We start from the raw sequence: 56643 nt of genomic DNA on the forward strand, positions 1-56643 counted from the left end.
CAAGCTGATTGTCGTGGTGGACAGCTATGGCTTGCAGCCCTTCCGGTCCCGCGCCGCTCTGGTTAGAGCAACGCCATGTCCCATCAAACTGACAGACTACTCGCGATCATGGCCCGCCTTCGCGACCCGCAGACGGGATGCGAATGGGATACGGCTCAGAATTTCGCCACCATCGCACCTTATACGATCGAAGAAGCCTACGAAGTAGCGGACGCTATCGAACGCGCGGATATGAAGGATCTGCGAGGGGAACTTGGCGATCTGCTGTTTCAGGTCGTCTTTCACGCGCGTATGGCGGAAGAAGCCGGCGACTTCTCCTATGAAGACGTCGCACGCGAGATTTCCGATAAGATGATGGCCAGGCATCCGCACATCTTCGGCGACGAAGGCGGAGTCATGGAAGACGAGCGCTGGGAGGATATCAAAGCTGCAGAGCGTTCGGCCTCGGGTGCGACGAGCGCGATGGACGGCGTTGCCCAGGCTCTTCCGGCTCTTCTGCGCTCGCACAAACTGCAGAAGCGCGCGGCCAGGGTTGGTTTCGAATGGCAGGACCTGGAAGGCCCGATCGAAAAGTTGCAGGAGGAACTGGCCGAACTCGCCGCCGCCCCGACAGACGAGGAACGGGTGATGGAGGCTGGCGACGTGCTCTTCGTGGTCGTGAATATCATCCGCCGCTACGGCGTTGACCCAGAACAGGCTCTACGCGCTTCGAACGCCAAGTTCGAAAGACGATTCAGGGAGATGGAGCGGCTATCCGAAGCGGAGAACGAGGATTTCGCGAAACTCGATCTTATCTCGCAAGAGACATACTGGCAGCGTGCGAAACGAGAGGTCGGTTAAGCCAGCGCCTCATACTGCCCAAGCTCTTTCGGATTGAGCCTAACTGTGATCAGCCGAATTGCCCCGTCACTTTCGTCCGCGACATTCTCGATCACCTCGCCATGGGCATGTAGCCATGCAATTCTGCGGCCATCGCTCGCCGCGACCTCGAACGTGCGCAGGGCAGCATTGCGCGTCAACATTTCGCCAAGCCGTTCGAGCAGGACATCGACGCCCTCCCCTGTGATGGCAGAGGTGGCGACTATCCCCTCGTCGGCTTCCACCTGCGCCGCCAAATCCTCGGCATCCGCGGGGGACAGTTGATCCCACTTGTTCCAGACTTCCAGGATCGGAATCGAGGAACCCTCCCCTTCTCCGTCGAGCACGCCCAGGTCGCGGAGGACCTGGAGAACCTGCGCCTTCTGAGCGGTAGTCGATGCATTCGAAATGTCGCGCACATGGCAGATGACATCGGCCGAAGTCACTTCTTCCAGAGTTGCTCGAAAGGCTGCAACCAGTTGGGTGGGAAGATCCGAAATAAAGCCCACCGTATCGGACAAGATCGCTTTCTCAACCCCGGGCAGCGCAATCGCACGCATCGTCGGATCGAGAGTGGCGAAAAGCAAATCCTCGGCCATGACTGCCGCCCCGGTAAGGCGGTTGAACAGCGTCGACTTGCCGGCATTTGTATAGCCGACCAGAGCGACAACCGGCCAAGGCGCGCGTTCGCGTCGTTCGCGATGGAGGCCACGGGTCTTGCGGACCTGCTCCAGCTCCTTGCGCAAACGACCCATGCGCTGGCGGATCATGCGCCGGTCGGCTTCAATCTGCGTTTCGCCGGGTCCGCCAAGAAACCCGAAGCCGCCCCGCTGCCGCTCGAGGTGGGTCCAGCTACGGACCAGGCGGCTTTGCTGGTAATCGAGATGGGCCAGCTCTACCTGCAGCCGTCCTTCCGCGGTTGCGGCGCGTTCGCCGAAGATTTCGAGGATCAGCCCGGTGCGATCAATGACCTTGCGCGCGAGCTTTTCTTCAAGATTGCGCTGCTGAATCGGGCTGAGAGCACCATCCACCACGACCAGCTCGGCCTCGTTCTGCTCGCAGGCGATACGGATGTTCTCGACCTGCCCCGCCCCGAACAACAGGTTCGGACGCACCTCGCGAACCGGCAGAACGAAGCTTTCGGCGATGACGATACCGATCGCCAACGCCAATCCCTCCGCTTCGGCAAGACGCGATTGTGCATCGAGGTCATAAGCCATGCCTCGTATATCCGGGCACACGACAAGTGCCCGCGCACCGCGCGACACCTCGCCCATCAGGTCGTCATCGAAACTCAGCTTTCGCCCTCTTCCCAATCTTCGGTCAAATCGACCGGGGTTGCGGGCTGGATCGTGGACACGGCGTGCTTGTATGCGAGCTGAACATATCCGTCCCGCTCGAGCAGCATACAGAACAGGTCGTAGGCGGCGATTTTGCCCTGCAGCATCACGCCGTTGACCAGGAACATGGTAACCTGCGCTTCCGCCTGCCGTACGCGGCTCAGGAAAACGTCCTGCAGCAGGCGCTGTTTGGCGCCGGAGCCCTGGCTCGCAAACTGGCTGGTATCGACCGGCTGTGCCGGCATGATAGTGCTGATCGCATGCTTGTAGACGAGCTGTGATTGCCCGTCACGGCGCAGCAGGATCGAGAAATTGTCGAACCAGGTTACGATGCCCTGAAGCTTGACGCCCTTGACGAGAAACATCGTCACCGGCGCCTTGTTCTTGCGCAGCAGATTCAGAAATGCATCCTGCAAATTCGCAGGGCGATTACCCTGCCCGGATTCGGGCTGTTTTGGACGCGGTCGTGCCGATAGCGTTCGATCACCGGACATGTCTTTTTCCCGTTTCTTGGCAGACCTAATAAAGGCCGCAATCTGGGCGCCCACCACGCCCGAGTTTGTTTGGATCTCCTTCCAGACACAATCATTGTGGAAGAGAATGCCTATTCGCGCAACGAATTCCTGATTTTGTCAGAGAACGTATCCCTTTTCGCTCCTGCCTAATTCTTGCGCTCTTGCCCCTTGCGTTCGACCATCCCGAGCAATTTCAGTTTGCGGTGCAATGCCGATCGTTCCATGCCGATAAAGTTCGCCGTCTTGGAAATGTTCCCGGAGAATCTGCGGATTTGAACGGTCAGGTACTCGCGTTCGAAATTCTCCCGGGCTTCCCGCAAGGGCGCGCCCATCATCGCTCCTACACCGCCATTGCCGCCCGCCTTTCCGCCCATGACCTCCTCGGGCAACATATCCGCTTCGATCTGCTCCAAATCTTCGCGCGGCGTCAATATGATGGTCCGTTCCACCACGTTGCGAAGCTGGCGGACATTTCCGGGCCAGTCATAGGCCTGTAGAGCGGCCAGAGCCTCTTCGCTGACCGTTGGAGGACGCAGGCCCTGTTCGGTCGCGTAGCGAGTAAAGAAGCTGTCGGCCAGTGCGGGAATGTCGTCGCGCCTTTCGGCGAGCGAGGGAACCTCCACGGGAACCACGTTCAGGCGATAGAACAGATCCTCGCGAAACCGCTGCTCTTCCATTTCCTTCGCCAGATCGCGCGAGGTAGAGGAAACAACGCGCACGTCGACCCCAATCTGCCGCGTCCCGCCGACCCTGACGAAACTCTGTTCAGTCAGAACCCGCAATATGCGCGCCTGTGTCGACAGTGGCATGTCGGCAACCTCGTCGAGATAAAGCGTGCCCCCATCCGCCGTCTCCAGCAGACCCGGCCGAACCAGCTTGCCGTCGGATTCCTCGCCGAACAGTTCTTCTTCGAAACGTTCGGGAGTGATGCGAGCCGAATTGACGATGACGAATGCCTTGTCCGCACGTGGGCTCCAACTGTGCAGCAACCGAGCGGCGACCTCTTTTCCCGCTCCGGCAGGGCCTGTGACGAGAACCCGGCTTCCCGTACTTGCGACCCTCTTGAGAGTTGCCCTCACTGCGTTGATTACAGCCGAGTTACCGGTGAATTCATCACCCTGGGCAAGGTTTTCCCGCAATCGCGTGTTTTCGCGGCGCAGGCGCTCGGTCTCCGTTGCCCTTTCGACAAGGTGGAGCAGGCGCTCGGCCTCGAATGGCTTTTCGATGAAATCGACTGCACCGCGGCTCACCGCGCTAACGGCGGTGTCGATGTTGCCGTGGCCGGAGAAGATGATCACCGGCAGATCCGGTTCGCGCACTTTTATGGCATCGAGCACCTCAAGCCCGTCCATTGGACTACCGTGAAGCCACACATCGAGCAGAACCAGGCTCGGCCGCTTCTCATCGACCGCTTCGAGAGCGGCCGTACTGTCGCCGGCAGTGCGGCATTCATAGCCTTCGTCGCTCAACACTCCCGCCACCAGTTCGCGGATGTCGCGTTCGTCATCGACGATCAGAATATCCAGCGCCATGATGCGTCCCTATCCTTCTCTTTGATTATTCTTCTGCGCATCGCCCGTTTCGGCGAGCGGATCGCGCGCAAATCGCATGATCACGCGCGTGCCCCCGGATTCGACCGAGGTGAATGTCATTTCCCCGCCATGCTCCTCGACGATCTTGTTCACAATCGCGAGGCCCAGGCCAGTGCCCTTTTCGCGTGTCGTCACGTAAGGCTCGAGGATGTTCACCCGGTCCTGCGGCAACCCGATACCATTGTCCTGCACGGAAACGGTCACGGCTTCGTCGTCCGCCTGGACCTCCACCAGAATTTTGCCGCGGTAATCCACATCGGCAGATTGCAATTTTACTTCAATGGCTTCGTAAGCATTTTTGAGTGTATTTGTAAGCGCCTGGCCTAGTTGATGCCTGTCACACTGAATACGTTGGGGGCCGTGGGGCGCCTGCAAGCGGTAATCAACGGCGGGATGCGCGACCTCTTGGAGGAACAGCGACTGGCGAATGAGATCGATCGCGTCCTCAGGTCGGAAGCTCGGTTTGGGAAGGCGCGCAAAACTGGAGAACTCATCCACCATTTTGCGCAAGTCACCCACCTGCCGAACGATCGTGCTGGTCAGCTCATCGAACAATTCGCCATCGCTTTCGATCTGCTTGCGATAGCGCCGTTTGAGACGCTCGGTAGCCAATTGGATCGGAGTCAGGGGATTCTTGATTTCATGCGCGATCCTGCGTGCGACATCCGACCAGGCGGCCTGCCGCTGGTCCAGCAATTGGCGCGTGATATCCTCGAAAGTGATAACGTGGCCGTCGCTTTCACGCCCGATCTTGACGGCAAGCGTCAGGAGTTCGCCCTCGCGACTATGCGATACGACACCTTGCGAAAGCCCTCCGCGCACCATCGATGCGATCTGCGGTGCCAATTGGTCGAGCGTCGCATCCGGACCATTCCCCCTCGCGGACCTGCCGAGCATGGCCTGCGCTGGACCGTTCATCAGCAGGACATTGAGATCCTCGTCCACCGATATGATGCCGGCACTGACGGATTCCAGAACAGCCTCGATAAAGCTACGGCGCTCCTCGAGCTCGGTATTGGCCGAGAGCAAAGCATCGGTCTGCTTTTCCAGTTGCGCTGTCATTCGGTTGAAAGCGCGATTGAGCAGGCCGATCTCGTCCGCGCCGGTCCGCCCTTCGACCCGCAAGGAAAAATTCCCCGCACCGACCTTGCGCGCCGCCGCGACGAGATCGGTCAAGGGTTCGACCTGGCGATCGGCGAACCGCAACGCGAACCACACGGCCAGGCCGACCAATGCCAAGGATACGAAAAACAGCGCGAGATTGAACCGTAATTGCAATGCGCGGGCGCGCTTGGTCAGTTCGTCGTAAGCGGTGGAAATCGAACGCGCGGATTGCCAACTGCGGAAGGTCCCCGCTTCGGCATTGCGAGCGGTGTAGAGATAGATTCCCGCATCGCGGTCGATGGGGGCTACCGCTTCGATACGTTCGGGGCTCCCCCGCACGGCCACCTGCTCGCCGCCGGAAAGGACTTTCAGCGAATCCTGGGCAAAGGCGCGCGGGTCGCTATCCTCGTTGAGGCCGTACACGACAGCCGTGCGCATCGTCGTATCCGGCATCGCCTGCAAAATCGCGCTTTCGATGACATCGCGCGGCTCGGCCTGGTACTGATAAACGAGCGCGAAATTGGGATCGGTTACTTCGACCCTGCCGAGGATTGCGCGCATATCCATCGCCATGGAGATTGTCTCGTTCGCAAGATCGAGTTGGTTCTCTTCGTAATATCCTTCCGCGAGCTGGTTGGCATTTTCCATCAGTCCACGGGAATCATCGGAGAACCAGAAATCGACCCCCGACTGAAACAGAAACGCCGCGAACCCCGCCACCAACAGCGTGGGGACTGCCGCGATCATGGAGAAGAAGAATACGAGACGGACGTGCAAGCGTGCCGTGCTCCCCGCAGCGCGCCGCAGCGCGATCCTGCGTCCGGCCAGAACCAGCAAGGCCATTGCGGGAATGAGCGTTCCGATCAGCAGCCCTGCCACTTGTCGGGATGGCAGCAATGCGCCATTCGGAGGGGCATTGGTGAAGGTCGCCCAAGTGCTCGCCACCATGACGAGGAAGGCAATCGCTGCTACGACTTCGACATAGGCGATGAAATTCTGACGTCGCGAGGCCACGATGAACCTTCGCCACCAGCGCGGGGTCTGTCGTCTCGTATCTGCAAAGCTGGTGGCCATCGTGGCGCGCATACAACGCCACTGTTGCACGTTTGCAAGTATAAATACGACAAAAGGAGGGGTGTAGCGGTCGAGCGCCCTTCCCTCAGCGCCTTGGGCCGAAATCCTCCGGCGCGATTCCAAGCTCGGACAGCCGTTTGCGCAAGGTGTTGCGATTGATCCCCAGCAACCGGGCCGCGCGCAGCTGATTGCCGCCTGTCCGCGCGAGAGCGAGTTCGAACAGCGGGGTTTCGAAAGCCGCGAGGGCGGCATGGTAGAGCGTCCCGTCGGGGGGACGCACGTCCTCTACCCAATCCTCTACGGCCGCCTCGAACCCACACTTCTCCCCGGTGTTCGGATCGAGAGCCGACTGGGGCAGAACATCTTCGACGGCCGAGCGATCGATCACGTCGTCGCGCGCCATGAGCGCGAGACGGAATACCGCGTTACGCAATTCGCGCACATTGCCACGCCAATCGCGCTGTTCGAGCGCCTCCACGCCGCTGGACAGTGCTTGTCGTGCAGGTAATCCCTCCGCAGCGGCCTGCCCCAGAAAATGCCGCACCAGAGCGCCGATGTCCTCTCGCCGCTCGCGCAGCGGGGGAAGATGGATCGGGACGACATTGAGGCGATAATAGAGATCCTCGCGGAAGCGCCCGTCGGAAATCATCGGAGTCAGATCCCGGTTCGTGGCGGCGACGATGCGCACGTCGACGCCGATTTCCTGCCGACCGCCCACACGGCGGATCTTTCCCGACTGGAGAGCGCGCAAGAGTCGGGTCTGTGCCTCGGCAGGCATGTCTCCGATTTCATCGAGGAACAGCGTGCCGCCATTCGCCTGTTCGAACTTGCCGATTTGTTGGCCCACGGCCCCCGTGAAAGCGCCGCGCTCGTGCCCGAAAAGTTCGCTTTCGAGAAGATCGTGCGGGATGGCCGCCATATTGACCGCGACAAACGGGCCGGTCTTGCGTGAACCCAGCTCATGGATGGCCTCTGCCACCAGCTCTTTCCCCGTGCCGCTTTCCCCCGTGATCAGCACGGTAAGATCGTTGCGCAAGACGCGGGTGATCATCCGGAACACGCCTTGCATGGCAGGGCTGCGCCCGATCAGCGGCAAGGCGTCATCATCGTCCGCAGCTTGATCTTGGGACGCGGGTCGGCTCGCAACCGCCTGCGTCACGGCCTGGGTGAGCTCATCAAGATCGAAAGGTTTGGGAAAATACTCGAACGCATCGCTGTCGCTCGCCCTGACTGCGGTATCCAGCGTGTTCTGCGCCGAGAGGACGATCACCGGCATATCGGGGGCCTGCGCGCGCACGGCCTCGATCGACGCCAGACCATCGCCATCCTCCAGAACCACATCGGTCAGCATGACGTCGAAACGGCGCTCGGCCAAAAGGACATCGCGCTGGGCAATACTCTCGCACCTCGTCACGTCGAAGCCATCGTCGCGCAGCGCCACGGTGATGACCGTCGCTATGCTCTTATCGTCTTCGACCAGCAGAACCGCGTGCGCCATGAAATGTCCTACCCTGCCGCTACTGGCAGATTGATCCGAAAGTGGGTTTCTCCAGCGCGCTCGTCGCGCTCGTGCGATATGCGTCCTCCCATGTCGCGCAACAACTTGCGTACGAGAGCCAGACCGAGGCCCTGCCCCTGAGGTTTGCTCGACACGAAGGGCTCGAACACATGTTCGTGAAGCGCTGGATCGATGCCCGGGCCGCTATCGATCACGGTGATTTCGATCGGCAGGCGCGTGACCTTGCCAAACCGGATGGTATTGAAAACCAGACCGCTGGCGAAGCGCGTGCGAACCTTCACCCGGGCATCGTCGATGCCCGCGCTGGCATCGCACGCATTCGCCATCAGATTTATGAGGACCTGCTCGAGCGCGCCCTGATCTGCCGCTACCGGAGGGAGCGATGGGTCGAACTCTTCCACCAGTTCGCAAGGCTCGGCACGGCCCGCCCGCACGGTACCCATCGCATTGCGGATGGCCTCGTGCAGATTGCACGGGCCTGTGATCTCGACCGGCTTTGCCCCGAGTTGCTGCATCCGATCGATCAATTGGGCAATTCGGTCGACTTCGGCGGATATCATTCGCGCCAGCGGTTTGTCCTTTCCCGCAACCCGCCGCGCGAGCAACTGGCTCGCCCCGCGAATGGCGGAGAGTGGATTCTTGATTTCGTGAGCCAATACGGCCGGAGCTCGCAGCTCTACCCGTTCGTTCTCGTCGTCATCGATCTCGGGTTGACCGGCGTCGGACAGTGTCAGCACACGCCATCCGGCAGCGCCATGCAACGGCGAACTGCTGATATTTACCCGCCGCTCTCCTTGCGCCGTCGCGATGGTCACGCCCCGCGCGACGATCCGCGCCTCCGCACTGCGCAGCGTCTCGCTCAACCGCTGGTCGGAAATGCCGATCACATCCCAGAAACGCTTCTCGCACAGCTTGCGTGCGCTGCGACCGAACATCTCCTCCGCTGCGTGGTTGGCCTCCACGATGAGATCATCCTCGTCGAGCAGCAATACGGCGAAGATCAGCGCGGCGATCTGGGCACGCGCGTCGGGTACGCCCGTGCTTGTGGTCACGCGGCGCGGCGATGCGTGAAAGGTTCGTAAAAGCGCTCGATCTCGTCGAGGACAGTGGCAGGATCGTCGATGAAATTGACGAAATTTCTGAATTCCGCCGAACCGTGCAAACCCTTTGTGTACCAGCCAAGGTGCTTGCGCGCGATCTTGGTGCCGACACCTTCGCCGTAATGGTCGAGCATCATCTTGTAGTGTTCTACAAGTACGGCATACTGCTCGTCGAAACCGGGGCTCTCGAGAATTTCGCCCGTTCGCCACCAATGCATGACCTGGCCGAGCAGCCATGGTTTGCCGTAGGCACCACGCCCGATCATGATGCCGTCGGCACCCGACTGGTCCAACGCCCTAACGGCATCGGCAATGGTGCAGATATCGCCATTCGCAATGACGGGAATCGACACGGCATCCTTCACCTTGCGGATGAAGGCCCAGTCGGCGCTACCCTTGTACATCTGGTTACGGGTGCGACCGTGAACGGTGATCATTCTGACGCCGAGATCTTCGGCAATGCGTGCCAATTCGGGGGCGTTGAGATCGGCATGATCCCAGCCCATGCGCATCTTCACCGTCACCGGAACGTCGACCGCCTTCACGGTCGCCTCCATGAGCCTGGTCGCCAGGGGCACCTCACGCATCAGGGCCGAGCCAGCCAGTTGGCCGACCACCTTGCGTACCGGACAGCCGAAGTTGATATCGATAATGGCCGCGCCATTGTCCTGCTGAAGTTTCGCGGCTTCGGCCATGCTGTCGGGATCGCAGCCCACTAGCTGCATCGAAACCGGCTCCTCCGTCGTATCCCAGGCGGCCTTCTGAATGCTTTGGCGCGTTTCGCGGATCGCGGCTTCACTGGCGATCATTTCGGTCACATTGAGGCCTGAACCATAGCGGCGGACCAGCTTGCGAAACGGGAGGTCGGTAACCCCCGTCATCGGCGCGAGAACAACCGGCGTATCGATCGACACGTCTCCGACAAGGATCGGCTTCGGCGGCGCCGCTGGAAGAGGGTGTGTGCTCATCGGAAATTCAATGCCTAAATATTGGGCAGCCACATAGTGCGTTGCGACCAAAACGGCAAGCGGCTAGCGCGCAGCATCGATATGCAGGACACAGGCCCCCTCCCCCAATTCGCGGCGATCGTCGTTGCCGCCGGCAAGGGTCTGCGCGCGGGGCAAGAGCTGCCCAAGCAATTCGCGATCTGGAAGGGCAAACCGGTATTGCGGCATTCGGTTGAAACGCTGATCTCGGCCGGCGCGGATCCGTTGGTTATCGCGATTCCCCCCAATGGCGAACGCGCAGCGCGACATGCGCTCGCCGGGCTGACGGGTTTTACGCTGGTCGTCGGCGGCGAAACACGGCAGCTTTCGGTCGCCCGCGCGCTCGAGGAAGTTGGCGAGGCCGACCGGATTCTGATTCACGATGCGGCGAGACCGCACCTGCCCGTCGAGGTCATCGATCGTCTGCTGTCCGCATTGGAGAACACGGAGGGTGCTATCCCGGTCCTCCCGGTCGTGGATAGCCTGTCGATCGACACGGACGGTATGATGGCTGGAAGCGCGCAGCGCGAACAGCTTCGCCGTGTTCAGACACCGCAGGCCTTCCGATATCGGCATATTCTCGAAGCCCATCGCGCCTGGGATGGCGAAACCGATGCGGGGGACGATGCGCAGGTGCTGCGCGCGGCAGGGGGCGATGTTGCCCATGTGCAGGGCGACGAACGCCTGGCGAAACTGACATTCGCGGAGGACTTCATGAAGGTTGCACCAGCCATTCGTACCGGAATGGGGTTCGATGTCCATCGCCTCGCCGAAGGGGAGGAGTTGTGGCTCGGCGGTATTCGCATCGAGCATGACAAGGGGCTCGCCGGGCACAGCGATGCCGATGTCGCGCTACATGCCATTGTGGATGCCTTGCTCGGCGCCGTCGCCAAGGGCGATATCGGCAGCCACTTTCCGCCGAGCGATCCGCAATGGAAGGGAGCCAGCAGCGATCGCTTCCTCATTCATGCCGGTAAGCTGGTCGGCGACTCCGGCTATCGCGTCGGCAATATCGACCTGACGATTATCTGCGAAGCGCCCAAAATCGGGCCGTATCGCGAGGCGATGCGCGAACGGATCGCCAATCTGCTCGACATTGACATCGGAGCGATATCGGTAAAGGCCACCACGACCGAACGGCTCGGCTTCGCCGGACGCGGCGAAGGCATTGCCGCGCAGGCAATCGTTTCGGTCATCAGGGAGTAGGCGAATGGGCATGAGACGGAACAGCAGGATAGTCACGACATTCATGACCGCCATCGCGCTCGTCCAGGCACAGTCCGCGCTGGCGCAGGCTTGCCTCGCCCCCGACGATGTGACCGATGCCGGGATTTATGCGATCCCGGTCGTGGCCGACGGTTTTCGCGTGTCATGCACCCCGCATCTTGCCGCAGACGGTTTCTTTGCGACGCAAGGCGAGGACTTCGTTGCTCCCTACAGCGCGATGCAGAGTGAACATTGGCCGGGCACGCTGCGCGTGTTCCTCGCTCTGGCCGCCAGTGACGGGACCGATGAACGGGCCGATGCCTTGGGCGAACTTCCCGCCGATGCGCTCCGCCCGCTCGTCGACGCGTTTCTTGCCCAAAAGATCGGCGAGGAGATCAAACCGAAGGACTGTTCGAAGATCGAACGGGCGATGGAACTGCTCGCGCCGTTACCGCCCGAAAACCTCGGCGGCCTGCTGACCTTCATCCTCGACGTTACCGGCGTCAAGGAACCCGCGATCTGCGAGACGGAAACGCAATGAGCGACGGTCTCCTCCCGCCCGAGATCGAAGAGCTCGCGAAGCGCGTGATCGAAGCGAACAGCGCAATAGGCCGCAAGGTGACAGTGGCGGAAAGCTGCACCGGCGGTCTGGTAGCCGCCGCTCTGACCGAGGTGCCCGGGTCTTCCGCCGTGCTCGACCGCGGTTTCGTGACCTATTCGAACGAATCGAAGAGGGAATGCCTCGATGTCTCGCTCGAGATCATAGAGACGTTCGGTGCCGTATCGATCGCCTGTGCTTGGGCCATGGCGAAGGGCGCACTGGAACGAAGCGACGCCGAGATCGCGGTCGCGATCAGCGGGGTCGCGGGCCCTACCGGAGGCACCGATCTGAAACCCGTGGGGACCGTGGTGTTTGCCCGTGTGGTTCGCGGTGAGGAAGGCGAACCAGAAGGCGAACTCAAGCGCTTCGAACCCATTTCGCGCGCGGAAATACGCCGCGAAGCAACGATATGCGCTCTGGAATTGCTCCTGCCCTAGAGATTGGCCACCGCGTTTTCGCGGCCATAGAGTTCGTCCGCGCGATCTTCGAAAGCCTGCACCATCTTGCGAAACGCGCGGTCGAAATACTGCCCGGCCAGCGCTTCGAAGACGGCATTACGGAAAGTGAATTCGACGCAGAAATCGACTTCGCACCCCCCATCATCCGTGGCGGTGAATGTCCAGTTATTGTCGAGATCCTTCAACGGGCCATCGACGTAGATCACCTCGATATGATCGGGCCGGTGCTTCAGGACCCGCGAGGTGAACTTCTCCCGGATCGCCTTGAAGCCAATTAGCATGTCAGCGACCATCTCGGTTTCGCTGTCGCTCCGCACCCGCGTCGCGACGACCCAAGGCAGAAACTTGGCATAGTTTCCGACATCGGCAACCAGATCGAACATCTGTTCCTGACTATATGGAAGACGACGTTTTTCGCGGATACCGGGCATCAGGCACCCTGTTTGGCGAGTTTCGCTTCGCGCGCCGCGCGCATTTGCGCAAAATCGTCACCGGCATGATAGCTCGAGCGTGTCAGCGGGCTCGAGGCTACCTGGAGGAAACCCTTGGCTCGGGCAATCGCGCCATAAGCGGCGAATTGCTTGGGCGTGACGAATTCCTCCACCTTCGCATGTTTGGGTGTCGGCTGGAGATATTGGCCCATGGTGATGAAATCGATATCCGCGCTGCGCATGTCGTCCATTACCTGGTGCACTTCGAGCCGGGCCTCGCCGAGGCCCAGCATGATACCCGACTTGGTGAAGATCAGCGGATTGTGCGCCTTGACCTCTTCGAGCAGGCGCAGCGAGGCATAGTAGCGCGCGCCTGGGCGGATGGTCGGGTAGAGCCGCGGCACGGTCTCGAGATTGTGGTTGAAGACGTCGGGACCCGCTTCGCAGATCTCGGCGATCGACTGCTTCATCCGCCCTTTGAAGTCGGGGGTGAGGATTTCGATCGTCGTATCGGGCGTCTCGCGGCGCAGCGCGGTGATGACCTTCACGAACTGGCCCGCACCCCGATCCGGGAGATCGTCGCGATCGACGCTGGTGATAACAATATGTTCAAGCCCCATCGCGGCGGCTGCGGCGGCAGTGTGTTCCGGTTCCAGCGGGTCGACCGGCATCGGCATGCCAGTCTTGATATTGCAGAACCGGCAAGCGCGGGTGCAGGTATCGCCGAGGATCATCACCGTGGCGTGCTTCTTGGTCCAGCACTCGCCGATATTCGGGCATGCCGCTTCCTCGCACACGGTGTGCAGGTTCAGGTCGCGCATCAGCTTACGCGTTTCCTGATAGCCTTGGCTGACAGGCGCCTTCACCCGAATCCAATCGGGCTTGCGCTGCATCTGCGGGCGATCGCCCTCGGGCTTCGGCGGAGAGGAGAGGTCGTTCATGTCGCGGCCCATCTAAGCCCTCGCAGTCCGGGCCGCAACCATGGCATTCGTATTAGGAAGCGGGCTCCGATAGATCGATGGGAATGCGCTCTCCCGTGAGAGGATCGGATGTGGCGAGTGTTTCCTCCTCGCCCTCGGGCAAGGGAATGAGTTCGCTTCGTATCTCACGCCGATCAAGGTCCATTATGGCCCCCTTCCCGCTGATCATATGGGCGATTGCCGTCAGCCCGATCGTCACTGGTTCGGGATCGATGGCCTCGAGCGCTATATCGCTCGCTTGCAGGGCGACCTTCGTTCCGGAAACTTCCGAGCCGATGTAATACAGTTCGGCGTAGTAGCCGTCCTTCTCGATCAGCAGTTCTCCTCCGCGGGCGGTGAGCAAAGGCAGCTTGCACGGCGTTCGACAGGAATTGCCGAAATTGTTGCTGACGAGGGCTCCTGCGGGCGCAGTGACAATATCCACCTGCTGCGCGGGTTTGAGGGCGTGGCCTTTGACGAAATAGTTTGGACCGCACGCACTCAGCGCCAAGAGGCTGGCCGCAGCAATAGCGATTTTTCTTTTCATATCCTCTCCCCGATCCTGTCGAGGACTGGTGCGCGCACTGTGAACTCGCACTGAATGCCGCTTGCCGCGCGTCGAAGCCAGAGCTACCGCGACGGACATGGACGCTACGACACTCCAGACATTCACCTCTCCGGTGGTGCTGTTCTTCGTTCTTGGCCTGCTGGCAGCTTTTGCACGGTCTGATCTCGCCATTCCGGAAGCAATTGCCAAGGGGATGTCGCTCTATTTGATGGCGGCAATCGGCCTCAAGGGCGGTGTCGCGGTTTCCGAATCGGGATTCAGCCTGACGGTTGCCGTCGCGCTCATCGCGGGTATCGCCGCAGGGTTCATCCTGCCGGTCTTCGCCTTCTGGCTGATCCGCGGTTTCGGGCGACTGGACCGGATCAACGCCGGTGCCGTGGCCGCCCACTACGGCTCGATCAGCGTCGTCACCTTCGTAACCGCAGTCGAGATTCTCGAATTTCAGGGCAAGCCGTCCGCCGGCTACATGGTCGCGGTGATGGCCACAATGGAAAGCCCCGCTATCCTTGCCGGTCTGCTCCTTGCACGCGGCTTTGGCGACGACAATGGCCAGAGCATGCGCGAGATGCTGCACGAAGTGTTCTTCAATTCTTCGGTCGTGCTGCTGCTGGGAGCTTTCGCCATCGGCCTGATCGGTGGGACCGACGGATTTGCCGATGTCAGTCCCTTTTTCGAAGCAGGGTTCAAGGGCGTGCTGTGCATCTTCCTGCTCGACATGGGATTGATCGCGGCGCGGCGCATGATGGATTCGCGGGCCGTTACTTGGCGCCTCGCCTCGATCGCGATTTTCCTGCCGCTGGTAAACGGTGCGGCGGGCACGATCCTTGGCACCGTCGTCGGGCTCGACGTCGGTTCGGCCGCCGCGCTTGGCGTGCTCTGCGCCAGCGCCAGCTACATCGCGGTCCCGGCAGCCATGCGGCTTGCCCTGCCCGAAGCCGATCCGGGTATCTACCTGACCATGTCGCTCAGCATCACCTTCCCCTTCAACGTATTGATCAATATCGGCCTGATCAGCGCCTTCGCGTCGATGATCGCCGGACAGGGAGGCCTCGCGCCATGATCGAAACCGTAACCCGCAAGCGGATCGAAATCCTTACCGACGTGGCCCTGGTACGCCGCGTTACCGACGCCATCGATCGCGCCGGAATCACCGGATGGACGATTACGCCGGTGCAGTCGGGCAAAGGCCGCGACGGCCGTTGGCGCGAGGAACGTGTGATGGGGACCGACAAGGTATTCGTGCTCACCATTGCCCCGCAAGACAAGGCCATGGCGCTGGCCGAGGATCTCGCGCCGATCCTGACCAGCCACGGCCTCTTGCTGACGATGTGGGATATTCAGGTCATACGCGGAGAGCGGTTCTGATGCCCGAATTCGCCGAACTGCTCGAAGGGTACAAGCGCTTCCGTAAACAAGGATATCCACGCCAGAAAGCGCGCTACGACACTCTGGTCAGCGAAGGACAACATCCGAAACTGATGATCATCGGCTGTTCCGACAGCCGGGTGGACCCGGCCCAGATCTTCGATGTCGATCCGGGGGAAATCTTCGTGGTGCGCAATGTCGCGGCACTGGTTCCCCCTTCGAAACGTCGCCCGGGCAGCATGGCGTTTCGGCCGCGCTCGAGTTCGCCGTGCAGTTTCTTCAGGTTCGTCAGATCGTCGTGATGGGCCATGGCATGTGTGGCGGTTGCAGGGCCGCGCTGACGCAGGACCTGTATGGCAACCGGTTGGGGAAGGCGGCTTCATCGCCAATTGGGTTCATTTGCTCGACGAGGCGCGCGATCCGATTGCCCGACGCTATGGGACCGAGAGCCGCGAAGCGGAACGAGCGATGGAAATGGCGGCGGTCGGCGTCAGCCTTCAAAACCTGCGCACCTTCCCATGCGTACGCGAGAAAGTTGCGAGCGGAGACCTCAAGCTGCGCGGTGCGTTCTTCGCCATTTCCGAGGGCGTGCTCTATGTCCGCAACGAAGAGACGGGCGAATTCGAGCCCGAGGAATAAGTCCTTGAACGGCGGGCCTGGGCAAGACATCTAGCGATGCCATGGCAGACTTCGAACAGCGCAACATCGCCCTCCTCATCGATTCCGACAATGCGAGCCCGGCCGGCATCGATCCGGTCCTCACCGTCCTGGCGGAACTCGGCCAGGTCAACATCCGCCGCGCCTACGGGAACTGGCGCAAGACCAGCCTCAAGGGGTGGATCGACCTGATGCACCGCTATGGCATAGAACCGCAGCAGCAGTTCGACATGACCAAGGGCAAGAACGCCACCGACATGAAGATGACCATCGACGCGATGGACCTGCTTTATCGCGGACGTGTCCACGGCTTCGGGATCATGAGTTCGGATAGCGATTTCATGCCACTCGCCATGCGCATCCGGCAGGATGGCCTCCCCGTCTACGGCTTCGGCGGCGCCAAGACCCCTGAGGCCTTCCGTCAGGCCTGCACGCGCTTCATCGACGTGAACGCCCTGATAAGGGCTGAAAAAGAACAGAATGGTAAAAGCGGGCCGAGCAGCGATTCCAACGTTCTCGACCAGGACTTGCTCGACTTGTTGTTCGATGCCTATGCCGCAAGCAAGCGTGACGAAAACGGTTTCGCGAAGCTGGCGGAAGTCGGCCAACGGGCAGGCAACCGGTCGAGTTTCGACACGCGCAATTACGGTTTCGCTCGGCTCACCGACCTTATCGAGGCTATCCCCAACTTTTCGGTCGAGCGCCGTGCCAACGGCCAGAGTTTCGTAAAACGGCTGCGCTGACGAAAAAAGGGCGCGAACCGAAGATCGCGCCCTTTTTCGTGATGGGTGAGCACCGCCTTTACATCGCGGCGCCGCTTGCCTGCTGGGTAGCGTAGATCGCCCAAAGGTTCGCGATCGCCTCGCGCGCGCCCTCGACTTTGTCGAAGGTCGCCTTCGCCTCGGCCAATTTACCCTGATCGAACTGCGCGATACCCAAGCGTGTAAGGACCATCGGCGCGTTTGCGCCCGGCATGTTCACCGCCTTCGCATAATAGGTCTCGGCGTCCGCCGGTTCGCTCAGGGCGAGAAGCGTATCGCCAGCAGCAAGAACTGTGGCGATCGAGGCGCCAGCCTTGTCCGCATCAGCCTTCAGACCCGCCAGGTCGGCACGGTCCTTGACAGCGCGTTCCGCGGCCTGACGGCGTGTGTCGACGACATAGGGATCGGTCTTATCGAGAACACCCTTCGCGTACCCCTCGTCGATGAGCGAAACGACTTCCGCCGGAAGGCGGCGATAATCCGCGGCATCCATGTATTCGAGATAGAGCTTAGCATCGTTCAGCACGCCGGCACGCTGACCAAGCCGAAGCAGGTCGAGAATTTCGGGGTTCTGATAGCCTCCCGTGTTGAGCAGGATCGCCACGGCGTCGCGCCAACTCTCGTCGCTGGGGTGCTGGGTGACATACCAGGTGGAATACTTCCTCACCTCGGAGTTGAGCTGATTGTTGTAGGCCTGCGCAAGCCCGCGCCGCAGCCAGCCCTCGTCAACGGTCTCGCCCGCTGCGATTTTCGCATTGATCAGATCGCTAAGATAAGTGAGGCCCTGTTGCGGCTGGTCTTCGGCGAAATAGCTTTCGGCCACGAAAATCATCGGATCGTTTTCGGTATAGCCGGCGTCGGCCGCAGCCTGGAAATAGGGGCGCGCCTTCGCATAATTCTTGGCGGCATACGCCACCTGTCCGGCCACGAAATTGAACTGGCCAATCTTGTCCTCGGGAACCTTGCCACTCTTCAGCATCATTTCCATACCCTGGAGGGATGCTGCCTGATCCTGGTTCTTGGCACCGTTGGAATAGATGAAGCTGCCCGCCGCATACCGATCGTCATCGGTTTCCACGGCCGCCACGAGGCCGGGAATACCTGCCTTGATCGCCGGATAATCGACCGGCTCGGCCGCAGCGATCGTTTCGAGCGGTTTGTACGCTTCGATAAAGCCTTTCGAATATTGCGGTTTGGCCTTCTTTTCCTTCTTTTCCTTTTGCGCGAAAGCCGGGGCTTCGAGCGCAGTCACGGCAAAAGCCCCACCGGTCGCAAGCGCGATGGCAAGAGCGAAGGTCGAAGCCGCGCTATTCTTGCGGCCGAGACGAGTGAAAATCATGTGAAAACTCCCAAGAGTGGACAGGGGTTCGAACGCACGGTCGATGGATCCCATTGAGCAGAGCGGCACATGCCGCCTGTGCGTTCTCATTGCAAATATTTCTACCTTATCTGGCCTGAATACGGATTGAATGCGCGTTCTGTTCCTCGTTCATGGTCATTGCTGGCACAAGCTTACCCATATGTGGAAAAAGCACCCGAAACCGGATGATGGTTCCCGCATTGTGTGGCGCTGCTTGGCCCTTTGGCCTAAGGTTGGGCGCAACAGAACATAAGCAGTTCGCAATACGGAATTTCACGTTTTGTCCAACGAAACCGACATCCTGGATACCCCCGCCCCCGGCGGAGATGATTACGCACGCATCGACATCGTCGATGAGATGAAGACGAGCTATCTCGATTACGCGATGAGCGTGATCGTCAGCCGCGCTTTGCCCGACGTGCGCGACGGTCTGAAGCCGGTCCACCGCCGCATTCTTTTCGCCAGCCAGGAAGGTGGTTTCGTCGCGGGGCGCCCCTATCGCAAAAGCGCGAAGATCGTCGGTGACGTGATGGGTAATTATCACCCGCACGGCGATTCCGCGATTTACGATGCACTTGCCCGCATGACGCAGGACTGGTCGCTGCGCGTGCCGCTGGTCGATGGCCAAGGGAACTTCGGTTCGATGGACCCCGATCCGCCCGCCAGCATGCGTTACACCGAGGCGCGGCTTGCCCGTGTTGCAAATGCCCTGCTCGACGATCTCGACAAGGATACTGTCGACTTCACCGACAATTACGACGGATCGCGGAAGGAACCGACCGTCCTTCCAGCCCGCTTCCCCAATTTGCTGGTCAACGGCGCCGGTGGGATCGCGGTCGGCATGGCGACCAATATCCCGCCACACAATCTCGGCGAAGTGATCGATGGCTGCCTTGCTTTCATCGAAAACCCGGCCATCACCTCGGAAGAGCTGTTCGAAATCATTCCGGGACCAGACTTCCCGACGGCTCCCCTGATACTCGGCAAGTCGGGCGCGCGCGCAGCGTATACCACGGGACGCGGTTCGATCCTGATGCGGGCGCGCCATGAGATCGAGACCAAGGGCAATCGGCAGGCGATCGTGCTGTCGGCGATCCCCTACCAGGTCGGCAAAAGCGGCTTGGTCGAGAAGATCGCCGAAGCGGCCAAGGAGAAGCGGATCGAGGGAGTCTCGGACATTCGCGACGAATCGAGTCGCGAAGGTGTGCGGGTCGTCGTCGATCTCAAACGCGATGCCTCGCCCGAAGTCGTGCTCAACCAGATTTGGCGTTACACGCCCGCGCAGGCGAGTTTTCCGGCCAATATGCTCGCCATCCGCGGCGGTCGACCGGAGGTTCTTACCCTTCGCGACTTCGTGCAGGCTTTTATCGGCTTCCGCGAGGAAGTCATCATTCGGCGTACCAAGTTCGAGCTTAACAAGGCGCGCGAACGGGCGCACATCTTGCTCGGCCTAGTAGTCGCCGTCTCGAACCTCGACGAGGTAGTGGCGATGATCCGCGGATCGTCCAACCCCGCCGATGCCCGCGCCAAGCTGCTCGCCAAGGAATGGCCGATCGGCGATATCGCGCAATATATCGCGCTGGTCGAAGCGATCGAACCGAATGACGAGCAGACCGGCGGCACCTATCGGCTGTCCGAACGTCAGGTGAAGGCCATTCTGGACCTGCGTCTCCACCGCCTGACGGCGCTGGGTCGGGATGAGATCGGCGATGAGCTCAAGGAACTCAGTTTCGCTATCGAGGAGTATCTCTCCATCCTGGCGGATCGCGCAAAGCTCTACGGCGTGATGCGCGAAGAACTCGTTGAAATCCGCAACACCTACGCGACCCCGCGCATCACCGAAATCGCACCGGCCTGGGACGGGATCGAGGATGAGGACCTGATCGAGCGCGAGGAAATGGTCGTGACGGTGACCCATGGCGGTTACATCAAACGCACCCCGCTGGACGCTTTCCGCGCACAGAACCGCGGCGGCAAGGGCCGCAGCGGGATGGCGACGAAGGATGAAGATGCCGTGGTCGAGATGTTCGTTACCTCGACGCACAACCCGGTGCTGTTCTTCACCAATACAGGCCGCGTTTATCGCCTGAAGGTCTGGAAACTGCCCGAAGGAGGCCCACAGACCAAGGGCCGCCCCATGGTCAACCTGCTGCCGCTGGGCGACGACGAACGCGTCACCAACGTCCTCCCCCTCCCCGAGAACGAAGCCGAATGGGCGAAGCTCAATATCGTCTTCGCGACCGAACAAGGCATGGTGCGTCGCAACTCGATGGATGCCTTCACCAACGTACCCAGCAACGGCAAATATGCGATGGGCTTCGTCGAGGGCAGCGGCGACCGCCTTATCGGCGTGCGTTTGCTGACCGAGGATCAGGAGATCTTTCTCGCTTCCGATGCGGGCAAGGCGATCCGCTTCGCTGCCAGCGACGCGCGCGAGACGAAAAGCCGCACCGGCATCGGGGTGCGCGGCATGAAACTGAAGGATGGGGAAAAGGTCGTCTCGATGGCCGTGCTCGACGCAGGCGAACGCGATACCGAGGTTCGCGATGCCTATCTGCGTGCGGCCGACTGGAAGAACAACGAGAACGCCCCGACGCTCGACCGGGATAAGATCACCGAAATGGCCGAGGCAGAGGAGTTCATTCTCACGCTGACCGCCAACGGTTATGGCAAGATTTCCTCCGCCTACGAATATCGTACGACCGGGCGTGGTGGCCAGGGCCTGACCAATATCGGCGAACCCTCGAGCAATCCAAACCGGAATGGCCATGTCGTGGCCAGTTTCCCGGTCCGTCATGGCATGCAGTTGATGCTGGTGACCGACCAGGCCAAACTGATCCGTCTGCCGCTCAATTTCCGCCATCTGATAGACGGCGGGTTCGAGAGCCATGAAGGCTTCTCGATTTCGGGCCGCGGGTCTTCGGGCGTGCGCATCTTCAATGTGGCGAAGGGCGAACAGATCGTCAAAGCGGCGAGGATCGACGAAAACGAGGAACCGGAAAACGAAGCCGAGGAAGCCGTGGCGGATGAGATCGCGGATCGTGGCGGCTTCGACAAGACCGAGCCCTACACCACCAAGCATTCGGACAAGAATATCGACGGGGAACCGGGCGGATGAGCCTGACGGTCGAGCCCAGTGGCAAGGCGTGCGGCGCGTATGTCACTGGGCTCGACCTGTCGCATCCGCCAACGGATCGGTTGATAGCGGAAATCCGCTCGCTCTTGCTCGAACACAAAGTGCTGGCCTTCCCCGGACAGTCGATGAGCGACGACGCGCTCGAGGCGTTCACGCTTGCAATGGGGGGCTTCGGCGATGACCCTTTCTTCAAGCCGATTGAAGGGCGCGAGCACATCGCCGCCATCCTGCGCGAGGCCGACGAACAGACGCCGCTATTCGCCGAGAATTGGCACAGTGACTGGAGCTTCCTCGAACATCCGCCCGCCGGAACCTGCCTTCTGGCGGTCGATATTCCGCCCAAGGGCGGCGATACGCTGTTCGCCGACCAGGCCGCCGCATTCGCTGCCCTGCCCGACCAGCGCAAGGACTACCTGCGCAGCCTGACCGCCATCCATAGTGCCAAGCTGGCCTACGCGCCTGAAGGCACCTATGGAGAACGCGACGAAGGGCGTTCCATGGCGATCGAACCGGATGAGAGCGCCCGCGCGACGCAACTCCATCCCTTGGTGCAGCGCCATCCCGAAACCGGGGTGGAGTGCCTCTATTCCACCCTTGGCTATATCGTCGGGATAGAAGGTATGGATCAGGCCGAAGCGATCGCGCTGCTATCCGACCTTGCGCAATGGCAGGCGCGCGACGCGTTCGTCTATCGCCACCGATGGGAACACGACATGCTGGTCATGTGGGACAATCGCTCGGTTCTGCACAAGGCGACCGGCGGATATGAGGGATATCGTCGCGAACTGCACCGGACCACGATTGCAGCCTGGAGCGGCTAAGCCCCTGTGCCGGTCGGGTCTTTGCGCAGGGTCTGGACGACGCCGGTGGCGATCAGGAACTGCCCGCCATAGTAAAGGGGCCAGATGAGCCACTCGGTGACCGATCTCGGTAGCGCCCCCGCCTCTCCGGCGAAAATCAGCAAATCGCTGACCACGAACATGACGGCACCGGCCCCGACTCGATAGCGCGGGAATCGGCTCAGCCATGCCGCTGCGGCCATTGCGCCGACCACCCCGGAATAGGCTGTCGCGACATGCCAGTTATCCACCGGATAGGTAATCAAACCGGCAATCACCGGGGTCAGGAGAAGAAGCGCGGCGGCCGTCATCACCTGACTGCCTCTGGCATGTTCGCGCCGATTGCGCAGGTAGAGGCCGATGGCAATTACATGCCCCACGGCGAACAGGCTGCCTCCGCCAAGGAAGCTGAGTTCGAGAGCGACATCGCCCATTGCGCCGAACATAAGAACGGCCGCGATCAGGAGACCATCGACGCCCTTGCCCCGAAACGCCGCGTAGATCGCCAGAAAGGCGACACCGGCGCCCTTCCACAGCATAAGCCAGGCCCCGCCGATCGGATCATCGGACACGAAGAAATAGCTGACTCCGGCAACGAGGCTGGCGAGGAGCCAAGGACGATGTTTGGCAAGAGCGGGATGAGGCATTCAGCCTCGCTAGGCCTTGTCGAGGGGGCCTTGCAAGGATTAGGGGCCGCGCGATGACCCATGATATCCACATTATCGGCGGCGGCCTGGCCGGCAGCGAGGCCGCCTGGCAGCTCGCCCGGGTGGGCTGCAAGGTGCGTCTGTCCGAGATGCGCGGCGGCGGGGAGATGACGCCTGCCCACCAGACCGACGGGCTGGCCGAACTCGTCTGTTCGAACAGTTTCCGTTCGGACGATGATACCAAGAACGCAGTCGGCCTGCTGCATCACGAAATGCGCCGGCTCGACAGTCTCATCATGCGCGCCGGCGAAGTTGCGCGCGTTCCTGCTGGGTCGGCGATGGCGGTCGACCGCGATGTTTTTTCCGCCGAAGTCCAGCGGACGCTGGAGGAACATCCGAACGTCACAGTGGTGCGTGAACGGGTCGATGCGCTGCCCCAAGACGGTCTCGCCATCGTAGCGACCGGGCCGCTGACCGCACAAGCGCTGGCCGACAGCATCGTGCGCGCGACCGGGCAGGACCGACTTGCCTTCTTCGACGCGATCGCGCCGATCGTCCATCGCGACAGCATCGATATGAGCAAGTGCTGGATCCAGTCGCGCTGGAACAAGCGTACCGAAGCCAGCAATGAAGAGGGCGATTACATCAATTGCCCGATGACGAAGGAGCAATACCTCGCCTTCCATCAGGGCCTGATCGACGGCGAGAAGACCGAATTCAAGCAATGGGAGGCGGACACACCTTATTTCGACGGCTGCATGCCGATCGAGGTGATGGCCGCACGCGGGGTGGAGACGTTGCGCTACGGACCGATGAAGGGTGTCGGCCTCGACAATCCCTACGATACGACCGATGAGCATCCGCAGGGGCGCTGGCCCTATGCCGTGGTCCAGCTACGGCAGGATAACAAGCTCGGCACATTGTGGAACATGGTCGGCTTCCAGACCAAGCTGAAATACGGCGCGCAGGTGGAGCTGTTTCGCACCATCCCCGGGCTGGAGAATGCCGAATTCGCGCGGCTTGGCGGGCTGCATCGCAACACCTTCATCAACTCCCCACTGGTTCTCGACCGGCAATTGCGCCTGCGCGGTAGCGAACATATCCGCTTCGCCGGGCAGATCACGGGCTGCGAAGGCTATGTCGAAAGCTCCGCCGTGGGGCTGATGGCGGGCCTGATGGCGGCTGCGGAGCTGGCCGGGCGCGATTGGACGCCGCCACCGCGCACCACCGCCTTCGGCGCATTGTTGTCGCATATCACCGGGGATGCCGAGGCCGCCACCTTCCAGCCCATGAATGTCAATTTCGGCCTCTTTCCGCCGCTGCACGATGTCGGCAAAAAGGCTCGCAAGGAAGCCTATACCAACCGCGCCAAGGAGGATTTCGGCGAATGGCTGGCGGGGATGGAAGCCGTTCCGGCCTAGCAAGCGCAGCGCCGCGTCTTTTTCGGCTTGGGCGCGGTCGTGGCGAATTCACCCGGCGTTAGCTGATTGTCGCCATCGGCATCCGCGCTCTCGAATTTCTCGACCGTCGCCGCGGCCCATTCCTCGAAGTCGAGCAGGTTGTTGCCGTCCTTGTCGAGCTTTCGGAACCCATCGGAACGGGTCGAGAGCATCTCGGTTCGCGTAATCCGCCAATCGCGGTTGCGATCATAGCGAAAGAACCGGCGCTGTTCCCTGGTGAGCTCGGTCGCCGTTGGCGGCGCCGGGCCGACCAAATCGCCCGGATCCGAGGCCGGTATCTCGGGCAATGGATCGCTGGTCTCGATCGGTGCCGGCGGCGGCGCGCCGCGCTCGATCTGCGCCCTGCCCTGCCACCAGAAGGCGCCAAGCCCGACCAGCGCGAGCGCCACCAACCCTCCTAGCAATATCCGGTTCATCGGCCCATCCCCCTAATCCCGCCGGAACTTAGACTAACGTCCGAACAGGCCCAACCGCAAGGCTACCAGAGGGCTGAGTCGATCGCCCAGCATTTCACGCCCCCCGGAACGCAGCGAACGCCGGGCAAGGCCTCCGACAACGGCGAGTGGTCGCAGGGAACTCGGCAATCTCAGAGCTGGTTCGGCGAGCCGCTGTCCGTGGTCGAGCGCCTGTGCCCGTTCGCCATCGTCTTGTGCGCGAACAGCGAGGTCGGCCAGAGCCCACAGCTTGCCCGCGCGCGCAGCCTCGGACTTGGCTGAGGCTTCATCGGCACCTTCCGCCAGTCCGATGCCCAGCTTCTCCCGCCCCTCCACGAAGCGAGCCATTGCAGACGCCTCGAGCGGTCGCGGTGCGAGCAGCGCCTCCCACCCATCGACGAGCGCCAAAAGCGAGGTTTCGGCCCCCTCCCAGGTCCGGCCGATCAGATCGAGGAGGATATCACCATGCGGTCGCTCCGCAGCGGACCGGCCGAACTGATCGCGCCACCAGGCGAGCCGCATCTGGCCCAGCAATGGCTCGCTGGCACCTAGCACCATGCGACCGATCCGCCCGTCCAGCGCGAAGGCTGCCAGCCACATTTCGGGCTTGTCGCGAACGCTCGCAATGGCAACGCGCGAAACCTCTGGACATTCGTCCAGCAAGCCCGTTGCGCCATCGCTACTGTCCTGTGGGTCAGTCGCGATAGCAGACCTTCTTCGCCGCCTTCACGATGCGCGGCGTGTCGATCAGCGCGAGCTTTTCCAGATTGGCGGCATAGGGCAACGGCACATCCTCGTCGCACACCCGAAGAACCGGCGCATCGAGATGGTCGAAACCGTCCTCCATGCAAATGGCCATCACCTCTGCCGCGATCGAGCAGGTCGGCCAGCCTTCTTCCGCAATCACAAGGCGATTGGTCTTGGCAAGCGAGGTGAGGATCGCCTCCTTGTCGAGCGGGCGTAGCGTGCGCAGGTCGATGACTTCGGCATCGATCCCTTCGTCTGCCAGTTCCTCGGCAGCTTCGAGCGCGAGGCCCACAGCGATGGAATAGGCGACGATGGTGACGTCCGAACCTTCGCGCATGATCCGCGCCTTGCCAATCGGCAGGACGTAGTCGTCGACATCGGGAACGTCGAAGCTGCGACCATAGACCAGCTCGTTCTCAAGGAAGACCACCGGGTCCTCACAGCGGATGGCGGCCTTCATCAGACCCTTGGCATCGGCTGCGTCATAGGGCGCGATGACGATCAGGCCGGGAACGCTGGCGTACCACGGGCCGTAGTTCTGGCTGTGCTGCGCGCCGACGCGGCTCGCCGCGCCGTTAGGGCCGCGGAAAACCACCGGGCAGCGCATCTGGCCACCCGACATATAATTGGTCTTGGCCGCCGAATTGATGATGTGGTCGATCGCCTGCATGGCGAAGTTGAAGGTCATGAACTCGACGATCGGCCGCAGGCCGCCCATGGCCGCACCCGTTCCGATACCGGCAAAACCGTATTCGGTGATCGGCGTATCGATCACGCGCTTGGGGCCGAACTCGTCGAGCAAGCCCTGGGTCACCTTATAGGCGCCCTGATATTCCGCGACTTCCTCGCCCATCACGAAGACGCGTTCGTCCTGGCGCATTTCTTCAGCCATGCCGTCACGCAGAGCCTCGCGCACGGTCGTGGAAACGAAGGACGTGCCTTCGGGGACCTCGGGGTCTTTCACATCGACCTTGCGTGCGGGTTTGGCGATTTCGGCTTCGCTCGGCTCGCGCCCGACATCCTTACCCTCACCCGGAACGTCCTCGACGGGAGCAGCTTCCGCAGGCGCCTCGATATCGGAAACATCCTCGCCCTCGCCCGCAAGCATGGCGATGACCGTGCCGACCTTCACCCCTTCGGTGCCCTCCTCGACCATGATCTTGCCGAGCGTACCTTCATCGACCGCCTCGAACTCCATCGTCGCCTTGTCGGTTTCGATCTCGGCGATGATGTCACCGGCAACGATCTCGTCACCTTCGGCCTTGAGCCACTTGGCAAGCGTGCCCTCTTCCATGGTGGGCGACAGCGCGGGCATCTTCAATTCGATAGCCATGGCTCAATACTCCTCCACCAGGACATCGGTGTAGAGTTCGGACGCGTCCGGCTCGGGAGAATTCTCGGCAAAGTCTGCGGCTTCGGTCACGGTCTTGCGGATGTCCTTGTCGATTGCCTTGAGCTCGTCCTCGGTCGAACCGTTTTCGAGGAGCACCTTCTTCAGTCCTTCGATCGGGTCCTTGTGTTCGCGCACATCCTGCACTTCCTCGCGGGTGCGATATTTGGCCGGGTCGGACATGGAATGGCCGCGATAGCGATAGGTGTTGCACTCCATGAGCACAGGCCCCTTGCCCTCGCGCACATGCTTGAAGGCGATTTCGGCCGCCTGACGCACTTCGAGAACATCCATTCCATTCACATCCATGCCCGGGATGCGGAAGGCGGTGCCACGGCGATAGAATTCGGTTTCGGCGCTCGACCGTGCCGTGCTTGTGCCCATGGCGTACTGATTGTTTTCGACCACGAACACGATCGGCAACTTCCACAGGCTCGCCATGTTGAAGGTCTCGTAAACCTGGCCCTGATTCGCCGCGCCATCGCCGAAATAGGCAAGGCAGAGACCGCCATCGCTGTTATACTGGTGCGCAAGTGCGAGTCCGCCGCCGAGCGCAACCTGCGCGCCGACGATGCCGTGCCCGCCGTAGAACTTATGTTCGGTCGAGAACATGTGCATGGACCCGCCCTTGCCCTTGGATATCCCCGCCTCGCGTCCCGTGAGTTCGGCCATGATGACCTTGGGATCGATGCCGTAGGCAAGCATATGGCCATGGTCGCGATAGCCGGTGATGACGCTGTCCTTGTCCCCGTCGAGCGCCGACTGGAGCCCAATGGCAACGGCTTCCTGGCCAATGTAGAGGTGGCAGAACCCGCCGATCAGACCAAGCCCGTAGAGCTGCCCGGCTCGTTCCTCGAACCGTCTGATGAGCAGCATCTGCTCGTAAAAGTGAAGCATCTGCTCATGGCTCGCGTCATAGCGCTTTTTCTTCTCCAGTGCGTCTTGCAACGAATGGAGAACGAAGTCGGTATCCTCAGCAGGTGACTGAGCGGGCTTTTTCTTGCTCCGAGGGGCTTTGGCCAAGACTTTTGTCCTTGTACTTCCGGGGAGGAATATCGGTTGCGCCTATAGGCACAGGCACAGGCCTCGCGCAACGGCAGAGCGCGGGTGCATACGAAAAACCCTTACGGAAAGCGAAGGTTTCGCCCCGTCAATCCTCGAGCTTGATCACCACTTCGTCGGGATGGACCACATTTAGCTGGCTACGCAGCAATTCGCCCACCATATCCGGATCGGCATGATCGGGGTGCAGCAAGGCGACGCGATTTTCCAGCGCCTCACGCTCTGCCTCAAGCTGAGCGAGCTGTGCTTCGCGCTGGTCCAACAAGCGCAAATTCTCACTCCAGGCGAGCAAGCCGGAAGGGCCAGCAATCGCCAGACCTCCCATGACGAGCAGCGCCGCCAGTGCAGCATGCTGCATTGCCTTCGCCCGCTGAATCGCCGCCATGGAATTTGTTCGCCGCATAGGGATAGAGAATCACAGTTAACCCCTTCACGCAAGGCAATTCTCTCCTCCGGAACCGCTTCGCCGCAGCAGCGGAACACTGCATGGCCTTGCCTCGTTCGTTTTCTTGACACGATACGGTTGCAGGTGTAACTAGTTTCTCCTGAAACCAAATCACGTGACCAGAGGACTGAAATGCCCGATCTCTTCGAAAACCCCATCGGCCTCGACGGCTTCGAATTCGTTGAATTCTGCGCTCCTGAGAAGGGTGTCATCGAGCCTGTTTTCGAAGCCATGGGCTTCACCCACGTTGCCACACACCGTTCGAAAGACGTGCATCTGTGGCGTCAGGGCCAGATCAATCTGATTCTGAACTACGAACCGAAAAGCGCAGCATGGTTCTTCGCGCGCGAGCACGGCCCGTCGGCCTGTGGCATGGGCTTCCGCGTGCGCGATGCGAAAAACGCCTATGCCGAGCTGCTCGAACGCGGAGCCGAGCCGGTTGCGGTCGAGACCGGCCCCATGGAACTGCGCATTCCCGCTATCCGCGGGATTGGCGGCGCCATCGTCTATCTGATCGACCGCTATGCGGATCAGGACGGCGACGGCCTGTCGATCTACGACATCGATTTCGAGTATCTCGACGGCGTGGAGAAATGGCCGGTCGGCGCCGGTTTCAACGTAATCGATCACCTGACGCACAACGTCTACAATGGCCGCATGAAATATTGGGCGGACTATTACGAGACGCTCTTCAACTTCCGCGAAATCCGCTTCTTCGACATCAAGGGTGAGTATACCGGCCTGACCTCGAAGGCCCTCACCGCGCCGGATGGCAAGATTCGTATACCCCTCAACGAAGAAGGCGAAGGCGGCAAGGGCCAGATCGAGGAGTTCCTGCGCGAATTCAACGGCGAAGGCATCCAGCACATCGCGCTGATCTGCGACGACCTTGTCGGATGCTGGGACAATCTGAAGCAGCTCGGTGTCCCCTTCATGACCGCTCCGCCGGAAACCTATTACGAAATGCTGTCCGAACGCCTTCCGGGCCATGGCGAGGACGAAAACGAGCTCAAGATGCGCGGCATCCTGCTCGACGGCACAACCGAAGGTGGCAAGCCGCGTCTGCTGTTGCAGATTTTCGCGGAAGCGCAGGTTGGCCCGGTGTTCTTCGAATTCATTCAGCGCAAGGGTGACGAAGGCTTCGGCGAAGGAAACTTCAAGGCCCTGTTCGAAAGCATGGAGCGCGATCAAGTGCGTCGCGGCGTTCTCCAGGTCGAAGATGCCAAAACGGTCGAAGCGGAGCCTGCCGAATGAGCGACGTCGCAGACCACCCCGTAAAACTAGGCGGCGTGCATCACGCCGCTTACCGCTGCAAGGACGCGAAAGAGACCGTCGAATGGTACGGCAAGGTACTGGGCATGGATTATACCACTGCCTTTGCCGAGGATCATGTGCCCTCGACCGGCGCCTATGATCCCTACATGCACGTCTTCCTCGACGCTGGGAACGGCAACATCCTCGCCTTCTTCGAACTGCCCAACCAGAAGGACATGGGCCGCGACGAGAATACGCCCGCCTGGGTTCAGCATCTCGCATTTCGCGTGAATAGCGAGGAAGAGCTGCTCTCCGCCAAGGAACATATCGAAAGCCTCGGCATCGATGTGCTCGGCCCAACCCATCACGGCATTTTCAAGTCGATCTACTTTTTCGATCCGAACGGCCACCGCGTGGAACTGGCCGCCGACATCGGGACCGACGAGCAATATGCCGAACTGAAACGTGTCGCGCCGCTGATGCTCGACGAATGGAGCGAAACCAAGAAAGCGCCGCGCCATGCCGACTGGCTGCACGAGATCGCGCGCAAGGAACACGCCCAAAAAGCCAAGGGTTAACCGGCATGGAACACACCTCCGGTTGTCCCGTTGAGTGCGGGACAACCGAGGAATTCCATGCAAGCCACGCAAACCACGCCGGCCGGCGAAACCTACGACCAGACGGTCAATACCTTTTCCACATTGCAGGACCAGTTGGTCGACATGGCCGAGGGCTTCGTTCGCGCGGTGCCCGGGCTCGTCATCGCGCTGTTCATTCTACTGCTGACCTGGATCATAGCCAAATTCGCCGTCCGGATTGCCGACCGGCTGACCGCTGGCACCGAAATCCGTCCGAGCCTCAAACAGTTGATCGACACGATCGTACGCCTCGCGATCTGGATCGTCGGGCTGATGATTGCGCTGATCGTGGTCATGCCAGGCATGACGCCCGCCAGCTTGCTGGCAGGCCTGGGTATCGGTGCGGTGGCGATCGGCTTCGCGTTCCAGGACATCTTCGAGAACTTTCTGGCCGGCGTGCTCATCATGGTGCGCGAGAAAATGCGCATCGGCGATGTGATCGAATGCGAAGGGATTACCGGCAAGGTCGAACACATCACGCTGCGCGAAACGCATGTGCGCAAGCTTTCGGGCGAACTGTCGGTCGTCCCCAATTCGATCCTGTTCAAGAACCCGGTCGAGATCTTCACCGATAAGGAACAGCGGCGGCACGAAGTCGTCGTCGGGGTATCCTACGACACCCAGCTCGACCATGCCGCCGATGTCATTCGCCGCGCGGTCGAGGGTCTCGACGATGTTCTCGCAAGCAAGGGCGTCGACATCTTCGCGCAGGAATTCAATTCGAGTTCGGTCGATTTTCTCGTCCGCTGGTGGGCGGGCTCGACGCCTCGCGACGGCTGGGAAAGCAAGGACAAGGTCGTGCGCGCGATCAAGGCTGCGCTGGACAATGCCGGGATCGAGATCCCCTTCCCCTATGTCACTCACACTTTCAAAGAGGCCGTCCCTCTCGGCCAATTGGGTGACACCGATCACAAGACGCCTTAAGGTTTCGAATCGAGACCGGGTTGCACGGTCTCCTGGGAGGAGAGACCGATGCAGATACTGCGCACGCCGGCGGAACGTTTTGCGGGCATTCCAGACTATCCTTTCGCGGAAAACTGGTTCGAGGTCGATCTTGGCGACGGGCTGACCGCCCGGCAGCACTATGTCGACGAAGGGGCGAAAGATGCTCCGCCGGTTCTGCTGTTTCATGGCGAGCCGAGCTGGTCGTTCCTCTATCGCAAGATGATCCCGATCCTTGTCGACGCCGGTTTCCGCGTGCTCGCCCCCGATCTGATCGGCTTCGGAAAGAGCGACAAGCCCGACGATATCGGGTTTTACACGTATGCCCGCCATGTCGCGTGGTTGAAACAGTGGCGCACGGCGATCGAACCGCGACCGGCGGCGCTGTTCTGCCAGGACTGGGGCGGATTGCTCGGCCTGCGCATGGTCGCACACGACCCCGACCTGTTTGCCTGCGTCGTCGCCAGCAATACCTTCCTGCCCGCCGGCGGCACACCCAGCCAAGCCTTTCTCGCCTGGCGCGAGTTTGCAAGGAGCTCGCCCGATTTCCGTATCGGCCCTCTGCTTGACCGAGCCACGGCCACTCCGCGCAGCGAAACCGAGATCGCCGCCTACGACGCCCCCTTCCCCGACGAACCTTCCAAGGCCGGCGCGCGCGCCTTCCCCGCGCTCGTACCGGTCGAGGATGGCATGCCCGGCGTTGAAGACAACAAGCGGGCCTGGCCGTCGCTCGCAGCCTACGACAAGCCCTTCCTGACCCTGTTCGGCGAGGACGATCCGGTGACCAAAGGCAGCGAAAAATTTCTGGTCGAGCGCATTGTCGGCGCGAAAGGCCAGCCCCACCGAACGCTGCCGAATTGCGGACATTTCTGCCAGGAGGACCAGCCCGAGGCGCTGGCGCAGGGCGTAATCGACACGGCGCGCAAGGCGGGCCATCTGGTTTGAACCAGCCCGCGCGACTGACCGGCGCGCAGGAAACCTCGCTTGCCATTGCGGCAGCGGTGGTGACCGCCAATGCCTATTACATCCATCCGATCATCGGCGATGTCGCCGACCATTTCGGTGTGAGCCACGCGCGAATAGGGCTCGTGCCCGCGCTCAACCAGCTCGCGCTGGCAGTCGGAATTTTCATGCTGCTCCCGCTGGGCGACCGGATATCGAACCGCCGTCTGACGATCGCCTTCGCGACCGGTCAGACCCTGTCACTGGCCATCATGACCCTGGCCGAAGGATTTTCTCTCTTCGTGCTGGGCTCTACCTTGCTGGGCTATTTCACTATCGCCCCGTACCTCCTGCCCGCCTACGCTTCCAAACGCGTGGCACCGGAGCGGCTCGGGCAGGTTACCGCCAAGCTGGCAGCAGGTATCATCCTTGGTATTCTGGTGGCCCGTGTCGGCGCGGGCGTCGTTTCCGAGCGGTACGGCTGGCGCGCCGTGTACTGGATAGCGACAACGCTCATGCTGGCGGTCACCATCGCCTTGCCGCGGTTGATGGAAGGCGGGGAACGCTCCGCCGAGGGGCGCCAGTCCTATCGAGACCTGCTGTTATCGGTCTTCCCGCTTGTTGGAAAACACAAGGAAGTGTTGCTGTCGGGCGCGATCCAGGCCCTCAATTTCGCCCAGTTCATTGCGGTGTGGTTGGGACTGGCGCTCTACCTAACCTCTCCGCAAATGGGATATGGCACCGATACGGTAGGGTATCTGGCAGGTCTGGCGGCGGTCAGCATCATCTCGACGCCGCGACTGGGGCGATGGGCGGATCATGTCGGTCCACGCAAGGCCCGCACCATATTCGCGATGATCCAATTCATGGGGATCCTCCTTCTGTGGCCACTCGGTGGTTCGTTATGGGGCCTGCTTATACCTCTTATCATCACGAACCTCGTCGGGCCGGGAGTGGACGTGACTGGACGTATGACATTTCTCGCGCTGGACCCTGCGATCCGGACGCGGCTGACAACCGTTTATGTCGTGATTATGTTCATCGGCGGCGGGCTCGGGAGCTACGCCGGAACTGCCGCTTATGACGCCTATGGCTGGGCCGGGACCTGCATCCTACTCGGCCTGTGCTCGGTGACACTTACCGCGCTCGCCGCGACCGCGCGTCGATTTGGTCGGTGAAGCCGTCGGGATACTTGCCAGACTTCGCTCCACGCGATGAAGATTTGCGTACGATTGCCAGCGATCCGAGGTAAATTTGGTGCGCCCGACAGGATTCGAACCTGTGGCCCCCAGATTAGGAATCTGATGCTCTATCCGACTGAGCTACGGGCGCTCCGGAGCCTCGTATAGCGGCTCGGACCGAGGTGGCAATCAGTTGAGTTCGTCGGGCGGCGCAACGGGCATAATAAGCGGAGCGACGGCTATTCCCTCGGCAAGCATGTCTTCCGCCTCGTCGCGGGTTGCGCGTCCGTGAATTGGCCCCTCGTCGGCTTCGCCATAATGCATCTCGCGCGCTTTTTCGGCAAACTCGTCGCCCACCCAGGTGCTGTTTTCGAGCGCCTTGGTTTGAGCCTTGGCGAGAGTCGCCAGCGCCTTTTTGACCTCCGTCGGCATTTCACCTGTCGCCAATTGGGTGACATCGCCGCCACTTAGCTCGCGCATGCTACCCTTCGCGGGTACGGAAGGCGCCATCGGCGCTTTGGCGACTTCAGCACTTCCACATGCCGGGCAGGCCAACAGCCCCTTGGCTTTCTGATCGGCATAATCGTCGGAAGAGCCGAACCAGCCTTCGAACCGATGGCCCTCACTACAAGAAAGGTCGAATACGATCATCGTGCCGGCCTATTTGGCGATTTCGCGGCGATTGGCAAGGCTTGGTACCTGCTCTCGCACGGCAGCGATACGGGTAAGGTCAATATCGGCGAACTCCAAGCCGGCTTGTTCCCCACCGATATCGAGCAGCACCTCACCCCAGGGATCGACGACGAGACTGTGGCCGTAGGTTTGGCGTCCATCCTCATGCTCGCCCACCTGCGCCGCCGCAACGACAAACGCGCTCGCCTCGATCGCCCGCGCACGCTGGAGTACGTGCCAGTGGGCACTGCCGGTCGGAACCGTGAAAGCAGCGGGAATGGCAATACAATCGCAACGCGCCCGCCCGAGCGCCTCGAACAACGCCGGAAACCGGATGTCGTAGCAAATCGATAGACCCAGCTTTCCGACGGGTGTGTCGGCCACGGTCACGACCTCGTCACCCGGCTTGTAGGCATTCGACTCACGCCAGCTTTCGCCGCTAGCAAGGTCGACATCGAACATATGAATCTTATCGTAGCGGGCCACGATTTCCCCATGGGGACCGATCACGAATGCGCGATTAGCCCAGCGCCCTTCATCGGTTGCCACGGCCAGTGATCCCAGAGAGACCCAGATTTCAGCCCTGCTGGCCGCGTCCCGGACCATGGCGAGGGCGGGTGTCTCCTGTTCGATCGATATCGTGCCGGCCGCGCGTTTCCGATCGCGATCGAGCAATCCAGACATTTCGGGAGTAAACAGCATCGCCGCCCCCTGCCCCGCCGCTCGCTCTACGGCATCGGCAAGCATATGTGCATTGGCCTCTGGATCGATCCCAGAGGTCATCTGAAGGACGGCAACCCTGGGCATTCAGGCAGTCAACAACGCGTCAAGCTTGCCCTCGCGTTCGAGCGCGGCGAGTTCGTCCGACCCACCGACATGCGTGTCGCCGATGAAAATCTGAGGAACGGTCATTGCATTGGGTGCCCGCTGGAGCATTTCCTCGCGCTTGGGGCCGCCCATTGTGATGTCGAATTCGCTGTAATCCACCCCCTTCTGGTCGAGCAGGCGCTTGGCACGGAAACAGTATCCGCAGCCGAACTTGGTATAAATGTCCACTTGGGGTTGGTTCATTGAATGTCCCTTACATCTCAAAGGCAAATCTAGTGCGCACTGGCAGCTCTTGAAAGCCCAAATGGCGCGCCTATCTCGAATGCGTCGCCACTATGGGTGTGGCGGCGACGGGGTGCCGAATGCGGACCCCGCCACCATAGAATCGCTCATAAGAGGATTTGTTTCGATGAACCGTATGGACCTTACCCCTTTTCGTCGCTCCACCGTCGGATTCGATCGTGTTTTCGACCTGATGGAACGTCAGGCACGCAATGCCGGTGGCGACAACTACCCCCCCTTCAATATCGAGCGGCGCGGCGATGACGAATATCGCATAACGCTCGCCGTCGCGGGCTTTCGCAAGGGTGATCTCGACATCGTTGCACAGCAGAACCTGCTGGTAGTGACCGGTAAGAAGCGCGACGAACTTGCGGACGGCGAAATGCTGCATGTCGGCATCGCCAATCGCGGCTTCGAGCGCCGCTTCGAGCTGGCCGATTACGTCCGTGTGGCGAATGCCGATCTCGCCGACGGCTTGCTCGTCATCGATCTCGTGCGCGAGGTACCCGAAGCGATGAGGCCCAAGAAGATCGCGATCGGCGGCCAGCAACCGCTCGAAGTGGTGAAGGATGACGGGGAAGACGGCAGCAAGGCTGCCTGAACCCGACACTCACAACTCTATTGAAACGATAGGGGGCGGAACTGGGTTCCGCCCCCGCGACGTTTAACGCCGCCTAACCTCGAAATCGACCGTCCGGGTCGCAGAAGACAGCCGTCATCGAGGCAAGCCCCACCGCTTGCAAGCGAAGCGCATGTCTCAAAAATTCCGCATAAGACTGCGGAAACAAGTGTATTCTGCATTATCTATATCAAAAGATAAACCCGCGGATCTCAGGCACGGGAATTTTGTCGCCTCGTTACAAGCGCCTGAAGATCGCAACTCCGCGATTCCAGCCACTTAGGCAGATACGCAATTTTGCGGTGTGCTACACCAAACGAGCTTGTTCCAGGGCCGCGCCAACGAATCCGGCAAAAAGCGGATGCGGGTCGAACGGCTTGGATTTCAGTTCGGGGTGAAACTGCACCCCGACGAACCATGGGTGGTCGGGTCGTTCCACGATTTCGGGGAGAAGCCCGTCGGGCGACATTCCGGAAAAGATCAGCCCCTGCTTTTCAAGCGGTTCGACATAGGCACCATTGACCTCATATCGATGACGATGACGCTCCGAGATCGTCGTCGCCCCTCCGTAGATGTTCGCCACATGGCTATTCGCCGTCAGGACCGCATCATAAGCACCCAGACGCATGGTGCCGCCAAGATCCCCTCCCGCTTCGCGGGTCTGCAACCCTTCCGCAGTCATCCATTCGGTAATGATGCCAACGACCGGCTCTTCGGTCTCACCGAACTCGGTGGAGGAAGCCTTCTCAAAACCTGCCGTGCGCGCGGCTTCGATACAAGCCATCTGCATACCCAGGCAGATGCCGAGAAATGGTACCTTGCGTTCGCGGGCAAAACGCACTGCGGCAATCTTGCCCTCGCTCCCCCTCTCGCCGAAACCTCCCGGTACCAGAATGCCGTGCATCGGCTCGAGTTTGGCGGCGATTTCGGCGTCTTCACCTTCGAAGACCTCGGCGTCGATCCACTTCAGATTGACCTTGACGCGGTGGGCCATGCCCCATGCACCAGAGCCTCGTTCAACGATTTATAGGCATCCTGAAGGCCGACATACTTGCCCACCACCCGATGGTCACCTCACCTTCGGGGTTCGAATGGCGATCGACCACATCGTACCAGCGCGAAAGATCCGGATCGGGGGCGTCGGTGATTCCGAAGGCTCGCAGCACCTCGGTATCGAGGCCTTCGCCGTGATACTGCAATGGCACCGAATAAATCGACGGCGCATCGAGCGCCGGGATCACCGCTTCCTTGCGAACATTGCAGAAGTTGGCGATCTTCTGGCGCTCGCCATCGGGAATGGGATGTTCGGCGCGGCATAGCAGCACGTCGGGCTTGATACCGAGGCTTGCGAGTTCGCGTACCGAGTGCTGGGTCGGTTTGGTCTTCAGCTCACCCGCCGCCGCGATGTAGGGAACCAGCGTAACATGCACGCTCAGCGTCTGCCATGGCTCCAGATCGTTGCGAAGCTGACGGATCGCTTCCATGAAGGGCAGACCTTCGATATCGCCGACCGTGCCGCCGATTTCGCATAGAATGAAATCGTGGTCGTCCTGCCCGGCCAGCGCGAAGGCCTTGATCTCGTCGGTCACATGCGGAACCACCTGCACCGTCGCGCCGAGGTAATCGCCGCGGCGCTCCTTGGCGATGATGTCCTGATAGATGCGGCCCGAGGTGATGTTGTCGCCCTGATGCGCCGAAACGCCCGTGAAGCGTTCATAGTGGCCGAGGTCGAGATCGGTCTCGGCCCCGTCGTCGGTCACGTATACCTCGCCGTGCTGATAAGGAGACATCGTCCCCGGATCGACGTTGAGATAGGGGTCGAATTTCCGAATACGGACCTTGTAGCCACGCGCCTGGAGGAGGGCAGCAAGCGATGCCGCCATGAGACCTTTGCCAAGCGAGGAGACCACGCCGCCGGTTATGAAGATATACCGCGCCATGGGGGTCGAGCCTTAAGCTGAAGAGTTGAGTCGGGGCAAGCGCAAAGACATGACCATCGTGCCGCTAACGCGGCACAATCCACAAGCCTGCGATGTAAAGAGATCTATTGGGTGACGTCGGCCAGCGGATCATCGCCTGCTGGCGCTTCCTCGCCGGTGGTCGCCGCACCCAGTGGATCGGCCGGTGCAGCCGGAGCCACAGTGCGATCAAGCGTGGATTCGATGGCGTCCCCTCCGGTCGTATCGACTGCCACGGCAGCCAGGGCGATCGAGAGCACCACGAACAGGATCGCCAGCCATTTGGTTGAACGGGTGAGGAAATCCGCAGCACCGCGCGCACTGAGCATGCCCGAGGGGCTGCCGCCGATACCCAGGCCGCCGCCTTCGGAACGCTGCATCAGAATGACACCGACTAGCGCGGCTGCGACGATCGCCTGAACGACGGTGAGGAAGAGAAACATGCGAGTACTCTTGGAACTGGTATTGCTGGGCTACCGCGCATCTAGGCGCACGCGTGGCAAACGGCAAGCTTGCGGGGATCAGGCCTCTTCCGATTCCGAGGCGCCGACAACGATACCCAGGAAACTTTCGGCCGACAGGCTCGCCCCGCCGACGAGTGCGCCGCCGACTTCGGGCGTGGCGAGGATTTCGCGCGCATTGTCTGGTTTGACCGACCCGCCATACAGAATGCGGACCTGCGCGGAAGCTTCCTCTCCATAGGTTTTGACGAGCAACTCGCGGATCGCACCATGCATCGAAGCGATATCGTCGGTTGTGGCCGTGCGCCCGGTACCGATGGCCCAGATGGGCTCATAGGCGATCGTAAGGCGCTCACCCGGATCTTCGAACAGGGGCAGCGCAATTTCGATTTGTTTCAGGACGTAGCTTTCGGCCTTCCCCGCATCGCGAGTATCGAGCGTTTCACCGCAACACAGGATCACCCGCAATCCGGATTCGAGCGCCGATTCGATCTTGGCATTGATCAGCTCTCCGGTCTCGCCGTGATCCTGGCGCCGCTCGCTATGGCCAAGAATTACGAATTTGGCACCCGCATCGGCGATCATCGAGGCGCTGATATCCCCGGTGTGCGCGCCTTCCGCACCCGGATGGCAATCCTGTGCGCCAACGCCGATCTGCTCGGCTTCGCGGTGCACCGCGTGAATCAGTGTGTAAGGCGGCGCGACGGCTACTTCGACCTTCATATACCGCTGCGCAGCCCGGTCGATCGCGCGCGCCTCGGAAAGCATTGCGCGCGTGCCGTTCATTTTCCAGTTTCCGACGATGTAGGGCCGTTCGGCCATGGGTATGTCCTGCGAATTGTCTGAATGAATGGCCCGCTATATGGGGCCTTGTTCGCGCTCCGCTAGAGTAGGTTTCTTCACACGTCAAAACCCTTTCCAACCTGTTGCCGCGAGGTCGCAGGGGGATAAAGCGCCTCAACCAACTCAGGCACCGCCTGATCGACAGCAGCAAGTCAACCGGATCGCGCGCACATCATGTTCCAGTTTTTCCGCAACTTTTTCAAAACCAAACTCGGTCTGGCGATCTCTCTCGCTTTTCTGGGATTGATCGCCCTGGCCTTCGCCAGCGCCGACGTATCGAGCACTGGAACTTTCGGTGGCATTGCCGGTGGCGATCGTGTCGCGGTGGTGGGAGATGAAAAAATCTCCACATCCGACCTGGTTCGCGCCGCCAATAACGGGTTGGAACAGGTTCGGCAGGAACAGCCCACTGCCACGATGCAGCAGTTCCTGCGGGACGGCGGCTTGACCGCCGCGCTGGATGCCCTGATTCAACGCGCCGCCATAAAAGCCTATGCCGATGAACATGGCATTCGTGCGGGCGACAATCTCGTGAACAGCGAAATCCGTATGATCCCGGCTTTTCGCGGTCCCGATGGGAACTTCAGCGAGGATACCTATCGTCAGGCACTGGCGCTCCAGCGTGTGACCGACGCGCAGCTACGCGAAGATCTGGGTATCGGTTTGCTATCGCAGCAAATGTTGATTCCCGCAGGGTTCGGCGCCAGCGTACCGGACAAGCTGGCCTATCGATACGCGCAGCTTTTCAAGGAACGACGCCAGGGCTCGATAGCGCTTTTGCCAGCGGCCACTTACGCGCCCTCGGATGATCCCGAGACGAAGGTCCTACGAGCATATTACGATGCCAATCGTGCCGATTTCGTGCGCCCCGAACGCAGAAACATCCGTTATGCTACATTCGATTCGGCAGCGCTTGGCGACCGGATCGAACCGACCGATGCCGAAATCGCCGCGCGCTACGAGCGCGACGCCGAACAGTACGCGGCCAGCGAAACCCGTGATTTCACCCAGTTGATCGTCCCCACCGAAGCAGCGGCGAATTCGATCCGCGACCGCGTGGCCGCCGGTGCGTCGTTCGAACAGGTCGCGCGTGAGGCGGGTTTGCGTGCCTCGCCTGTCGTGGATGTCGAGCGTGAGGGACTGGCCTCGCAGGCATCGCCAGCGGTAGCGGCAGCCTATTTCTCAGCCGCCCAAGGCGAAATGAGTAGGCCTGCACGTAGCGCGCTTGGCTGGCATGTCGCGCGAGTCGATGATGTCGAAACCAAACCCGCCCGCAGCCTGGCTCAGGTTCGCGAGGAAATCGCCAAGGATGTGCGCGAGGAAAAACGTGTCAGCGGGCTTGCCAACCTCGCCAGCGAAATCGAAGAGCAACTGGGAGACGGTGCCACGCTTGCCGAAGTCGCCGAAGAGCTTGATCTCGACCTTGCCTCGGTCGGTCCTGTCTTGGCCGACGGCCGGCTCGCGGATAATCCGGGCCAGTCGATTCCCGAAGTGTTGCGACCTGCTCTGGCCACCGCCTTTCAGATGGACGAGGAAGAACCCGAGATCGCGCCGGTCGAAAGTGGTCGGACCTACCTGGTCTATGAGGCGAGCAACATCACTCCCGCTGCTGCGGCTCCGTTTGCCGAGATAGAGGAAGCGGTCGAGGCCCGGTGGCGTGCCGCACAGGGTATGAAGGCCGCGCGGGCCGCCGCGGACCGGGTCATCGCCAGGCTCGGTAAAGGCGATTCGATGGCCGAGGCTCTCGCGGCCGAAGAGCGCCGCGTGCCGCCCGCACAGTCCGTCAATATGACCCGCGAGGAACTGGCCCGCCAACGCGACCAGCGTATTCCCCCGCCGCTCGCGCTGCTGTTTAGCATGGCGAAGAACACCACGAAAAAGCTCGACGCCGGAGGCAATATGGGTTTCTTCATCGTGCGGCTGAACGACATCGAGATGGACGATATCGCGGAAGACGACCCGCTGATCGGCCAAGCGAAGCGTCAGATGGGTCCGCTGATCGGCGAGGAATATGTCGAACAGTTCGGCCAGGCCATGCAGCAGGAACTTGGTGTTTCGCGCAACGCGTCGGCCATCGAGGCGGTGCGCAAACAGCTTGCCGGGAACTGAGGCGCGGTTGGACAACGGTCTGAAAGGTGTCGGCCAGGCGCGCGAGGCCTTGGCGCAAGGCAGGTCCGCGCTTATCTGGCGCGAGGTCGTCTCGGACACGGAGACGCCCGTAGGCGCCGCCCTCAAGCTGTTCGAAGAAGGCCGGGGCGACTTTCTGCTCGAATCGGTCGAGGGGGGAGAGATTCGCGGGCGCTACAGCCTTATCGGCCTCGATCCCGATTTGGTCTTCCGCGCGACGGGCGACGATGCGGAAATCAACGGCGATTGGCAGCACCGGCGGGACGCTTTCAAACCATGCGAGAGCGGCACCCTCGCGAGTCTGCGCACTCTGGTTGAAACCTGCCGATGCGATGTGCCCGGCGAACTGCCCCCTGCCCTGGCCTGCCTGGTCGGTCATTTCGGCTACGAAACTATCGGGCTGGTAGAGAAGTTGCCTCGTCCGGCAGAAAGCGAACTGGCGCTGCCGGATATGCTTTTCGTCCGGCCGACCGTTTTGCTGGTTTTCGACCGCCTCAGCGATGCGCTGTTCTGCATCGCGCCGGTGTGGCGCGAAGGCTCGATCGAAAAGGCAGCGGAGCGGATCGACGAAGTTCTGCGAAAGCTGGCTCGCCCGGCCGTGGTGGAACGCGGCACCGTGCAACACCATCCGGAACCCGAGCTCATCTCGACCGTGCCGGCGGACGAATACGAGTCCATGGTGTTGCGGGCCAAGGCCTATATCGAGGCCGGGGACATATTCCAGGTCGTGCTGTCCCAGCGCTTCACGTCGCCCTTCGCGCTACCGCCCATGGCCCTTTACCGGGCGCTGCGCCGGGTCAACCCGTCGCCCTTCCTGTATTTCCTCGATATGCCCGGCTTCGCGATCGTCGGTTCGAGCCCGGAAATCCTCGTCCGCGTCCGCGAGGGCGAGGTCACGATCCGTCCGATTGCCGGTACGCGGCCGCGCGGTGCGACGCAGACCGAAGATCGGCTCGCCGAACAATCCCTGCTGTCCGACCCGAAAGAGCGGGCGGAGCACTTGATGCTGCTCGATCTGGGCCGCAACGATGTCGGTCGTGTGGCCGAGTCGGGCAGCGTGACCGTCACCGAGAGTTTCACTGTCGAGCGGTACAGCCACGTCATGCATATCGTCAGCAATGTCACCGGGAGGCTCGATCCCTCGAAGGATGCGATCGACGCGTTGTTCGCCGGTTTTCCCGCCGGTACCGTCAGCGGTGCGCCCAAGGTACGCGCGTGCGAGATCATCGCCGAACTCGAGCCCGCGACGCGCGGCCCCTATGCCGGCGGGGTTGGATATTTCGCTCCCGATGGATCGGTCGATAGTTGCATCGTCCTGCGCACGGCTGTCGTGAAGGACGGGACGATGCACGTTCAGGCCGGTGCGGGGATAGTCGCCGACAGCGATCCAGCCTATGAACAGAGTGAATGCGAAGCGAAAGCGGGTGCCCTGCTCGCTGCGGCCAAAGAAGCCGTTCGTCTCGCGAGAGAACCCGGGTTCGGCCAATGAGATATCCCATCGCTGCCCTGGCCCTGCTGGTGCTAACGGCCTGCGAGGCTCAGCCGGAAGGCGAACCGGTCGCTCGCGCGCGCATCGACGGGCAGGAGCCTGCCGCCGCCGCTCCCACTCCAGAGCCAAGCGCCACGGCCACGCTTGCCAGCCAGGTCGAGAGCGCCTGCCGCTCGATCATTTTCGAGGACACACCGCTAACCCATTGTCTTGCAGTGCCTTCCCGGCATCGGATCGCGATGGACCTCGGACCAAGGGGCGAAGCACCCTATCGCAGCCTGACCGATTTCGCTCGCGCGCAGGATCCCGACACTATCGCTTTCGCAATGAATGCGGGGATGTATGACGATGAGGGCGAGCCAATCGGCTACTTCGTCGAGGATTCCGAGCGCCTGCAGGCGCTCAACACCGCCGATGGCGAGGGCAATTTCCACATGAAGCCCAATGGCGTGTTCTACGGCAGCGATGGCAAGTGGGTGGTTCGCAGCACCGACAGCTTTCTCGCGAATGTTACCGAACGCCCGGAATTCGGCACGCAATCTGGTCCGATGCTGGTGGTGGATGGCAAAATCCATCCCACAATAACGCATGACGGGCCTTCGCGCCTGATCCGCAACGCAGTCGGCGTCGACGACAATGGCCGCGCGCATTTCGTGATATCGAATGCTCCGATCTCTTTCGGCAAGCTCGCCCGGTTCTACAAGGACGAGCTGGACGTAAAGAATGCGCTGTTTCTCGACGGCAATGTGTCGCTGCTCTGGAACCCGGCTACCGACAGGCTCGACACAGGCGCCCCCATCGGCCCGATTGCCGTCATCAAGAAAAAGGCTTCCGAATGACCGAACCCCGCCGCACGCTCTATCCCGCGATCGAACCGTTCGAGTCCGGCATGCTCGATGTCGGCGAAGGTCACTCGCTCTATTGGGAACGGGTCGGCACCAAGGGCGCGAAGCCTGCGGTATTCCTCCACGGAGGTCCAGGTGGCGGCATGGCGCCCGATCATCGCAGACAGTGGGATCCGGATCTCTACGATGTGCTGCTGTTCGACCAGCGCGGCTGCGGAAAATCGCTGCCTTTCGCCGAAATCGAGAACAACGACACCTGGCGGATCGTCGACGATATCGAGCGACTTCGCGAGATGTGTGGCCACAGCAAATGGCAGGTCTTTGGTGGCAGTTGGGGATCGACACTGGCGCTTGCCTACGCCCAGAAATATCCGAACCGGGTGAGCGAACTGGTTCTACGAGGCGTTTTTCTCGCGCGGGAGCGGGAAAAGACCTGGCTCTACGGCTACGGGGCGAGCGAGATCATGGCCGAACAGTGGGACCAGTTCATCGGCCTCGTTCCCGAGCAGGAGCGCGGCGACCTGGTGCGCGCCTATTACAACCGCCTGACGAGCGAGGACGAAGCGACGCGGCTTGCCGCGGCGCACGAATGGTCGCTGTGGGAGGGCCATGTCGCCACGCTGTTACCGAACGAATCCCTGCTGGAAAGCTTCGGCGATCCAGCCAAGGCGGTTCCATTCGCGCGCATCTGCGCGAAGTTCTTTCTCGAGGGCTTCTTTCTCGAAGAAAACGAATTGCTCGACAATGTCGATCGGCTCACCGGCATTCCCGGTATCATCGTGCAGGGCCGCCATGACATCTGCACCCCGCCAAGCGCGGCCTGGGCGCTGAAGAAAGCCTGGCCCGAGGCGGAGCTTTGGATGGTCGACGATGCCGGACATAGTGCGAGCGAACCCGGTATCGTCGACGGCCTGGTCCGGGCCACCGACCGGCTGGCCGGGAAGCGGGCGTGACATCACGCTGACGTTTCGCGTCTCGCAGCTTTCCTTGCTTGAAAGCCTGGCGCCAGAGCTTCATTGACGGCATGCATGACCGACAGCCGCTCCATTCTCGTAATCGACAATTACGATAGCTTCACCTTCAACCTCGTCCATTACCTCACGGAAATGGGCGCGGATGTCGAGGTGGTGCGCAATGACGCCATTTCGGCGCGCGAGGCACTGGCGGCAGACCATGCGGGTTATCTGATCTCGCCCGGACCCTGCACACCGAACGAAGCGGGGGTCAGCCTCGACCTCGTGACGGCCTGTGCCGATGCGGGCAAACCTCTGCTCGGCGTGTGCCTTGGTCATCAGGCAATCGGCCAGCATTTCGGCGGGCGCGTGGTGCGCGGTGGGCTGATGCATGGAAAGACATCGCCGGTGACGCATGATGCCAGCGGAGTCTTTGTCGGCCTACCCTCGCCCTTCACCGCGACGCGCTATCACTCGCTCGTGGTCGAGGACATTCCCGACTGCCTGGAGATCAACGCCACCAGCGAAACACCGGGTCTCGACGGCAGCAGCGTGATGGGCTTCCGCCATTGCGAACTGCCGATTCACGGCGTTCAGTTCCACCCCGAAAGCATTGTCACCGAACACGGCCACGCACTGCTTGCCAACTTCCTCGAAATCTGCGGTATCGCCGCCAAGGCCCCGGCATGAAACGACTTCCCGATGCAAAGCAGCACCTTGGCGAGAAGGAGGCGGAAGAGGTCTTCGGCTGGATTCTCGATGGCGAGACGTCCGACGAGGACGTCGCCCGTTTTCTCGTGGACATGTCGGCGCGCAGTGAAACGTCCGAGGAAATCGCTGGGGCTGCCCGTGCGCTCCGGACCCGGCTGATTCCGGTCGAAGCTCCCGAAGGGACCGTCGATTGCTGCGGTACCGGGGGCGATGGGCATCACACGCTCAACGTCTCGACAGCGGTGAGCCTGGTCGTCGCGGCATGCGGTGTCCCGGTGGCAAAGCACGGCAATCGCGCGGCGAGCAGCAAATCGGGCGCGGCGGATACACTCGAAGTGCTTGGCCTCGACATGGAAGCTGCGGGGAAAAGCGCCGAGAAGACCTTGGCGGAACTCGGAATTTGTTTCCTCTTCGCCAAAAACCACCACCCTGCGATGGGGCGCATTCAACCCATTCGCCAGAAGCTCGGTGTGCGGACCATTTTCAATTTGATGGGTCCCTTGTCGAACCCCGCCGGGGTACGGCGGCAACTGATCGGCATCGCCCGCCCCGCCTATGTCCCTATCTATGCCGCCGCCAAGGCCAAGCTGGGGACCGAGCGGACCTTCATTGCCTCGGGCGACGAAGGCCTTGACGAACTGAGCCTGGCGGGCGGAAACGAACTGGCCGACGTGACGGGCAACGATTTCGAGATGCGCCGCGTCGTCGCCGTGCAGGCCAACCTGCCCCATTCACCCGTCGAAGCGATCCGCGGGGGCGAACCGGAGCATAACGCACGGGCGTTGGAGGCTCTTCTGTCGGGGACCCCCGGCCCCTATCGCGACGCCGTGTTGTTCAATGCCGCCGCGACGCTCATCGTCGCCGGGCGCACCGACGACTGGACCGAGGGCGCGGAAATCGCCGCCGAAGCGCTGGATTCGCGCAAGGCCAAGACGCTGCTCGAAAAATGGATCGCGATGGCCATCTGACATGAACAAGCTCGAAGAGATTTGCGCAACCAAGCGCGAGGAAGTCGCCGCGCGCAAGCGAGCCCGTTCGCGCGCCGATCTCGACGCGGCGGCGCTTGAACAATCGGCACCCCGTGGCTTCCGCTCGGCGCTGGCACGCGCGCAGCAGAGCGGTTTCGGCCTGATTGCCGAAATCAAGAAAGCATCACCCTCCAAAGGCCTAATCCGAAAGGATTTTCGGCCCGCCGAGCATGCGCGCGCCTATGCTGCGGGCGGAGCTGCCTGCCTGTCGGTGCTGACCGACGCCCCCTACTTTCAGGGTCACGAGGATTACCTCGTCGAAGCGCGCACAGCCTGCCCCCTTCCGGTCCTGCGCAAGGACTTCTTGGTCGATACGTGGCAAGTCGCCGAAGCACGCGCGATCGGTGCCGATGCGATTTTGATTATCGTCGCTGCGCTCGACGATAGTGCCATGCATGAAATCGAAGCAGCGGCATTCGATTACGGAATGGATGTGTTGGTCGAAGTCCACGATAGCGTCGAAATGGACCGCGCCGCCCGGCTGAAATCGCGCTTGATCGGTGTGAACAACCGCGACCTCAAGACCTTCGATACCGATCTTGCGACAACCGAAACGCTCGCCGCCCACGCCCCGGACGGCGCCCTGTTGGTCGGCGAGAGCGGGATCTCGATCCATTCCGATTGCGCCCGCCTCGCTCGTTCTGGCGTGCGCAGCTTCCTTGTCGGAGAAAGCCTGATGCGGCAGCCCGATGTCGAAGCGGCAACCCGCACCCTGCTTGGCGGCTGAAAGAGCGGGAGAGGAGCAAAGCGGGAACACCTGTTCCAGCGCAACTTGCTCCAAACCGGGGCTATTGCTTGACTTGTGGAAAGGGGTTGCTTACTTGTTCCGCATTCGTTCACGCGTTTGTGAACAGGCGACACGGGAGTTCGCACCATGCTGACCGCCAAGCAGCACGAATTGATCCGCTTCATCCAGCAAAAGCTGGAGGACACTGGTATTTCCCCCAGCTTCGAGGAAATGAAAGAGGCATTGGACCTCAAGAGCAAGTCGGGCGTCCACCGGCTTATCTCCGCGCTGGAAGAACGCGGTTTCATTCGTCGGCTGCCCAATCGGGCGCGGGCGCTCGAGGTTGTCAAACTGCCGGAAGACGCGGTTATGGGTTCTCCCAAGCCTGCTCCCGCGAACGATGCGGTCTCCACGGCGCTGACCGCGAAGGCGGGCGCTCCCGAGCCGGCCAACGATATTATCGACGTTCCGCTGCACGGCCGCATCGCCGCCGGCGCTCCGATCGAAGCGATCGAAGGCCAGTCGAGCATGCCGGTGCCTGCCGCGCTGCTCGGCCCTGGCGAACATTATGCGCTGGAAGTCTCGGGCGATTCGATGGTCGAGGCCGGTATTTTCGACGGCGATTTCGCGCTGATCAAACGCACCGACAATGCGCGTGACGGAGAGATCGTAGTCGCGCTGGTCGATAATGAGGAGGCCACGCTCAAATATCTGCGCCGCGATGCAGGTCGTGTCCGGCTCGATCCGGCCAATAGCGCTTATGAGGCGCAGATGTACGAACCACATCGGGTCCAGGTACAGGGTAAGCTGGCGGGGCTCTTGCGGCGCTACCACTGATGAACGCATTGGCGACTAGCGGACGGAAGCCCGCCACCAGCCATGTTCACCCTGGTCCTGCGCGACCGTCGCGACCTCCCGGGAAGAAAGATAAATCGCCGTCCCTCCTTCCCTCTGGAGGAAGAGGCGGTCTATCTTCAGCCATCGTGGGCGGCAGCTCCGTGGCAAATAGCGTTCGGCGATAACGATATCCGCTCTCTGGCAAGCCGCGGCCAGTGCGCGCTCCGCGACGAGGTCCCGGTTGCGCGCGACGAGGATCGTCCAGTTGCGAGGTTCTTGCTTAGGGGGCCCTCGCTTTACGGTCAGCGTGCAGAATTCCGCACTGCATCGGGCGTGAGGCCACTGGACCAGCGGTATCGGCTCCAGGTCACTTCCGGAAAGCTCAAGCAGATTCTGTCGTGCGTAGTTCGTCTTGCCATCGCGCAGGACCAGCACGTGTTCGGCCTCGTTCGCCACGCCGATATCCCGCCCATCGCGCGTGACGAGAATATCGGGCGCGGGTGCCGAAATCATAAGGAAGGCGGCCACCGCAACCGGCGCCAGTCCCCACAGGCGAACCCTGCCCTGCCATAGTGCCAACCACAACGCGCCGGCGAGATATAGGGTCAAAGTGCTCAACCCGATACGCGGAGCCAGTTTCACCGCGCCGGGCTGCTCCGAGAAGAAATGGGCAATGGCGAGCAGGAGATCGAGCGAATGTCCGACCAGCCACCATGCGGGGGCGCCCGCCCCGACAATATCCAGCAAGAGAGCCAATGCCACGAGGGGCATGGAAACGAATGTCACCAGAGGGATCGCGATCAGGTTTGCTGCCGCGCCATAGACCCCCGCCCGGTGGAAGTGGAACAGGACTATCGGCATGAGCGCAAGCTCGATCACGAGGCCGGTCAGGAATAGCGCCGATGCGCGCCGAGCGAGGCGGCGCAACCAGCTTTCTTCACGCGGTGCAAGGAAGTGGCGGATTGCCGGAACGTTGTGGAGGGAAACGATGGCGATAACCGCGGCGAAGCTCATCTGAAAGCTCGGTCCCACCAGCGATTCGGGCCATAGTGCGAGAACGGCGCCTGCCGCCACCGCCACCATCCGCATCGAAAGCGGTTCTCGCCCGAGCGCCAGCGCAACCAGGACGAGCAATGCCCCAATACAGCTCCGAACCGTCGGAACTTCGGCACCGGTCAGCAGCGTGTAACCAATGCCGGCAAGGGCAGCCGTACCGGCTGCCAGCAGCGGCAGCCGCACGCGCAAGGTCAGCCAGGGCCAAAGGGCGAGCAGTTTGAGAGCCAGCAGATAGGTTGCCGCAATGATCGCGCTGACATGCAACCCGCTGATCGAAAGCAGATGCGTCAGCCCGGCATCGCGCATGGCCTCTTCGTCCGCCTGGGGAATGGCGCCCCGATCTCCGCTGGCCAGCGTCGCTGCAATCGCGCCGGCCGTGGTGTCCTCGAGCCTATCGCGGACATGCCCCGAAAGGCCTCTCTGGATCGATGCGAGGGATGCCGCCGAATCCCGAGATGGCTCGATCAGCTCGATTTCGCCGACTGCCGATCCGGTCGCCGAAAGTCCCTCGAACCAGGCTCGTCTCGCGAAGTTGTAAGCACCCGGGACGATCGGCGGAGACGGGGGCATTAAACGGGCCGACAGGCGCACCCTCGCCCCCTCGCGCAGCGCCGCCCGGTCCTGCGTCCACGGTATGTTGATCCGGTATGCCACCGCCCGGCCGGTCTGGGAATCGCGAGCGGCAAGGATGAGCCTCACGCGATCTTCCGCAGGCTGTTCCTCGCGCTCGAGAATCCGCCCGTCGATCCGTTCGAAGCGCGGGTGCGGGATGGGTTCCGCTCCCACCATCGCCGAGCGCGCCCAGACCAGTGCGATCCCGGCGGCCAAGGCAATGCAGATCGAGACGATTGCGACCAAAGTGAAGCTGCGCTTCTCCTCGCCCCGCCATAGAGCGATCGCGCCGAGAGCGGTTCCCAGCGCCAGTCCGATCGCTGCCAGCCACTGCCACCGTGTTCCCAACTGGAACCACATACCTATTCCACCGGCAAAAGCCACGACGAGCCACGGCCCGCGATCGAAGCGAGCAGTTTCGAGAAAGGTCTCGATGCGCTGTGCGAAACTGGACAAGAGACCGCGCATGCGCCAATGGCGCGGCACTATCTGGCGGGCTTCTTCGCCCGCTTCCCCCATCGGTATCGAAGGCGTCCCCTGCGTCGCCATGCAAGTGTTTGAAAGGAAGCGTGAGACAATGGCAAGCGATAGTGACAGCAAGACCCGGCAGGTCGTCACCCGCTTTGCTCCCTCGCCTACCGGCTATCTCCATATCGGCGGCGCGCGAACGGCACTGTTCAACTGGCTTTACGCGCGGCATCACGGTGGCCGCGCGCTGTTGAGGATCGAGGATACCGATCGCAAGCGCAGCACCCCCGATGCGATCGAGAAAATCATCGACGGCCTCGACTGGCTGGGCCTCGATTTCGACGAGGCACCGGTGTTTCAGTCCGACCGCGCCGAACGCCATGCAGAAGTCGCACACAAGCTGCTCGAAGCGGGGCATGCCTATAAGTGCTTCGCGACCCCCGAGGAACTCGAGGACATGCGTGCAGAGCAGCGCGCGAACAAGCAGCCGATGCGTTACGACCGACGCTGGCGCGACCGCGACGAGAGCGAAGCGCCCGACGGCGCGCCCTTTGTGATCCGCCTGAAGGTGCCGACCGAAGGGGCGGCGACGATTCAAGACGCAGTTCAGGGCGAAGTCACGGTAAACAACGCCGAGATCGACGATTACGTCCTGCTCCGCGCCGACGGCACGCCGACCTACATGCTCGCCGTTGTTGTCGACGATCACGACATGGGCGTAACGCATATCATCCGCGGTGATGACCACCTCAACAACGCCTTTCGGCAATTGCCGATCATCCGTGCGATGGACACGATCGAGGGCGGTTGGCCCGACCCGGTCTATGCACACGTCCCGCTGATCCACGGTTCGGACGGGGCTAAGATGTCCAAGCGCCACGGCGCGGTGGGCGTAGAGGCCTATCGCGACGAAGAAGGCGTTCTGCCCGAAGCCCTTTTCAATTACCTGCTGCGTCTTGGCTGGGGTCATGGCGACCGCGAGGAGATCACCAAGGCGGAAGCCATCGAGTTGTTCGACCTTGATGGCGTCGGTAAAGGGCCGGCGCGCTTCGACATCAAGAAGCTGCAGCACCTCAATGGCCACTATATACGCGAGGCCGACGATGCGCGCTTGGCGGAAATCGTTGCCGCCAGAATCGGGCCGAAAGCGGATGTCGCGCTGCTGACAGAAGCGATGCCGGTTCTCAAAACCCGCGCGAAGTCCATCGTTGAACTTGCTGATGGCGCAGCATTTCTTTTTGCGAGCCGCCCGCTCGAAATGACCGAAAAGGCAGCCAAGCTTCTCGACGACGACGCTCGTCATCGCCTCGCCGGATTGTCAAAAATGCTGCATGTGCAAAATGACTGGACAATCGAGGCGCTGGAAGCCACTACGAAATCCTATGCCGAGCAGCTCGAACTGGGTCTCGGCAAGCTCGCGCAGCCCATGCGCGCAGCGTTGACGGGCACAACCACGTCGCCCGGCATTTTCGATGTGCTGGTCCTGTTGGGCAAGGAAGAGTCGCTCCTGCGTATCGATGCGCAGGTCTCGCCGACAGGCACCGAGAAAAACGAGTAGGAGAAACGCGTGGCCGACAAGCAGGCAACTCTCGATCTGGGCGACAGGACCCAGGAATTTCCCGTGCTGGAGGGCAGCGTCGGGCCGGATGTCGTCGACATTCGCAAGCTTTATGGCACGACCGGCAAATTCACCTACGATCCAGGGTACAAGTCGACCGCGAGCTGCGAGAGTGCGCTGACCTACATCGACGGCGAAGAAGGTGTCCTGCTCCATCGCGGTTACCCGATCGGCCAGCTCGCCGAAAACTCCAGCTTTATGGAAGTCGCCTATCTGCTGCTGAACGGTGAATTGCCGAAGCAGCAGGAACTCGACGATTTCGATTACACCATCACGCGCCATACCATGGTGCACGACCAGCTCCGCCAGTTCTATCAGGGTTTCCGCCGCGATGCGCACCCGATGGCGATCATGTGCGGCGTGGTCGGCGCGCTGTCGGCCTTCTACCACGACAGCACCGACATTTCCGACCCCGAACAGCGCAAGATCGCCAGCCACCGCCTGATCGCCAAGATGCCGACGATTGCGGCGATGGCGTATAAATATGCGGTCGGTCAGCCGTTCCTGCAGCCGAAGAACGACCTCAGCTATACCGGCAATTTCCTGCGCATGACCTTCGGCGTTCCGGCGGAAGAATATGAAATCCACCCCGCGATCGAACGCGCGATGGACCGGATCTTCATCCTCCACGCCGATCACGAGCAGAACGCCTCCACCTCGACCGTGCGCCTGGCCGGTTCGTCGGGCGCGAATCCCTTCGCCTGCATAGCGGCCGGCATTGCCTGCCTGTGGGGGCCGGCGCATGGCGGTGCCAACGAAGCCGCGCTCAACATGCTGCAGGAGATCGGTTCGCCCGATCGCATTCCGCACTATATCGAGCGCGCCAAGGACAAGAACGATCCATTCCGCCTGATGGGCTTCGGCCACCGGGTCTACAAGAACTACGATCCGCGCGCGACGGTGATGCAGCAGACGCTGCGCGAAGTGTTCGAAGCGCTCAACGTGAACGATCCGGTCTTCGAAACCGCGCTTCAGCTCGAGGAGCTTGCGCTCAACGACGATTACTTCAGGGAAAAGAAGCTCTTCCCCAATGTGGACTTCTATTCCGGGATCATCCTCAACTCGATCGGATTCCCGACCACCATGTTCACCGCGCTCTTCGCCCTCGCCCGTACGGTTGGCTGGGTGGCGCAGTGGAACGAAATGATCTCCGATCCCGCTCAGGTGATCGGCCGTCCGCGCCAGCTTTACACCGGTCCGACCGAGCGCGACTACGTGCCCATCGGTCAGCGCTGACAAAGTATTTTGGGGACAGTGAGGGGCGCCATCCGGCGCCCCTTTTTTCATCCGCGATCGAGACCGATCGCTTAGCCATTGTCGCGCGGCTTCGGTATGGTCGGGCCGTCGCGCGGCTCCTTGCGCAAGTCCTCTGCAGCAGGAACGGAAAGCGTAAAGCGCGCGCCTTGTCCCGGTGCACTTTCCACGGTCAGATCGCCATCCATCGCGCGCGCAATTCGCCGGGAGATGTAGAGGCCGAGACCCGATCCTCCGTCCCCGCTGCGCCCGAGGCGTTCGAATTTCTCGAAAACGCGCTCCTGCTGTTCGGGTTCGAGGCCATGTCCTTGATCGGCGACGGTTATCAGCGCGCGATTGCCGATCCGGTCAAGCCGAATCCATACCTGACTCTCGTCGGGAGAATACCGGATCGCATTGCCGACAAGGTTGAGCAGAATCTGCAGCACACGCCGGAATTCGGCGATCGCCAACTGGCTTTCGCCCTCGGGCGGTGCGACCAGCGTGATTCCTTTCTCGCGAGCGCGAACGCCCAATATGCCACAAGCCCGGCGGGCAACGTCGGCCAGTTCGATACGGTCGGGCGCGGTCGTGAAATCCTCCGATTCCACAACCTCCAAATCCGACAGGTCGTCTATCAGGGCAAGCAGGTGCTGCGCTGCGGTCGCGATATCGGCGGCGTAGGAACTGTATTCATCGGCGAGAGGCCCGGCGAGCTTGGTGCGGATCGTTTCGGCATTGGCGATGATACGATTGATCGGCTGCCGCAGAACGGGCGTGAGATCTCTGCCGAAGGATGGCGCGTCTTCCCCGTCTGGTTCTCCATCGCCACTACTCTCCGCAAGCGGGCGCTCTGCGGTCAGATAAAGAACGAAACCGGCGCTGCCCGGTTGCGGCTGACCCAATGGTTCGAGATGGGCCGTCCACTTCCGGTTCGATCCGTCGATCTCGCACGTGGCACCGTCGAGCAGACGCCAGTGGAGCGGCTGCTGGTGCGTATTGCCCGGCAGGCGGACCAGGTCGGTCCACGGTTTTCCTGCCGCGGCCAGCGCATGTTCGGCGAAATCGGCAAGGTCGGGAGCCTGGGTCTCGATAGACAAAAGCCGCTGGTTCGAATCGAGCCGCGCGGTGCAATCCGCGAGATGCCGATTGATCTCCACCCGGCGCCGCGCCGCCTCGATTTCGTTTTCGGGCGGCAATTCCTCGCTATGCCAGCTCACGACATCGATCGTACAGCCTGCCACCTCTCCCGCGTCATCCGCGACAGGGGCGACCTCCACCCAGGCGGTAACCCGGTTTTCGCCGTCGGTGGCGTCGAATTGCCGAGCCAGCTTAAGCCCGAAACGCAAAGCCTTTTCGACCAAGGCGAGCAGTTCGGGGATCGCAATCCGCGAGCCGATTTTCCCGCCGCAAGCCTGGTGAAGCTGGGCGAGAACGTCATCGGCCTGTACCAAATTTCCATCGGCATCGGCCCTGGCATGGGCGACGTATCGGGTTCCTACGCTCGCCATGGTCATGCCGTTCCCGGAAGTGCCGATTCGGCAAGCAGGCGACGTGCCTCCTCGGCGGCGATACCGGCGATTTCCCGCGGGGGGAACGCTTTGGGCACAAGGCGCAACACCTGGCGTTCAACGTCGGCGCTATCGAGGCCTGCTGCCCGCAATCCCAGTGCCAGGCGGGCTGTCTGCTGGTGATTGGTGGCCAGGACGGCTGCGGTCCGCGACTGCCCCGATCGCACGGCGAGCGCAGTCAGATACAATGCGGTGCCCGCCTGATCGATATCCAGCGCCCTCAACGCGGTATTGCCCATACCCGCCACGACCCGCGCCAGCAGCGCCAACCGGCCCGCCCCCTCGTCGAAGGCATTGCGCAGCTTCGCCTCCGCTCGGATCATGGCGTCGGAGCGTAACTGTCCACCATAGGCGCGCCACCCCATCAGCAGATCATGGAACAGGTCGCCGGGCAATTCCGCCAGAGGCAGCTCCATCCGGCGCTGCGCCTGGGCGAAGCGCGCCTGCGCGGTCAGCAAGGCCATGGCAGCGCTGGCGAGCCCGGTATCGGGCGCGGCGATCAGTTCCTGAATCAGTGGCGAAAGAACCGGATCGATTCCGTATTGCACCTCCAGTTTTTCCGTGAGTTGCCATTCGAGCGCAAGCGCATGGCAATGCGCGAGCAAGGACGGACTACTGAAAAAATGCTCGGCGAGGTCTTCGCCATGACGTTCGGCGAAGGTCTCGCTACCCACTTGCCCGGCCGCCTCGGCCTGGGCACGCAGAGCCTGCCAGGCAAGGCTATGACACATGCCGCGGACTCGAGCGATGATCTCGTCGCTGAACAGCGAGTGATCCGGATTGGCGAGCAGGTGGGTGAGTATCGGTCCGATCCGCGCAAGCGCGGCGTTGCCCCGCGCGAGCGCATCGCGCAGGGGCTCCTGGTCGTCGGCGACCCCGGGGGATGCTGCATCAGGCATCGGCATAGTGTGAAACTAGCAGCGGCATGGTTAAGCGAGCGTTAGTTCCTGGGGTCAGAAGTAACGAAAATCGATATCAAAATCGCGAGCGCCAAAGCCCCGACGACGGGCTGAACGATGCCGAGCAGGACTGCGGGAAGCAATATCGAAACCAGCAGTACCCGATCGGCGTAGCTCCGTCGCCAGCGCAGTGCACTCACCCGTTCCCCGAGATGCAACAGACCGGCCAGAATCGCGGGCACGAAGAGACGCAGCCATTGGGTGTCTTCGGGGGAAGCGAGAGCGATGAGCAGGACGAGCAGGGGATCGATCAAGACAGTCAGAATTTGCACGATCATCGGAACGCGCGGACGGACCTGTCCGGCAGTGGTGACCCGCCGAACGACTCCCTCCATCGCGAACAGCGTTACCGCCAATGCGGCCAGAGCGAAGGCCGAAGCCACCCACCCTGCCAGGCCTAGAGACAAAGCGAGCAGGCTTGCAGCGACGGTGCCCAGCGCCAGAAAGCGCGGCAGGCGCTCTCCCGGCGTATCGCGCGCAAGGCGGGCGCCCATACGCTCCGCGATGGCAAGGCCGGGTGCCGTGAATGGCGCGACATCGGCATGACCGGCCACCCAGCTCCGCTCTCGTTCCGCCAGCTCTTCAGGAGAGGGATCGCGCAGCCAGACATTCTCGTCGAGCAGGCGCATTTCAAGTGGATGCGTGCGCACACCCGATTGCAAGGCGATCCGCAGAAGCGCGGAAGGAGTGTCCACATCGTCGGGTAGCTGCGCCAGATGCTCGACGGCATTGCCTCGAACCAGCAGCGCTCCCGCCCACGCGAAATGCGCATCGATCCTCTCATACCCTCGATCGACTGCGGGATCCGCGGGGAAAACGAGCACGCCCGGCTTGGCCAGATGCCGCAGGACCGCATCCTCATGGGGTAATACGCCTGGCGCCAGGACCAGCAATTCGTCGCTTGCCGCGACCATTCCGGACAGCTTACGCGGTTCGCGCAGTGCGATGAAGCGCGCGCCGCCCGCTTCGGCCCGGTGTTGCAGCTCGATCACTTCGCGCCCCACCGTGTCGGCCAGACAGGCTATGACCTCGCATCCCGCAGCCAGCGCGATATCGAGCTGCCGCTCCACGAGGCGCGCACCGGCGAGCATACGGAAGGGCGCTCGTGTGTTGCGCGGTTCTGATTGGCCATCGAGCACGGACAGCAGGGCGACGCGCACGCTTCACTCCGGTTG

The 56643-nt window shown here is 61.6% G+C and carries 52 protein-coding genes, 1 tRNA gene and 2 pseudogenes; 27 read left to right on the forward strand and 28 right to left on the reverse strand.

Annotated features, from left to right (window positions below):
* Positions 1–75 precede the first annotated feature (75 nt).
* Positions 76–840 (forward strand): nucleoside triphosphate pyrophosphohydrolase, encoded by a 765-nt coding sequence (gene mazG, locus DVR09_RS09920; RefSeq protein WP_115416786.1) that lies wholly within the window; start codon positions 76–78, stop codon positions 838–840.
* Here the strand turns inward: mazG and hflX are convergent.
* From hflX to dusB, 7 genes are all read right to left on the reverse strand, one after another.
* A complete protein-coding gene (gene hflX / locus DVR09_RS09925; protein WP_115416787.1) occupies positions 837–2135 on the reverse strand; it encodes a GTPase HflX in 1299 nt (432 codons plus the stop codon). The two genes, mazG and hflX, sit on opposite strands and share 4 nt — an antisense overlap.
* A gap of 17 nt (positions 2136–2152) precedes the next feature.
* Entirely contained in the window at positions 2153–2692 is a 540-nt protein-coding gene (gene hfq, locus DVR09_RS09930) for an RNA chaperone Hfq (protein WP_115416788.1), read from the reverse strand.
* Positions 2693–2859: 167 nt separating this feature from the next.
* A complete protein-coding gene (gene ntrX, locus DVR09_RS09935) occupies positions 2860–4245 on the reverse strand; it encodes a nitrogen assimilation response regulator NtrX (protein ID WP_115416789.1) in 1386 nt (461 codons plus the stop codon).
* Positions 4246–4254: 9 nt separating this feature from the next.
* The gene (locus tag DVR09_RS09940; RefSeq protein ID WP_115417889.1) at positions 4255–6483 is read right to left on the reverse strand and encodes a sensor histidine kinase; all 2229 of its coding nucleotides are present in this window, start codon (positions 6481–6483) and stop codon (positions 4255–4257) included.
* A gap of 85 nt (positions 6484–6568) precedes the next feature.
* On the reverse strand, positions 6569–7981 hold the full coding sequence (ntrC, locus tag DVR09_RS09945; RefSeq protein WP_115416790.1) for a nitrogen regulation protein NR(I): 1413 nt from the start codon (positions 7979–7981) through the stop codon (positions 6569–6571).
* Between the two features lie 8 nt (positions 7982–7989).
* Positions 7990–9054, reverse strand: coding sequence for a two-component system sensor histidine kinase NtrB (locus DVR09_RS09950; RefSeq protein WP_115416791.1), 1065 nt, complete (start codon positions 9052–9054; stop codon positions 7990–7992).
* Positions 9051–10070 (reverse strand): tRNA dihydrouridine synthase DusB, encoded by a 1020-nt coding sequence (dusB, locus tag DVR09_RS09955; RefSeq protein WP_115416792.1) that lies wholly within the window; start codon positions 10068–10070, stop codon positions 9051–9053. The genes DVR09_RS09950 and dusB overlap by 4 nt, the downstream gene beginning before the upstream one ends.
* Positions 10071–10151: 81 nt before the next feature.
* On the opposite strand from dusB, the gene DVR09_RS09960 reads away from it, so the two are divergent.
* From DVR09_RS09960 to DVR09_RS09970, 3 genes are read left to right on the forward strand one after another with little or no spacing between them, the layout of a single operon-like run.
* A complete protein-coding gene (locus DVR09_RS09960; RefSeq protein ID WP_115417890.1) occupies positions 10152–11294 on the forward strand; it encodes a bifunctional 2-C-methyl-D-erythritol 4-phosphate cytidylyltransferase/2-C-methyl-D-erythritol 2,4-cyclodiphosphate synthase in 1143 nt (380 codons plus the stop codon).
* 10 nt (positions 11295–11304) lie between these two features.
* On the forward strand, positions 11305–11835 hold the full coding sequence (locus DVR09_RS09965; RefSeq protein ID WP_162814932.1) for a hypothetical protein: 531 nt from the start codon (positions 11305–11307) through the stop codon (positions 11833–11835).
* On the forward strand, positions 11832–12332 hold the full coding sequence (locus DVR09_RS09970; RefSeq protein WP_115416794.1) for a CinA family protein: 501 nt from the start codon (positions 11832–11834) through the stop codon (positions 12330–12332). Before DVR09_RS09965 ends, DVR09_RS09970 begins: the two co-directional genes overlap by 4 nt.
* Here DVR09_RS09970 and DVR09_RS09975 read toward each other — a convergent pair.
* Genes DVR09_RS09975 through DVR09_RS09985 form a run of 3 tightly spaced genes read right to left on the reverse strand, consistent with a single transcriptional unit; the run spans position 12329 to position 14290 of the window.
* Complete coding sequence (locus DVR09_RS09975; RefSeq protein WP_115416795.1) at positions 12329–12784, reverse strand: type II toxin-antitoxin system RatA family toxin; 456 nt, start codon at positions 12782–12784, stop codon at positions 12329–12331. The two genes, DVR09_RS09970 and DVR09_RS09975, sit on opposite strands and share 4 nt — an antisense overlap.
* Positions 12784–13725 carry a lipoyl synthase gene (gene lipA / locus DVR09_RS09980; protein WP_115417891.1) on the reverse strand — a complete coding sequence of 314 codons (942 nt, stop codon included), beginning with the start codon at positions 13723–13725 and terminating at the stop codon, positions 12784–12786. The genes DVR09_RS09975 and lipA overlap by 1 nt, the downstream gene beginning before the upstream one ends.
* A gap of 52 nt (positions 13726–13777) precedes the next feature.
* The gene (locus DVR09_RS09985) at positions 13778–14290 is read right to left on the reverse strand and encodes a hypothetical protein (protein WP_115416796.1); all 513 of its coding nucleotides are present in this window, start codon (positions 14288–14290) and stop codon (positions 13778–13780) included.
* Positions 14291–14387: 97 nt separating this feature from the next.
* Between DVR09_RS09985 and DVR09_RS09990 the strand changes: the two genes are divergently transcribed.
* The 4 genes and pseudogenes from DVR09_RS09990 (at position 14388) to DVR09_RS10005 (ending at position 17076) form a co-directional block, all read left to right on the forward strand.
* Complete coding sequence (locus tag DVR09_RS09990; RefSeq protein ID WP_115416797.1) at positions 14388–15371, forward strand: sodium-dependent bicarbonate transport family permease; 984 nt, start codon at positions 14388–14390, stop codon at positions 15369–15371.
* Positions 15368–15676, forward strand: a complete 309-nt coding sequence (locus tag DVR09_RS09995) for a P-II family nitrogen regulator (protein ID WP_115416798.1) — start codon at positions 15368–15370, stop codon at positions 15674–15676. The genes DVR09_RS09990 and DVR09_RS09995 overlap by 4 nt, the downstream gene beginning before the upstream one ends.
* Positions 15676–16315, forward strand: a pseudogene (locus tag DVR09_RS10000) (carbonic anhydrase). The gene DVR09_RS09995 and the pseudogene DVR09_RS10000 overlap by 1 nt, the downstream one beginning before the upstream one ends.
* A gap of 41 nt (positions 16316–16356) precedes the next feature.
* Entirely contained in the window at positions 16357–17076 is a 720-nt protein-coding gene (locus DVR09_RS10005) for an NYN domain-containing protein (protein ID WP_115416799.1), read from the forward strand.
* Positions 17077–17134: 58 nt separating this feature from the next.
* On the opposite strand, the gene DVR09_RS10010 is transcribed toward DVR09_RS10005, so the two are convergent.
* Positions 17135–18433, reverse strand: coding sequence for a hypothetical protein (locus DVR09_RS10010; protein WP_162814933.1), 1299 nt, complete (start codon positions 18431–18433; stop codon positions 17135–17137).
* A 301-nt stretch (positions 18434–18734) separates the two neighbouring features.
* Here DVR09_RS10010 and gyrA point away from each other — a divergent pair, with 301 nt between their 5' ends.
* Positions 18735–21572 (forward strand): DNA gyrase subunit A, encoded by a 2838-nt coding sequence (gene gyrA, locus DVR09_RS10015; RefSeq protein ID WP_115416801.1) that lies wholly within the window; start codon positions 18735–18737, stop codon positions 21570–21572.
* On the forward strand, positions 21569–22411 hold the full coding sequence (locus DVR09_RS10020; RefSeq protein ID WP_115416802.1) for a TauD/TfdA dioxygenase family protein: 843 nt from the start codon (positions 21569–21571) through the stop codon (positions 22409–22411). Before gyrA ends, DVR09_RS10020 begins: the two co-directional genes overlap by 4 nt.
* On the opposite strand, the gene DVR09_RS10025 is transcribed toward DVR09_RS10020, so the two are convergent.
* Positions 22408–23076, reverse strand: coding sequence for a lysoplasmalogenase family protein (locus tag DVR09_RS10025; RefSeq protein WP_115416803.1), 669 nt, complete (start codon positions 23074–23076; stop codon positions 22408–22410). The genes DVR09_RS10020 and DVR09_RS10025 overlap by 4 nt on opposite strands.
* Positions 23077–23129: 53 nt before the next feature.
* Here DVR09_RS10025 and trmFO point away from each other — a divergent pair, with 53 nt between their 5' ends.
* Positions 23130–24497 carry a methylenetetrahydrofolate--tRNA-(uracil(54)-C(5))-methyltransferase (FADH(2)-oxidizing) TrmFO gene (trmFO, locus tag DVR09_RS10030; protein ID WP_115416804.1) on the forward strand — a complete coding sequence of 456 codons (1368 nt, stop codon included), beginning with the start codon at positions 23130–23132 and terminating at the stop codon, positions 24495–24497.
* Here the strand turns inward: trmFO and DVR09_RS10035 are convergent.
* The 5 genes from DVR09_RS10035 to DVR09_RS10055 form a co-directional block, all read right to left on the reverse strand.
* The gene (locus tag DVR09_RS10035; protein WP_115416805.1) at positions 24494–24952 is read right to left on the reverse strand and encodes an EF-hand domain-containing protein; all 459 of its coding nucleotides are present in this window, start codon (positions 24950–24952) and stop codon (positions 24494–24496) included. The genes trmFO and DVR09_RS10035 overlap by 4 nt on opposite strands.
* Before the next feature lie 33 nt (positions 24953–24985).
* Positions 24986–25633 carry a hypothetical protein gene (locus tag DVR09_RS10040; RefSeq protein WP_115416806.1) on the reverse strand — a complete coding sequence of 216 codons (648 nt, stop codon included), beginning with the start codon at positions 25631–25633 and terminating at the stop codon, positions 24986–24988.
* 31 nt (positions 25634–25664) lie between these two features.
* Entirely contained in the window at positions 25665–27050 is a 1386-nt protein-coding gene (locus DVR09_RS10045) for a pyruvate dehydrogenase complex E1 component subunit beta (RefSeq protein ID WP_115416807.1), read from the reverse strand.
* Between the two features lie 3 nt (positions 27051–27053).
* Entirely contained in the window at positions 27054–28130 is a 1077-nt protein-coding gene (gene pdhA, locus DVR09_RS10050; RefSeq protein WP_115416808.1) for a pyruvate dehydrogenase (acetyl-transferring) E1 component subunit alpha, read from the reverse strand.
* 127 nt (positions 28131–28257) lie between these two features.
* The gene (locus tag DVR09_RS10055) at positions 28258–28527 is read right to left on the reverse strand and encodes an FtsB family cell division protein (RefSeq protein WP_115417892.1); all 270 of its coding nucleotides are present in this window, start codon (positions 28525–28527) and stop codon (positions 28258–28260) included.
* Between the two features lie 219 nt (positions 28528–28746).
* Here DVR09_RS10055 and hppD point away from each other — a divergent pair, with 219 nt between their 5' ends.
* Genes hppD through DVR09_RS10080 form a run of 5 tightly spaced genes read left to right on the forward strand, consistent with a single transcriptional unit; the run spans position 28747 to position 33568 of the window.
* The gene (gene hppD / locus DVR09_RS10060) at positions 28747–29868 is read left to right on the forward strand and encodes a 4-hydroxyphenylpyruvate dioxygenase (RefSeq protein WP_115416809.1); all 1122 of its coding nucleotides are present in this window, start codon (positions 28747–28749) and stop codon (positions 29866–29868) included.
* Positions 29865–30446: a VOC family protein gene (locus tag DVR09_RS10065; protein ID WP_115416810.1), complete on the forward strand. Its 582-nt coding sequence runs from the start codon at positions 29865–29867 to the stop codon at positions 30444–30446. Before hppD ends, DVR09_RS10065 begins: the two co-directional genes overlap by 4 nt.
* A 57-nt stretch (positions 30447–30503) precedes the next feature.
* The gene (locus DVR09_RS10070) at positions 30504–31430 is read left to right on the forward strand and encodes a mechanosensitive ion channel family protein (RefSeq protein WP_115416811.1); all 927 of its coding nucleotides are present in this window, start codon (positions 30504–30506) and stop codon (positions 31428–31430) included.
* 48 nt (positions 31431–31478) lie between these two features.
* A complete protein-coding gene (locus DVR09_RS10075; protein WP_115416812.1) occupies positions 31479–32393 on the forward strand; it encodes a haloalkane dehalogenase in 915 nt (304 codons plus the stop codon).
* Complete coding sequence (locus tag DVR09_RS10080) at positions 32390–33568, forward strand: MFS transporter (protein WP_115416813.1); 1179 nt, start codon at positions 32390–32392, stop codon at positions 33566–33568. Before DVR09_RS10075 ends, DVR09_RS10080 begins: the two co-directional genes overlap by 4 nt.
* 77 nt (positions 33569–33645) lie before the next feature.
* Here DVR09_RS10080 and DVR09_RS10085 read toward each other — a convergent pair.
* The 4 genes from DVR09_RS10085 to grxC form a co-directional block, all read right to left on the reverse strand.
* Positions 33646–33722, reverse strand: a tRNA-Arg gene (locus DVR09_RS10085).
* 38 nt (positions 33723–33760) lie between these two features.
* Positions 33761–34222, reverse strand: coding sequence for a DUF1178 family protein (locus DVR09_RS10090; protein WP_115416814.1), 462 nt, complete (start codon positions 34220–34222; stop codon positions 33761–33763).
* A 9-nt stretch (positions 34223–34231) separates the two neighbouring features.
* Positions 34232–35050, reverse strand: a complete 819-nt coding sequence (locus DVR09_RS10095) for a carbon-nitrogen hydrolase family protein (RefSeq protein WP_115416815.1) — start codon at positions 35048–35050, stop codon at positions 34232–34234.
* Entirely contained in the window at positions 35051–35314 is a 264-nt protein-coding gene (grxC, locus tag DVR09_RS10100) for a glutaredoxin 3 (protein WP_115416816.1), read from the reverse strand.
* Positions 35315–35480: 166 nt separating this feature from the next.
* On the opposite strand from grxC, the gene DVR09_RS10105 reads away from it, so the two are divergent.
* The gene (locus DVR09_RS10105; protein ID WP_115417893.1) at positions 35481–35954 is read left to right on the forward strand and encodes an Hsp20 family protein; all 474 of its coding nucleotides are present in this window, start codon (positions 35481–35483) and stop codon (positions 35952–35954) included.
* Between the two features lie 325 nt (positions 35955–36279).
* On the opposite strand, the pseudogene pyrG reads toward DVR09_RS10105, so the two are convergent.
* The 3 genes and pseudogenes from pyrG to tpiA form a co-directional block, all read right to left on the reverse strand.
* A pseudogene (gene pyrG, locus DVR09_RS10110) lies at positions 36280–37912 on the reverse strand (CTP synthase).
* Between the two features lie 104 nt (positions 37913–38016).
* Entirely contained in the window at positions 38017–38373 is a 357-nt protein-coding gene (secG, locus tag DVR09_RS10115) for a preprotein translocase subunit SecG (protein ID WP_115416817.1), read from the reverse strand.
* Between the two features lie 78 nt (positions 38374–38451).
* Positions 38452–39213, reverse strand: coding sequence for a triose-phosphate isomerase (gene tpiA / locus DVR09_RS10120; protein ID WP_115416818.1), 762 nt, complete (start codon positions 39211–39213; stop codon positions 38452–38454).
* Between the two features lie 195 nt (positions 39214–39408).
* Between tpiA and DVR09_RS10125 the strand changes: the two genes are divergently transcribed.
* The 8 genes from DVR09_RS10125 (at position 39409) to lexA (ending at position 47951) form a co-directional block, all read left to right on the forward strand.
* The gene (locus DVR09_RS10125) at positions 39409–41343 is read left to right on the forward strand and encodes a SurA N-terminal domain-containing protein (protein ID WP_115416819.1); all 1935 of its coding nucleotides are present in this window, start codon (positions 39409–39411) and stop codon (positions 41341–41343) included.
* A 7-nt stretch (positions 41344–41350) separates the two neighbouring features.
* Complete coding sequence (gene trpE, locus DVR09_RS10130) at positions 41351–42850, forward strand: anthranilate synthase component I (protein ID WP_234041397.1); 1500 nt, start codon at positions 41351–41353, stop codon at positions 42848–42850.
* Positions 42847–43689, forward strand: coding sequence for a phosphodiester glycosidase family protein (locus DVR09_RS10135; RefSeq protein WP_115416821.1), 843 nt, complete (start codon positions 42847–42849; stop codon positions 43687–43689). Before trpE ends, DVR09_RS10135 begins: the two co-directional genes overlap by 4 nt.
* Positions 43686–44648, forward strand: coding sequence for a prolyl aminopeptidase (pip, locus tag DVR09_RS10140; protein WP_115416822.1), 963 nt, complete (start codon positions 43686–43688; stop codon positions 44646–44648). Before DVR09_RS10135 ends, pip begins: the two co-directional genes overlap by 4 nt.
* Positions 44649–44723: 75 nt before the next feature.
* Positions 44724–45338 (forward strand): anthranilate synthase component II, encoded by a 615-nt coding sequence (locus DVR09_RS10145; RefSeq protein WP_115416823.1) that lies wholly within the window; start codon positions 44724–44726, stop codon positions 45336–45338.
* Positions 45335–46327: an anthranilate phosphoribosyltransferase gene (trpD, locus tag DVR09_RS10150; RefSeq protein ID WP_115416824.1), complete on the forward strand. Its 993-nt coding sequence runs from the start codon at positions 45335–45337 to the stop codon at positions 46325–46327. Before DVR09_RS10145 ends, trpD begins: the two co-directional genes overlap by 4 nt.
* A 1-nt stretch (position 46328) precedes the next feature.
* Complete coding sequence (gene trpC, locus DVR09_RS10155; protein ID WP_115416825.1) at positions 46329–47114, forward strand: indole-3-glycerol phosphate synthase TrpC; 786 nt, start codon at positions 46329–46331, stop codon at positions 47112–47114.
* A gap of 147 nt (positions 47115–47261) precedes the next feature.
* Positions 47262–47951, forward strand: a complete 690-nt coding sequence (gene lexA, locus DVR09_RS10160) for a transcriptional repressor LexA (protein ID WP_115416826.1) — start codon at positions 47262–47264, stop codon at positions 47949–47951.
* A 15-nt stretch (positions 47952–47966) separates the two neighbouring features.
* Here the strand turns inward: lexA and DVR09_RS10165 are convergent, their stop codons facing one another.
* Positions 47967–50168 carry a ComEC/Rec2 family competence protein gene (locus tag DVR09_RS10165; protein ID WP_115416827.1) on the reverse strand — a complete coding sequence of 734 codons (2202 nt, stop codon included), beginning with the start codon at positions 50166–50168 and terminating at the stop codon, positions 47967–47969.
* 28 nt (positions 50169–50196) lie between these two features.
* Between DVR09_RS10165 and gltX the strand changes: the two genes are divergently transcribed.
* Together gltX and DVR09_RS10175 are read left to right on the forward strand one after the other, a co-directional pair.
* Positions 50197–51645, forward strand: a complete 1449-nt coding sequence (gene gltX, locus DVR09_RS10170; protein WP_115416828.1) for a glutamate--tRNA ligase — start codon at positions 50197–50199, stop codon at positions 51643–51645.
* A 9-nt stretch (positions 51646–51654) separates the two neighbouring features.
* A complete protein-coding gene (locus DVR09_RS10175) occupies positions 51655–52941 on the forward strand; it encodes a citrate synthase (RefSeq protein WP_115416829.1) in 1287 nt (428 codons plus the stop codon).
* A gap of 71 nt (positions 52942–53012) precedes the next feature.
* Here the strand turns inward: DVR09_RS10175 and DVR09_RS10180 are convergent, their stop codons facing one another.
* Genes DVR09_RS10180 through DVR09_RS10190 form a run of 3 tightly spaced genes read right to left on the reverse strand, consistent with a single transcriptional unit; the run spans position 53013 to position 56628 of the window.
* Entirely contained in the window at positions 53013–54449 is a 1437-nt protein-coding gene (locus DVR09_RS10180; RefSeq protein ID WP_115416830.1) for a sensor histidine kinase, read from the reverse strand.
* Positions 54450–54451: 2 nt separating this feature from the next.
* A complete protein-coding gene (locus DVR09_RS10185) occupies positions 54452–55408 on the reverse strand; it encodes a hypothetical protein (RefSeq protein ID WP_162814934.1) in 957 nt (318 codons plus the stop codon).
* Between the two features lie 41 nt (positions 55409–55449).
* Positions 55450–56628 (reverse strand): hypothetical protein, encoded by a 1179-nt coding sequence (locus tag DVR09_RS10190; RefSeq protein ID WP_115416832.1) that lies wholly within the window; start codon positions 56626–56628, stop codon positions 55450–55452.
* Positions 56629–56643 lie beyond the last annotated feature (15 nt).

Origin of the sequence: Erythrobacter aureus (genome assembly GCF_003355455.1) — a bacterium.
Lineage (GTDB): Bacteria > Pseudomonadota > Alphaproteobacteria > Sphingomonadales > Sphingomonadaceae > Qipengyuania > Qipengyuania aurea.

What these genes read in the sequence shown, in the direction of transcription:
- trmFO (WP_115416804.1), top strand. Translation starts at nt 23,130, where the DNA reads ATGACCCATGATATCCACATTATCGGCGGCGGCCTGGCCGGCAGCGAG.
- lipA (WP_115417891.1), bottom strand. Translation starts at nt 13,725, where the DNA reads ATGAACGACCTCTCCTCTCCGCCGAAGCCCGAGGGCGATCGCCCGCAG.
- DVR09_RS10125 (WP_115416819.1), top strand. Translation starts at nt 39,409, where the DNA reads ATGTTCCAGTTTTTCCGCAACTTTTTCAAAACCAAACTCGGTCTGGCG.
- ntrX (WP_115416789.1), bottom strand. Translation starts at nt 4,245, where the DNA reads ATGGCGCTGGATATTCTGATCGTCGATGACGAACGCGACATCCGCGAA.
- DVR09_RS10065 (WP_115416810.1), top strand. Translation starts at nt 29,865, where the DNA reads ATGAGCGACGTCGCAGACCACCCCGTAAAACTAGGCGGCGTGCATCAC.
- DVR09_RS10010 (WP_162814933.1), bottom strand. Translation starts at nt 18,433, where the DNA reads ATGATTTTCACTCGTCTCGGCCGCAAGAATAGCGCGGCTTCGACCTTC.
- tpiA (WP_115416818.1), bottom strand. Translation starts at nt 39,213, where the DNA reads ATGGCCGAACGGCCCTACATCGTCGGAAACTGGAAAATGAACGGCACG.
- hflX (WP_115416787.1), bottom strand. Translation starts at nt 2,135, where the DNA reads ATGGGCGAGGTGTCGCGCGGTGCGCGGGCACTTGTCGTGTGCCCGGAT.
- DVR09_RS09960 (WP_115417890.1), top strand. Translation starts at nt 10,152, where the DNA reads ATGCAGGACACAGGCCCCCTCCCCCAATTCGCGGCGATCGTCGTTGCC.
- DVR09_RS10145 (WP_115416823.1), top strand. Translation starts at nt 44,724, where the DNA reads ATGACCGACAGCCGCTCCATTCTCGTAATCGACAATTACGATAGCTTC.
- DVR09_RS10045 (WP_115416807.1), bottom strand. Translation starts at nt 27,050, where the DNA reads ATGGCTATCGAATTGAAGATGCCCGCGCTGTCGCCCACCATGGAAGAG.
- DVR09_RS10105 (WP_115417893.1), top strand. Translation starts at nt 35,481, where the DNA reads ATGAACCGTATGGACCTTACCCCTTTTCGTCGCTCCACCGTCGGATTC.
- secG (WP_115416817.1), bottom strand. Translation starts at nt 38,373, where the DNA reads ATGTTTCTCTTCCTCACCGTCGTTCAGGCGATCGTCGCAGCCGCGCTA.
- mazG (WP_115416786.1), top strand. Translation starts at nt 76, where the DNA reads ATGTCCCATCAAACTGACAGACTACTCGCGATCATGGCCCGCCTTCGC.
- DVR09_RS10180 (WP_115416830.1), bottom strand. Translation starts at nt 54,449, where the DNA reads ATGGCGAGCGTAGGAACCCGATACGTCGCCCATGCCAGGGCCGATGCC.
- pip (WP_115416822.1), top strand. Translation starts at nt 43,686, where the DNA reads ATGACCGAACCCCGCCGCACGCTCTATCCCGCGATCGAACCGTTCGAG.
- trpC (WP_115416825.1), top strand. Translation starts at nt 46,329, where the DNA reads ATGAACAAGCTCGAAGAGATTTGCGCAACCAAGCGCGAGGAAGTCGCC.
- DVR09_RS10185 (WP_162814934.1), bottom strand. Translation starts at nt 55,408, where the DNA reads ATGCCTGATGCAGCATCCCCCGGGGTCGCCGACGACCAGGAGCCCCTG.
- gltX (WP_115416828.1), top strand. Translation starts at nt 50,197, where the DNA reads ATGGCAAGCGATAGTGACAGCAAGACCCGGCAGGTCGTCACCCGCTTT.
- DVR09_RS10005 (WP_115416799.1), top strand. Translation starts at nt 16,357, where the DNA reads ATGGCAGACTTCGAACAGCGCAACATCGCCCTCCTCATCGATTCCGAC.
- DVR09_RS10055 (WP_115417892.1), bottom strand. Translation starts at nt 28,527, where the DNA reads ATGCAGCATGCTGCACTGGCGGCGCTGCTCGTCATGGGAGGTCTGGCG.
- DVR09_RS09995 (WP_115416798.1), top strand. Translation starts at nt 15,368, where the DNA reads ATGATCGAAACCGTAACCCGCAAGCGGATCGAAATCCTTACCGACGTG.
- grxC (WP_115416816.1), bottom strand. Translation starts at nt 35,314, where the DNA reads ATGAACCAACCCCAAGTGGACATTTATACCAAGTTCGGCTGCGGATAC.
- DVR09_RS10165 (WP_115416827.1), bottom strand. Translation starts at nt 50,168, where the DNA reads ATGGCGACGCAGGGGACGCCTTCGATACCGATGGGGGAAGCGGGCGAA.
- dusB (WP_115416792.1), bottom strand. Translation starts at nt 10,070, where the DNA reads ATGAGCACACACCCTCTTCCAGCGGCGCCGCCGAAGCCGATCCTTGTC.
- DVR09_RS10070 (WP_115416811.1), top strand. Translation starts at nt 30,504, where the DNA reads ATGCAAGCCACGCAAACCACGCCGGCCGGCGAAACCTACGACCAGACG.
- hppD (WP_115416809.1), top strand. Translation starts at nt 28,747, where the DNA reads ATGCCCGATCTCTTCGAAAACCCCATCGGCCTCGACGGCTTCGAATTC.
- DVR09_RS10075 (WP_115416812.1), top strand. Translation starts at nt 31,479, where the DNA reads ATGCAGATACTGCGCACGCCGGCGGAACGTTTTGCGGGCATTCCAGAC.
- DVR09_RS09975 (WP_115416795.1), bottom strand. Translation starts at nt 12,784, where the DNA reads ATGCCCGGTATCCGCGAAAAACGTCGTCTTCCATATAGTCAGGAACAG.
- DVR09_RS09985 (WP_115416796.1), bottom strand. Translation starts at nt 14,290, where the DNA reads ATGAAAAGAAAAATCGCTATTGCTGCGGCCAGCCTCTTGGCGCTGAGT.
- DVR09_RS10020 (WP_115416802.1), top strand. Translation starts at nt 21,569, where the DNA reads ATGAGCCTGACGGTCGAGCCCAGTGGCAAGGCGTGCGGCGCGTATGTC.
- DVR09_RS10135 (WP_115416821.1), top strand. Translation starts at nt 42,847, where the DNA reads ATGAGATATCCCATCGCTGCCCTGGCCCTGCTGGTGCTAACGGCCTGC.
- DVR09_RS09970 (WP_115416794.1), top strand. Translation starts at nt 11,832, where the DNA reads ATGAGCGACGGTCTCCTCCCGCCCGAGATCGAAGAGCTCGCGAAGCGC.
- trpD (WP_115416824.1), top strand. Translation starts at nt 45,335, where the DNA reads ATGAAACGACTTCCCGATGCAAAGCAGCACCTTGGCGAGAAGGAGGCG.
- lexA (WP_115416826.1), top strand. Translation starts at nt 47,262, where the DNA reads ATGCTGACCGCCAAGCAGCACGAATTGATCCGCTTCATCCAGCAAAAG.
- hfq (WP_115416788.1), bottom strand. Translation starts at nt 2,692, where the DNA reads ATGTCCGGTGATCGAACGCTATCGGCACGACCGCGTCCAAAACAGCCC.
- DVR09_RS10090 (WP_115416814.1), bottom strand. Translation starts at nt 34,222, where the DNA reads ATGATCGTATTCGACCTTTCTTGTAGTGAGGGCCATCGGTTCGAAGGC.
- DVR09_RS09940 (WP_115417889.1), bottom strand. Translation starts at nt 6,483, where the DNA reads ATGGCCACCAGCTTTGCAGATACGAGACGACAGACCCCGCGCTGGTGG.
- DVR09_RS10035 (WP_115416805.1), bottom strand. Translation starts at nt 24,952, where the DNA reads ATGAACCGGATATTGCTAGGAGGGTTGGTGGCGCTCGCGCTGGTCGGG.
- DVR09_RS09990 (WP_115416797.1), top strand. Translation starts at nt 14,388, where the DNA reads ATGGACGCTACGACACTCCAGACATTCACCTCTCCGGTGGTGCTGTTC.
- DVR09_RS10095 (WP_115416815.1), bottom strand. Translation starts at nt 35,050, where the DNA reads ATGCCCAGGGTTGCCGTCCTTCAGATGACCTCTGGGATCGATCCAGAG.
- DVR09_RS10025 (WP_115416803.1), bottom strand. Translation starts at nt 23,076, where the DNA reads ATGCCTCATCCCGCTCTTGCCAAACATCGTCCTTGGCTCCTCGCCAGC.
- ntrC (WP_115416790.1), bottom strand. Translation starts at nt 7,981, where the DNA reads ATGGCGCACGCGGTTCTGCTGGTCGAAGACGATAAGAGCATAGCGACG.
- DVR09_RS09965 (WP_162814932.1), top strand. Translation starts at nt 11,305, where the DNA reads ATGAGACGGAACAGCAGGATAGTCACGACATTCATGACCGCCATCGCG.